The following is a 57,671-nucleotide window of genomic DNA, read 5'->3' on the forward strand; positions in this document are numbered from 1 at the left end:
AACCCCTTCACCTCTAACTTCACAAAGGATTCCTTCATTTTCCAATTGTTGTTGAAGGATATGCGCTTCCGTCGGACTATTGCCAATAAAAACCTTCATTATTCTTGTACCTGTGGTGAGCGAGAAATTCGCGCCATAATCCACTTAGCAATCAGTGGAAATAATCCCAACAAGGCGAATGAAGCTAAAACTGCTGGGGAAACGATACCTGACAAACTGTTAATATTGGCGAGCTGTGTACCGGCATTTAAGTAAACCGCAGTTCCAGGCAACATGCCTAACTGGCTCACTAAATAGTACTTTGACACTTTAATTGGTGTTAAGCCCATTAATAGGTTGATTAAGAAGAACGGAAATACCGGAATCAATCTTAGCGAGAACAGATAAAAAGCCCCGTCTTTTTCTACACCTTTATTGATAGTTTCTAACTTTGAACCGAACTTGCTTTGAACCCAGTCACGCAATAAAAAGCGACTACTCAAAAATGCAATGGTTGCACCAATGGTACTAGCAAAAGAGACAAGAAGAAGACTGGTCCAAAAGCCAAATAAAGCGGCACCTAGTAACGTAACAACTGCAGCTCCCGGAATTGAGAATGCGGTAATGGCAATATAAGCAAAAAAGTACACTAATGCGGCAGTAACAAAATTCTGACTGATATATTCGCTGAGTGCAGCTTGCTGAGCCTGAGCATTTTCCAGCGTTAAATATTGTCCAAAATTAACACCTAGAATGATAATGACGGCGAGAAGTGCGATTCCGAGTATTAGCTTTTTGCTCATGATGCTGTCCTTGTGACGACTCTGTATTAGTTTAGTAGACAGGGCGTGGATAGATTTACTTTCATCATAAACTAAAAAAATCAGCCGTTAGGCTGATTTTTTGTATAGAGCGATAAGGGCTAGTTTATAAGACTGGCCAATTCTTCTCTTTTATTTTGCGGAATCACGGACCAGTGCGTGCCATTAATGGCACCCTCTAGCGCCCAAAGTAACTCAAGACCTACAGTATTTGAGTGAGTTCGTTGGATTGCTTTAAAAGCCTCCACAGAACCTTGCTCTTGCAGATCGTATACCGATTCAATTCCAGCTTTCTTAAGCATACGCTCAGTAGCCAGTCTTAAATTAGGTAAATCTTTGAGTCGATTGGGTTTTGTTTCCGACTGTTGCACTTTTTCTGTTTTTGCGAACTCTAAGGCAGAGCGAGCATGAGTCAAGATAACATCCTGATCTTGCCAACAGTCCTCAGGGAGTGCGAAATACTTAGTGACAACGGGGAACCCACGCTTCTTATAAACGTATGGCTTGTAGCCAAGTTGCTTAAATTTAGCGATCGTCTGACGGTTAGTTCTGATATGTAATTTGTTATTCACTGCTAATGCAAACATGGTATCGTCAATAAAGATACCAAATCCACCAAACATAGAACGAGACTTAACTCTTCCAAGCTGAGCGAACAATTGCATCGAGTTTTTTAGTATAGGATTGTCCATGCTTATTCTTTTCTCGGTGTTATTGATTGTGTCACCAAAATCAGGTCCGAGAGTATAGCAAACGGGTGTCAGCCTTCTGTTAGCGGTAAACCAAAAGAATGCTAATACCTTTGCCATCGGTAACCCCGCTACCTATCAAATAAATTTGGTTTAGGCCGGTGGCTTTGCGTCCCACCCTTTCAAGTGGTTTGCCCTGTGCGTGACATATTTAGAATAAATGAAAATGACTCACATCTATGACGGTTGTATGGTAAAAGTGTGATATTGCTTCAGATAATCGATTGGGATTTGTGCGGGAGAGTGTGTCGAAACAAACAATAAAGCGTTCAGTTTATTGGATGAGGATCAAAAAAAGTGCCTAGAAAGGCACTTTTTTCAGGATTATGTGAGTTTTTTGACAGAATCACGTTCTACAATCTCAGGGTGCATTTCGAAAATGCGTTTTTCGTGACCTTTATCTTTGATTCGTTCTAGAAGAATCTCAAACGCATTCTTACCTACACGACGCTTCGGTTGGTGCACTGTTGTCAGTGGTGGAGAGAAATACTCAGCCAATTCGATATTGTCATAACCGATAACGGAAATATCTTCTGGAACTTTTACACCTAATTGTTGCAGGCGACTCATTAAACCGAATGCCATGGTGTCGTTGAAGCAGAATACGGCAGTTGGACGAACTTCCATTGCTGCAATACGGTTAGCGGCAATCACGGCCGTATCACATTCGAAGTTACCTTCTAAGATTCGGTCATCTTTCATCTCAATACCCGCTTCCGCTAGAGCACGCTGATAGCCGACAATACGCTCTTGGCAAACGGCTTTCTCTAGGTGTCCGCTCAAGCATGCAATGTCAGTATGACCGTTATCGATCAGATATTTAGTTGCGAGATAGCCGCCTTCTTCCGAGTTATCAATGATCTTGTCGGCTTGAGAGCTTTCTGGGCCCCAGTCCATAATCACTTTCGGAATATCTGAATGACGGTCTAGCATTTCTAGTAGCTCTTCAGTTAAGTCGGAGCACATAACCAAAATGCCATCAACACGTTTTTCTGCGAGCATGCGAATATAGTCGCGCTGTTTCTCGTAGACACCACCCGTGTTACATAGGATTAAAGTATAGCCTTGGCGATAGCAGTAGCTTTCAACACCGTCGATGACTTCCGAGAAGAACAAGTTTGTAGATTGAGTGACAAGCATTCCAATCGTTTTGGTCGAGTTACATTTCAAACTACGAGCAACCGCACTTGGTGCATAGTTAAGTTCATCTACCGCTGCCATCACTTTTTCTTGTGTGGCTTCTGCTACAAAACGAGTTTTATTAATTACGTGAGAAACGGTGGTCGTTGAAACGCCAGCCAGACGGGCGACATCTTTGATTGTTGCCATAGCTATATCCTTTTATCGCGGAGTGCTATTAATAGCCAATACCGCTTCGAATTCTGGAAGCCAATATATGGGTCCCTAATAAGTAGTGCATTCTGAATGAAAAAACCGCTTTTCAGCGGTTTGGTTCAACAGTTCGACAGATTATTATTGTGCTTGTTGAATACCAAAGCGGCTTTTGCATTTAAACGGCGGATTGTAGTCTTCCCCATTGATACAAGCAATCACTTATACAACAAATTTATAGATAAGGCGCACTTTTGTCTGTAACGGTGAGTGATAAACAGTACATGCGCCTCAAAATCTTAGGCTTGATCACCTTTTAAGTAATCAAGATCTAGCTTGATGAGTGCTTGAAGTACTGTTGATACCGCGGCGTAAAAACCAAACTCATCGTGCTGCTGACATTTAGTCACGAATTGTGGCACCCAAGTTAGCAGGTGTTGTTCAATAAACTCTGCTTGCTGCTCCATCGCCTCATTCATGTGAGCTTCTGACTCTAATTCGTTGGAACGAATAATGAGGTTCCCGAGAAAATCGAGCTCAATAGCCAAATGATCCGCTGGTTCGTTTAAGTTTTCAGTTACCGCAATATTATGCTCCGCAAGCAACTCTGACATCACTTGAGCGGGTTTGTCGTTTAACAGACCTGACTCACCAATATATAAAGAAGCATAAGGTAGCGCCCCATGCTTATCTGTTTTCAAAAACAGATCACAAAAATCAGCAGACAACTCAAGTTGGGCATCTTCTCTTACTTGCAGTCTGTTTAGTGCGTCGACCATAGAGGCGATAGGAGCTGATAGTGTTGGGTTTTCACCCAGTCCAGTAAGGAAAGCGCGTATATCTGGGCTTTGATATTTCTCGAGTTCTTCTGTGGTTAGTTCTCTAGCAAAGAGGCTCGAAAGCCACCAGTATAATTCAGCACGTTGTTCGTTAAATGCTTTGATTTCTTGCATTTTCTTATCTCCAAAAGTGTTATCTCTATTTTAGCTAATAAAGATGAACAACAGTAATCATTGATGTGAAAAAAAAAGATGAAAAATGAAGGGTTGTGAAGATATGGTCATGTGGAACAAGGTTTTTGGATAAATCTCTGTTGCATATCTGAAGTTAAGATTTCTATTTGTTTTGAATCAAGAAAAAGCAAGTTTTCTTCAATTCACGTCAATGTAGGCTAGAATTGTGACTAATTATGAATAGAATGACTCTGTCATTGAAAGATTGAGATAGAAAGACATGAAATATCACGTACTAGTAGTGGAAGATGATGTCGTTACGCGCAGCAAACTGGCGGGTTACTTCGAGAGTGAAGGTTACTTGGTGAGTGAAGCGGAGAGCGGCGAACAAATGCGTCAGATTCTACAGGAAGCCAGCATCGACTTGGTGATGTTAGACATCAACTTGCCGAAAGAAGATGGACTGATGCTAACGCGTGAATTAAGAAGTCAATCGGATATTGGCATCATTCTAGTGACGGGTCGCACAGATAGTATCGACCGTATCGTTGGTTTGGAAATGGGCGCAGATGATTATGTGACGAAACCATTCGAATTGAGGGAACTCCTAGTCCGCGTCAAAAATTTGCTATGGCGTATTTCTCTAGCCAGAAAACAACCTATTATTGAAGAATCGGTGCAGAATGAGAACTTGATTTACTTTGGTGAATGGGTGTTTGACAAGCAACGCCGTTCGCTAAGTAACAATGGAGAGCCAGTAAAACTCACTAAGGCAGAGTACGAACTCTTAGTAGCACTATCGGCATATCCTAACCAGGTACTTAGCCGAGAGCGTATACTTAATATGATTAGCCATCGAGTTGACGCGCCAAACGACCGCACTATTGATGTTTTAATTCGTCGCATGCGTGCGAAGATGGAGCTGGATCCGAAGAACCCACAGATTTTCATTACTGTTCACGGTGAAGGGTATATGTTCGCCGGTGATTAGCTTTCTATTCTGTTGCAATCATGACATAAAGTCCGTTGCAACTAGACTTTTTGAATAGTCGAAAAAAACGCCTCACTTTATAAGTGTGGCGTTTTCTTTTGTGCCTGACTTTTATTGAGCGTTTGCGGCTTCTTGCGGTTCTTCAGGAGCAAGCTGCGCTTCAATGTCTTGCTCAGTGATCTTATCTACACCCTCAGAAGACTCTAACTCAGAAACGGAAGGTAAAAACTCTTGGTTACCTTCGTTAGCCACCCAATCACGAAGGTTTTGCCATATTAACCCCATGGTCTCGTGCCAGTACCGCTCAGTTTGCTCCAAGTAGCGAGATGATGGCGTATATTTCTGCCATGCTTGCTCGATGTCTTTTTGTGCTAGGAAGTTAGTTGGCGCCGGGAGTGGGTTTAAGCCTGCAGCTTCAAACTCGTGCATAGCGCGCTTCATATGGCTAGCTGACGTCACCAAAACCAGCTTCTTATTTTGCACGAATCCAGCAGCTTGTCGGGCTTCTTCCCATGTGTCTTTTGCTGTTTCCAACAAAATGATATCCGGTTTAGCAATACCTAAAGCAAGGGCAACTTTCGCCATGGTTCTAGCGTGACTGACACCGGTACCACCATCATAACCAGATAGAATTAATTTAGCGCCTGGATACATTCTAAGAATCCGGATACCTTCACTTAAGCGCATTAATGAAGCTCGACTCAGTTCTGAAGTGGGTGGGATTTGGTCGTCGACCACATGTCCACCGCCAAGGACCATCACATAGTCGATGGTTTCATTAATCGGCAAGAACGCACTGTATTGGCGCTCAAGCGGCATCAACAGGCGGCTAGATAAGGGTTGGAATGAAATAAGAAAAGTCCCACACAGAGACACGAGAATAATCAGGCTTCCTAGTTTACGACGTGCCGTAAACATGATGAGAACTAAGCCCAAGAAGCCAAGAATTAACATGGCAGGTAGAGGCATTAGTAATGAAGACACAACCTTTTTCAGCTCAAACATAGAATAATAGTCCGAAAAAACACCACTTAACGCTAAAAAAGGGAGTTGCCCCTTTATTCCTGTCACTTATATGACAGAATAGCTGTATAACTGGTTATCTTAACTCAATATACCGTGATGCAAGACCGAAATTTCGACGATATCGCCCACAAATTTGCAAAAAATATTTACGGCTCAGAGAAGGGTGAAATTCGCCAAACTATTGTTTGGGAAGACTTAACCCAAGCTCTCGCTGCGCTGGATGATACAAGAAAAAACCTAGAAGTTTTAGATGCAGGTGGTGGATTAGGGCAAGTTTCTCAACGAATTGCTGAGAGAGGACACAAGATCACATTATGTGACCTCTCTTCTGAAATGCTCAAGTTGGCCAAGGCAGATGTTGAAAAAAACGGGCTACTCTCGCAATATCGCTGGATACATAGTCCAGTACAGCGTATTGCAGAACATATGAGCCAACCCGTAGATCTGGTGTTGTTTCATGCTGTTATGGAATGGTTAGCTGAACCTAAACCCGCGCTAGAAGCGGTTTTACAGCAAGTGAAACCTGGTGGTATCGCTTCTGTCATGTTTTACAATCATCATGGATTGGTATTTAAGAACGTCATATGTGGCAATATTCCTCATGTACTTGAAGGCATGCCACATAGAAAGAGATTTAAGCTTCAGCCACAAAAAGGGCTAAAGCCAGAGGAAGTGTATCAGTGGATAGAGGATGCGGGATTTGAAATATGTGGCAAATCTGGTATTCGTTCATTCAGTGATTACATTGGCAATATGCAATACATGGGAGACTACACAGCTGAAGACGTTCTAAAAATAGAGCAGCAGCTGTGTCGCCAAGAACCCTATCTCTCCATGGGCCGATACATTCATGTATGGGCAAGGAAAAAACAATAACAGGAAAGACCATGAGTGATAACACTCTGATTGCGGATGACCGACCGATTGATGAACTTGTCGGCTGGGTCAAACAGCATGATTTTGCATTGAATCTTTCCACTGAACGGTTGGCATTTCTCATATCTATCGCGGTATTGAGTAATGAGAGATTTGATGAAGAACTGGGGGAGGGCGAGCTACACGATGCGTTCAAGATCGTCACCCAACAGTTCGAGCAAACGGGCGAAGCGACTGCGTTTCGTGCCAACAATGCGATTAATGAATTGGTTAAACAGAGGCTGCTAAGTCGTTTTACCAGTGAGATAAACGATGGCGCGAGCATCTACCGTCTCAGTCCACTTGCGATTGGTATTACGGATTACTACGTCAGGCATCGCGAGTTCTCCAAACTCAGACTCTCTATCCAGCTTTCAATGGTGGCGGATGAAATGGCGAAAGCCATTCTCGCGGCTCAAGAAGGCGGAACGGTTGGTCACTGGCGCAAGAACGTATTTGGCGTTCTGAAATACTCAGTGGGTGAAATTTTCGATCAGATTGATTTGAACCAACGAGTTATGGATGAGCAGCAGCAGTCGGTCAAATTGCAAATTGCAGAGCTACTCAATAAAGACTGGCGAGAAGCCATCAACAATTGCGAAGCTTTGCTGTCTGAAACCTCCGCAAATCTTCGTGAGCTTCAAGATACTCTGCAAGCAGCAGGGGACGAACTACAAACTCAAATACTTGATATTCAAGAGATTGTTTATGGTGATGATGAGCTTGAGTTTGTGGGAGAAGCGCTGTTTGGCTTACAAATGAAGTTAGACCGAATCATCAGCTGGGGCCAGCAAGCGATCGATTTGTGGATTGGTTACGATCGTCACGTACATAAATTTATCCGTACTGCGATCGATATGGATCAAAACCGTGCATTCAGCCAAAGACTTCGCCAGTCTGTGACCGACTATTTTGATGCGCCATGGTATTTAACCTATGCCAACGCAGAAAAACTCACCGATCTTCGTGATGAAGCTTTAGTGCTTCGTAATGACGAAGTGACGGGGGCTGTGCCACTTGAAGTGGAATATGAAGAATTTGAACAAGTAAATGATGAACTTGCCGAACGTATCGGAGACATGCTGAAAGTGCATAAAGAGCAGGGCGCTCCAATTGATTTAGGCATAGTGCTTCGAGATTATCTTGCTGCACACCCACACACTCATCATTTCGATCTAGCAAGAATCGTTGTGGACCAAGCAGTTCGGTTGGGTTACTCCCAATCCGATTACTCCGCCATTCAACCAGATTGGCAAGCTATCAACGATTTTGGCGCAAAGGTACAAGCAAATGTCATCGACAAATATTGACGAATACATGTCAGAAAAACTGGCAAAAGCGATAACAAATCCGCTTTTTCCTGCACTAGATAGTGCACTTCGTGCGGGCAAACACATCTCCTCAGAGGACTTGGATAATCACGCTCTTTTGTGTGATTTTGATGTGGAACTGGCGAGTTTCTATCAGCGCTATAACACGGAATTGGTGAAAGCGCCTGAAGGATTCTTCTATTTACGTCCTCGTTCGACCACGTTAATTGGTCGAAGTGTGTTGTCAGAATTAGATATGCTGGTGGGCAAAGTACTGTGCTTTTTGTATTTGAGCCCAGAGCGTCTAGCTCATGAAGGCATCTTCACCAATCAAGAACTGTATGACGAGTTATTGGCACTCGCTGATGAAAAGAAACTGATGCGCCTCGTCACTAATCGCGCAACAGGATCTGATCTCGATAAAGAAAAACTGTTTGAAAAAGTACGTACGTCTTTAAGACGTCTACGCCGCCTAGGTATGACGATCTCTATTGGTGATACAGGTAAGTTCCGTATCAGTGAGGCGGTGTTCCGCTTTGGTGCCGACGTTAGGGTTGGTGACGATATGCGTGATGCTCAATTGAGACTGATCCGCGATGGCGAAGCGGTAGCGCATACTCAAGCACCATCACAAGGTAGCTTAATTCCTAACGAAGAAGTGAAAGAGACAGAGTTAACCGAACAATTGGATATTCAGCAAGATGATCAGGAGGCTGACGTATGATTGAAAGAGGTAAGTATCAATCAATGACGATGGTCAACTGGAACGGCTTTTTCGCGCGTACTTTTGACATTGATAGCCTAGTGACCACGTTATCTGGAGGTAACGGTGCGGGCAAATCTACTACAATGGCGTCATTCATCACGGCTCTGATCCCCGACCAAAGCTTGCTTCACTTTAGAAATACGACAGAAGCCGGCAGTTCTCAGGCATCGAGAGACAAAGGTCTATACGGTAAGCTGCAACCAGGTACATGTTACTCGGCACTCGACGTTGTGAACTCACGCAATCAACGAGTCTTGTTCGTGGTTAAGTTGCAGCAAGTTGCTGGACGAGATAAAAAAGTCGATATTAAACCGTTTATTGTTCAAGGTTTGCCAAGCAGCGTTAAGCCGACCGATATCCTAATTGAAGCAGTGTCTGACAACCATGCTCGTGTCCGCCAAATCAATGAAGTGAAAGATGCGGTCAGTGGTATGGAAGGCGTTCACTTTAAAGCGTTTAATTCTATTGTTGATTATCATGCGCAAATGTTTGAGTTTGGTGTCTTGCCAAAGAAATTGCGCAATAGCAGCGACCGCTCGAAGTTTTATCGCCTGATTGAAGCCTCGCTATATGGTGGTATTTCAAGCGCCATTACTCGCTCGCTTCGTGACTATCTATTGCCTCAAAATGGCGGCGTGAAAAAAGCATTCCAAGATATGGAATCGGCACTGCGCGAAAACCGTTTAACCTTAGAAGCGATCAAAACGACGCAAGCCGACCGTGACCTGTTCAAGCACCTTATTACTGAATCAACGAACTATGTTGCTGCAGATTACATGCGCCATGCGAATGAGCGCCGTAATAAGCTTGAAAGTACGATGGCGATGCGCAATGAGTTGTTTGGCTCAAGACAGACCTTAATTGCACAGAATGAATTGCTCAATAAGGTTCAGCAAGAATTGTCTATGCTTCTCGAAAGCGAATCTGGGCTTGAACAGGACTACCAAGGCGCGCAAGACCACTTACTGTTGGTTCAAAATGCATTACGCCAACAAGAGAAGATCGAACGTTATCAAGAAGATCTTGAGGAGCTCAACGAGCGCCTTGAAGAGCAAATGATGGTGGTTGAAGAGGCCACAGAGCGTAAGTTAGCTGCAGAAGAGCAAGCGACATTCGCTGAAGAAGAAGTGGATAGCTTAAAAACACAGCTCGCAGATTACCAACAAGCACTGGATGTGCAACAGACGCGCGCGCTGCAATATCAGCAGGCGGTCCAAGCGTTAGAGAAAGCGCGTGAGTTGCTTGATGATGATACTCTTGAGCAAGACGGTGCTGCGACTAAGCTAACTCAACTGAAAACTGAAGAAGCAGAACGTACTACTCAATTGCTGGAATTTAAGCATAAGCTGGATATGTCTTCTGCTGCGGCGAAGCAGTTTGAACTTGCATTAGAACTCGTCCAGCAAGTTGCAGGCGATGTACCTCGCAATAAAGCAGCAAGCGCCGCAAGACTAGCGTTAAAGCAAGTGGATGAGCAGCGTCAACTGCTTGGCAATGAACCTCAGCTACGAGCACAGTTCCGCGATACTGAAAAGAATATTGAACGTCAAGAGCAAGCTCAGCAACTGGTGAACGACCTCCAGAGTGTTGGCGTCACAATAGCCAATGAAATGGATATTGAGATAGAAGCGGAGCGTCAGCGCGAAAAAGTGCTAGAAGGCGAGCAACGACTTGAGCAGTTACGTGAATCATCAAGTGACGCGAAGCAGCGCGAACAGGAACTTGTTTCTGAAATTAGTAAACTTGAACGTTATGCTCCTCAATGGATTAAGTCATACAATGCGCTAGAAGAGTTAAGAGAGCAAAGTGGCCTGGAACTGACAGATCGAGCGGATGTTATCAGCTCAATGCAAGAAGTGAATGATAACGAACGTAAGACCTCATTTGAGCGCGACTCACTAGCGAAACGTCGTGAAGAACTTGATCTTGAGATTGAACGTCTTGCGTCTCCGGGTGGTTCAAATGACCCACGCTTGAAAGGCTTGGCAGATACATTGGGTGGCGTGCTTCTCTCTGAGATTTACGATGACATTACTATTGATGATGCGCCGTACTTTAGCGCAATGTATGGTCCTGCTCGTCATGCGATTGTAGTGTCAAACCTTGACGGAATTAAAGAAAAGCTGGTAGAGCTTGATGACTGCCCTGAAGATCTGTACATCATCGAAGGCGACATCGATGCATTTGATGATAGTTCATTTGATGCTGACGAATTAGATGGTGCAGTGTGCGTACAGCTTAATGAAAGACAGTTACGTTACTCGCGTTTTCCGAAGATCCCTCTATTTGGCCGAGCGGCGCGTGAACAGCGTTTGGAGCTACTGCGTGAACAACGTGAAGAGACCGTTGAAAAACACGCGAAAGCGGCGTTTGATGCTCAAAAGCTGCAACGTCTATACCAAGCATTCAATGCTTTCGCAGCACAGCATATGCAGTTAGCATTTGAATCCGACCCTGAAGTACAGCTAGCGCGTCTGCGTGAGCAACGAAGTGCTGTAACTCGTGAGCTAAGCGATCACAAACAACGTGAACAGCAGATCAACGCGCAGCTGGTGGCGACAAAACAATCGGTTGGTTTACTTGACCGATTGGCGATTTCATCAAATGTTTTGTTTGATGAGACATTGGTTGAGCGATTTGCAGAGCTGCAATCGCAAATGGAACAGCTAACCTCAGCGAAAGCGTATGTTAATCAACATGGTTCCGCATTAGAAAAACTATCTAGTGTAGTCAATGCGTTGGATAGTGACCCTGAACAGTTTGAAGCGTTAACGGAGCAATACCAATCTGCGGACAAAAATCTGCAAGCATTAAAAGCTCAGATCTTTGCTGTAGCCGATTTGGCTGAGCGTCGTCCTTACTTTGCTTATGCTGATTCCATAAATATGTTGAATCAAAGTAGTGAACTTAGTGAGCAACTTAAAACGAAGTTGGTGCAAGCTGAATCAACGCGTGCTCGTTTGCGCGAAGGCTTAAAGCAAGTTCAGGAGCAAGCTAACCAATACAACCAAGTACTGGCGTCTCTTAAGAGTTCCCATCAAGCTAAACTGGAAACGGTTCAAGAGTTTAGAGCAGAGCTTCAGGAGTACGGTATTGTCCCAGATGAGTCTGCATTGGAACGCGCAGAGCAGCGTCGTAATGAGCTTCAGTTAGCGTTGCAAACATCTCGTACTCGTAAGAGCGAATACGAGAAAACCATGACGTCCACTGAACTTGAAATGAAAGGTTTGGCGAAACGTCTGAAAAAGGTTCAGAAAGAGTACGTTGAGTTACGTACCTATGTGGTAGCAGCAAAAGCAGGATGGTGCAGCGTATTACGTCTAGCCAAAGCTAATGACGTAGAACGTCGATTACACAAACGTGAACTCGCCTACATGAGTGCTGGTGAATTGCGTTCAATGTCGGATAAGTCACTGGGTGCACTGCGTTTGGCGGTTGCTGATAATGAAGACTTGCGTGATTCACTGCGTCAGTCGGAAGATACTTCAAAACCAGAACGCAAAGTCCTGTTCTATATCGCTGTATATCAACATCTAAGAGAGCGCATCCGTCAGGATATCATCCGTACCGATGATCCTGTTGAAGCTATTGAAGAGATGGAAGTAGAGTTGGCCCGCTTGACCGAAGAACTGACGCAACGCGAAAACCGTTTGGCTATTAGTTCGGAATCAGTATCAAGCATCATCAAGAAAACGATTCAGCGTGAGCAGAATCGAATTCGTATGCTTAACCAAGGTTTATCGAATATTCATTTTGGTCAGGTGAAAGGCGTAAGACTTAATGTCAAGATTCGTGAGAGCCATGAGCAATTGTTAGTAGCTCTAACGGCTGAGCACAAAGACTTGTTCGAGACAACGCGTTATACCTTCTCTGAAGCGATGGCCAAGTTGTTCCAGCGTGTTAACCCACATATCGATATGGGGCAACGCTCTCCGCAAGTATTGGGTGAAGAGCTACTAGACTATAGAAACTATCTTGAGCTCAGTGTCGAGGTTAACCGTGGTTCTGATGGCTGGTTACAGGCAGAGTCGGGCGCACTATCGACAGGTGAAGCTATCGGTACAGGTCAGTCAATTCTGTTAATGGTAGTGCAAAGCTGGGAAGAAGAATCGCGTCGTTTACGTAGCAAAGATATCTTGCCTTGTCGTTTACTGTTCCTGGATGAGGCTGCGCGTCTTGATGCTAAATCCATTGCGACATTATTTGAACTTTGTGACCGCCAAGGGATGCAGCTACTCATTGCTGCACCGGAGAACATCAGCCCAGAAAAAGGGACGACGTACAAATTGGTGCGTAAAGTGTTCAAAGATCACGAACATGTTCATGTTGTCGGTCTTCGCGGTTTTGGTGAGAATAAACGATTAGATGACGCTGAAAAGTTAGTTGAACAAGCAACAGCGTAAAGAAATACCAAAAAGCCTTCTTATTAGAAGGCTTTTTTTTCGGCTTATGAAGTTTGGGTAGAGATTTTGGCCTAAGAGTTCTCCACTTTTCTTAATAGATCGCTTTTCACGATTTCTAGCGCCTTGAGTGCCACTTTAGGATCAACCTCATTACTTTCCAGTAGAAAGATAAGATCAACGGCAAGTTTGATTTCTTCAGGTGCGTTATCGAGCCCAGATTCAGAAGACATTATAGAAACCTCATCTTTTGATTGATGGTGTGCTGAATCGCATTCATAGCATTGCGGCAGCGTTGTAAACGTTGTTCGGTCGAGATAAGTTGTAGTTTGGTAGTTTGATCATCTGTCAAACACTGTTCTTGTTGCCTCACAAGAGTGCACAACTTTTGTTCCCAAACTTGATGTTGTCTAAGGTCAGCCCTCAGTTGTTCAAGGGATTTGCTTTCTAAAGCAGTATCAGTGGGTGTATTAGCAATGAGCAAGACTCGCTCAATCGCTTCAAGCTGCTCGGTAAACTTTGTCACCCAAATTTCTGAAGAAGAGGTGCTAATACCTTGTTTACTCAATGCGATGATTTTATCTAAGGTTCGCTCGGCTTCTATAACGCAAGGTTGAAGCAGTATGTTGGAAGTGGAGAAAAGGTGTTCATCAAACAGTGGCTTTTTATGACCACGATTTCGAAAATCAAATTCTTGAGCATCTTGATGGAGTTGCTTTAGTCGAGCTTTAACTTCTGACAATTTCATTGCAGCTCCCCTTTCTCTTCTATCAAATTATAACCAAGCATCATACGCTAGTTTGATGGCCAGAATGCTTACCACGGTAACAAAGATAGGTCGAATGAACTTGGCACCAAATCGAATAGCGGAATGCGCGCCGATATAAGCGCCAGCCATTAAGCACAGCCCCATGGTTAAGCCCAAGACCCAATTAATATGGCCCAACACCGCGAACGTTATCAGTGAGGTAAAGTTACTGGTGAAGTTCATAGCTTTTGAGAGACCGGAAGCGAATAAAATGTTCAGCCTGTATAAAGCCATTGAACTGACTGTCCAGAATGCACCAGTACCAGGACCCGCAACACCGTCGTAAAAGCCTAAAGACAGTCCTTGTAAGTACTGCTTTCGATTAAACTTTGGACAGCCTACATGGACCTTGTTCTGTTCATCGCCTTGAGGTGCTTTTTGAAAAACCGTGTAGAGCGCTGCGGCAAGAATAATAAGAGGTAGGATCTTTTCTAACCATTCGGTGCTGATCATATCAACAACGAGAGTACCAATAGTCGCGCCGATGAGTGTCGCAATAAAAGCTCGATACCAGCATTCAGGGCTAAATAACCTTTTGCGATAGTAGGTAAACGCTGCGGTAGATGAGGCAAACGTAGCTGCTAGCTTGTTAGTACCGAGTGCTATGTGTGGAGGAAGCCCTAGCGATAGCAGTGCAGGTACCGTTAGCATTCCGCCGCCGCCTGCGACCGCGTCAATAAAGCCTGCAGCAAAGGCGACAAGCGCCAAAATAACCAACATGCTAGGTTCGATAAATTCCATCGAGATTTGAGACCTTAGTATTCTATTGTTCTTTTAAAAGGGGGTAGGGAATCGAGCAGAGACTTGCCATACCTTTTTGTGACGATTCGCCTATCGAGAATATAGAGAGTTCCACAGTCTCTTTCTTTACGTAGCAAACGGCCTGCAGATTGTATCAGTTTTTTACTCGCCTCTGGAACTGTAATCTGAAGAAACGGATTGCCACCTTTGCTCTCTATATATTCGGCGTGTGCTTGCTCGATGGGAGAAGTCGGCACCGCAAAAGGTATTTTAGTGATAATCAAGTTCTCTAGTAGCTCCCCTGGTAAGTCTAGCCCTTCGGAAAAGCTTCCTGTTCCAAAAAGCACACTGGTTTTTTGACATTGAGTCAGTGTTTTATGTTTATTTAGAATTTCTGTACGTGACTTCTCGCCTTGAATCTGCAGATGCCAACCTTTTAGAGCGAATTTCGATCGCACCTCATCGGCAACTTTATTCATTTGCCAATAAGAGGAAAACAGCACTAAATTACTTTTGCCGTCCTGAATAAAGTCGAACAGCTTTTCAGTCAACTCTTCAGTAAACTGAGGGGCCTGCGGTTCATTACGCATTTGGGGCACAATAAGCTCTGCTTGTTCTGCATAATTAAAAGGTGACGCTAAAGCTAAAAATTGGACGCCATCTTCAGATTTCTGACTGATACCTGCTTGGTTACAGAAAAAAGCGAAGGAATTGAGTGCACGCATCGTCGCTGAAACAAGGACGGCGCCTACACATCGAGACCATAACTGCTGATCTAATTGCCAGCCTACCTCAAGGGGCGCGACACTGATTACGTAGTCACCCTCACGCTCTTTGCTTTTTTCTACCCAGCGTGCCAATGGTGCACCTTTCTCTTTTTTAGGCTCGGCCATGAGTCGCCATACCGCGGCTAGATTATCAAATCGCTGAATATAGAAACCCAATTCGGCTAAAGCGGGCTCGGCTAGTTTGGCTGAAACCTCTCCGTCTTTGAGTCTTTCTGAAATGAGGTCAGCAATTTTCGCCGATGCTTGTGCGCCTTTTTGAGAAAACTGTTTGAGTGCTTTAGACTGCTCTTCTAGCCAGCTGGGTAACTCGCCATTCTCGAAACGACAACTGTCTTCTTCAAATGGAAGACCAGAGCAATAAGAATTGACCTCATTTAATAGAGGGATGAGCTGCTGTATGGAATCCTGTAGTTCGTTGCGAAAGCGACCAACCCGCTTCTCGTCAGCTAAACCAGAGAACTTACTCGCAGACTGATTCAATCTTTCTAACCAAGAGGTGGCACCCTTTAAAGTAGCCGCAGCGGATGCATGGTCTCGAGCTACGTGCGGTAGATGGTGAGCCTCATCGAAGATAAAAATGGTATTTTCGGGATCTGGGAGGATGACGCCGCCGCCAAGGTCTGCGTCCGCCATTACCAAGCTATGGTTGGCAATAATGACATCATTTTTATCCAGTTCAGATCGCGCTTTAGCGAAAGGGCATCCTCGGTGAGCTGGTAAACTGTTATTGCAGCTGTGCTTCTCACTGACTATCGTCTGCCAAATGACATCATCAATGGGCTTCGGCCAGGAGTCTCTGTCTCCGTCCCATTTACCTTGAGCTAGCCTCTCGTACATGAGTTGAAGCTGTTCGATATCAGATTTTTTAGGCTTACTTTCAAACATGGCCATTTGACCACCATCGGCACCGCATGCCACGGCCAATTTCTCGGCGCAGCAATAACGCTGTCTTCCTTTAGCAATAATAAAAGAGAAGTTTTGATCGGTAATACGTCGGAACAGTGGCAAATCCTTATCAAGTAACTGTTCTTGCAAGGCAACTGTTGCGGTAGAAATAACCACCTTACGATTATTTTGAACGGCAACAGGTATAGCTGCCATTAAATAAGACAGACTTTTTCCAATCCCAGTACCTGCTTCTGCAACAATCATACGAGTTGATTTGTGATACTGGCCGCAAAGTGTTTTAGCGATCTCTGAAACAAGATAGTTCTGAGCTCGACGCGGAACAAAGTTTTCTAGTTGATTCTGAAGGTTTTGATAACTCTGGCGAATGGATTGTTGGATTTTACTGGTAAGCATAAACAGCCCTAAATTGACGACGAGCGAGTGTAGCACACTTTAGCTAGTGAAAAATATGTTCAAAAACAGTCGCATCTAGTGTGGGTATTTAGATCAAAGTCACAAAAAATAAGTGAACTTTCATACTAGGTTATATTTTTCGCATGATAAAAAATATAAAACGCCAAAAAACCCACTTGTAACGAATAAAATTCTATTAAGAGTTTGTAATATGCACTATTTATAGAATTATATTTATGAATGTTACCTAAAAACAAGACTGGAGTTGCAATTGAAAGGTGTTCAAAAAATTTGCGATACATCACTAATAAATTTGTAACTCATTGATTTGTTTGGTTTTACATATATTTATTTATTTCGTTTAGAGTGTTTGACATTGTCTGATAACTTTTGCATTCTTGGTTTCGAGATTTAAAGACGCTGAATCAACCAAAGGACAAAAGGTTGTCGTTCTGAAGGAAGGTTTAGACGTCACATATATTAAAAAAGGGAACCGAAAAGGAATTCCCATCTAAGAAAAGGCAGTGGATTATCATGAAAAAAACTCTAGTAGCTCTAGCTGTACTAGCAGCGGGTTCTGCGCAAGCAGGTATCGAAATCTATAACGAAAACAAAGTTACTGTTAACCTAAAAGGTGACATTGAAGTCGTTTACTTGAAAGATGTGACTGATGGCGCTGAATTCCAACAGCAGATTCAAGACGCAGACTTTGGTTTTGATACTCGCTACGCAATCAACGATGACCTTCAGTTTGGTGCATATTGGGAATTTGATGGCGCAAACGACAGTGTAACTAAAGGCACAAGCAAAACAGTTGAAGCTGGTAACACTTACGTAGGTGTTTATTCTCAAGCAGCTGGTTCTTTGATCGTTGGTCGTCTTGACTCAGTCCTAGATGATGCAGGTATTGGCTCAGATTACCAATTTGGTGTGAACTCTTTCTTCTCTAAAGGTTCTCCATTTGGAGCTGACGAGTCGGTTCGTTACGACCTTGATAAAGGCATGTTTTATGGTGCTTTAGCGTATAAGCAAGACAAAAACGGCAACGCAAGTCTTGGTAAAGACGGTTACATGTTCGATGGTAAAGTTGGTGTACGTGTAGCTGATTTTGACTTTACAGGTTTCTACGGCAATGCAGATTTCTCTGGAGATGATGCACGTCTAGGTGGTTCAGAAACTAAACTTGAAGGTAAAGAAACTCTTTACGCAGTAGAAGGTCGTTGGGCTGGTGTTGAAAATCTAAACCTAGAACTAGGTTACTACAACATGAAGCTAGATCCTACTGGTGATGAGTCACTTACACGTCAAACTTACGCGTTTGCTGCAGACTACACTATCAATCAAATTATCATCGCAGCAGGTGTGAGCCAATCTAAGTATGATGAAGACCTATCTGATGGTACTGCTAACGGCACATGGGATACACAAACTAACTGGTTTGTTAACGCTGGTTATCTTGTAGCTCCAGGTGCGACTGTTTATGCTGAAGTTGGTGGTAACGATGGTTACTCGAACCTAGGTACTACAGCTGCCCCAGACATCAAGCAAAATGGTACAGGTTTCGCAGTTGGTGTTAAAGCTGAATTCTAATAGCTGAAACTAAGATCTTATATATTGAAAGAGCCACCTAACGGTGGCTCTTTTTTATGCGGGGAATCAACATTTTATGGCCAATTATTCTTAAATATGGCTATTTTAGTACAAAAATCTGTGGCATTCTAAAGCCATAGCCCAATTGTATTTTGTAAGGGAGTAGGGTCTGTGAAAAAAAGTATGGTGGTCGCGTTAGTTGCTCTTTGCTATTCATTTTCAGTCAGTGCAGCGACACTCATTCCGTTGAAAGGTGTCTCAGTTTTTTTCATTAATGGTCAGGAAGCGGATAATAGAATCGGGGAAAACGAGCTGGTACCCGGAGAAAACCAAGTCGTCGTTAGAATGGATAAAAAGGTGGGTAAGGGAGGCAGTGCAAGTGTATATACTTCTGCTCCTTACGTTATCACATTCAATGTTTCTGGTGATGAAGTAAAAATCAATCATCCGGTTGCCAGAAGTGAGCAAGAGGCAAAAGCCGCATTTAGAACAGATCAACCTGCCTGGCGCATCACACAAGACGGCAGTACCCTTTCCTATTCCCAAGAGAAACTTCAAGCACAAAGCGGTTTCTTACCTTATATGAAAATGGATGAGCTGATTGCAGCACACAATGCTGAAAGAGGTATTGTCTTCGATAATGGTCAAATGACTAAGGCGGAACAAGCTGCTACAGCAACCATAGTGACAACAGCTGCGGTAGCAACTTCTAAGGATGTTACTGCTGTAAATAATAACGTTCCGAAAACTACAGTAAAAGCTGAACCGACAAAAGCAGAAAATGTCGAGCAGCTGAAAGCTTGGTACCTTAAGGCCTCAAAAGAAGAACGTAAAGAATTCCGCAAGTGGATGATTGATCAGGAATAATCACTTCATGTGATGAATATTACAAAAAGGAGGCGTCTGCCTCCTTTTTTTATTAGTCGGGTCTGACAGGAAGTTAACCAACGTTTAGCGATTTTAGGCTATCATTGCTTTAACTAACGTTTGCCTCAAATCTTACCGTGAACCGATTTATCTCTCATATTCTTCGCTTTCCTAAACTAACACTTTTTCTCGTCCTTTCTCTGACCGCCCTTTGTGCTTGGTATGGTCAACAACATTTTAAAATGAACGCGGATTTGTCTACTCTAGTAAAACAAGAGGGGCAATGGGTTGAGAACTTAGCAACATTAGATCGCACGTTCCCTGATACTGGGAATGTCGTATTGCTTATTACTAGTATTAGCGACCCGCAGTTAAAGCAGCATGTTGACGATTTATCGGACGCCTTAGCAAAAGAGGCTTTGTTTAAAGACGTATTCGCGCCAAGCTCACTGTCTTGGTTTGAACAATACTCGCTGGGCTTCTTTTCAGATACAGAATTTCAACGTTTATTAGAGACAGCACAGGATGAAATTGCCCCCGCAGCTCAAGCAGCAAGAGCACATAACATTAACCAATACTTTGGCTCCCTCGATAAGCAAGATAAAGCATCCCTTGGACCTCTGCTGTCAGCGATTGATAGCAAAGTAGTGGATTGGCAACAATTATTAAAAACTAACATAGAGCTACCTAAAGCGTTTGCTATTACGATAGTGGCTCAGCCTGACGAGACAGTAAAAGAGCCCAATAGGGCGATAATAGAAACTATTCACCGTGTTATCGAATCTCAGAATTTACCGAATGACATCAAAGTCCAAATTACTGGCCAAGCAGCCTTAGACTTTGATGAAATCGCCGATGCGAACAACAGTATTACTATTGCTGGATCTGCGTCTTTGTTAGGTTTGGTTCTAATACTCGCTATTGGCATTCGCTCTCTACGTGTCATTCTTGCTTGTTACGTAACAGTACTAGTCGGCTTAGTATGGACATTTGCGGCAGGTCTATTTGTTGTTGGTTCTTACAATACGATATCCATCGTATTTATGGTTATGTTTATCGGTTTAGCCGTCGATTTTTCCATTCACCTCTGTTTGCATATTCATGAACTGAGAACGAGAGGTGATAGTAATGTGACAAGTTTGAAAGAGGCAGCAGCCCATTCCATTAGACCGCTTACACTGTGTGCTTTATCTTCGGCCCTAGGGTTCTTAAGCTTCTATCCTACTAGTTACACTGGTTTAGGTGAATTGGGCATTATATCTGCGTTGGGTATGATTTTAGGTCTAGCCGCCACGTTTATCATTATACCGTTGTTCTTCACTTTGTTTGGGTATCCAACCGTGAAGCACCAAGTGGATACTCACCGATTTGTATGGTTAGGAAAAAAACTGAATGAAAACAAAAAGCTGGTAGTCGCAGCTTCATGCCTTCTTGCTGTCGGTATGGGGTATGGTGCAACACAATTTAAATTCGATTTCTCGACATTGGTTCTTAAAAACCCTAATTCCGAGTCGGTGGCGGGCTTAAATGCACTTCAGCAACACGGTCTTGGTTCGAGTTACCAATTGTATGCTATAGCAAAGGATCAGCAAGAAGCTCAGCAGTGGAAAAAAAGGCTATTGAATCAGACGAGCGTTCAAGACGTAACAATTGCGAGTGATTTTATACCTAATAATATCGAACAGCGATACTCACAACTAAACAATGCTATAAATGCTCAGTCAGTCGACGAACCAATGGATTATGCCGAATTTAGACAGTCTGCATTGTCAAAACATTGGGTTGATGCTGAGAAATTACCTACAAATATTGACACCCAGAAAGTGACAATGGACCTCTTTGAAAACCTTTCATCACTTGCTAATAATCGAGAAACTAAGCTTGTCGCTCCGACAGTCAGTCAGTTACCAAAATCACTTCAACAACGCTACATTGCTAATAGTGGAGAGTGGTTGGTTGCCGTTACTCCCAAGGGAGATATGACAAATGTTCATGAATTAGAACAGTTTATCTCCCAGGTGAAAAAAATCGCTTCTAATGCAACAGGACGTGCAGTAGCAGAGCAAGAAGTTGGAAGCATTATTGTCCAAGCGTTTCAAGCCGCCATCTTGATGTCGGTATTTGGTATTGCACTGATTTTGATTTGGACAGTAGACAAGAAGCGTGATGTTATTTTGATCTTTATTCCGCTTGGCCTAGCTGCAATCACCACTTTAGGCATGATGCATTGGTTTAATCTATCAATGAACATGGCCAATATTATTGTCATCCCTTTGATATTTGGATTGGGAGTCGATAATGGTATTCACATCGTTAAGCGTTTTAGAGCCGTTAGAAACATCGATGCTTTCTTTAAAACCTCTACACCTAAAGCGTCCTTGATTAGTTGCCTAACGACACTCGCCACGTTTGGAGCGCTAATCGTCGCAGAACATAGAGGGATGCATTCTATTGGCTTAGTGCTAACCATCGCACTTAGCTGCATCTTGGTATTTAGTTTGGTTTTACTACCGGTATTACTAGAACTAACAAAGAAAAAAGCGACATAATCGGCGCAAAGACAAGGCCAAAGCCAAAAAGGTGTTCATCCCTGCGCAGGCAGGGATCTACTTAAAGCGCGCATTCAGTTCCGTTGCAACAAGCCCCCAGCTTTCGTAGGTAATCAATCACCTGAAGCGACCCTAGCGAAGAAGCAATGTCATTCCTGCGCAGGAATGAATCTATTCAAAGCGAACATAAGCTCAAATTAGATGCAAATTCCATTATTATCTAATTAAATCGATGCGTTAGATTTCTCTTTAGCAATCTCGGTAGCTAGAATCTCGCATCCAAAGTAACAAAAAAGCTTTTACGTTGCCCCAAACCCATTTCACTTATTAACACTAAGTTGGGTGTAAATTCGTATTGAGCACCGACGAGAGTGTTCCAGTTATTTGCCAGCGTTTGTTCGACCCTGAATTTTGCACCGTCGTTAATCAACCAATTTGGAAGGTCTCCCGCGAACGGTAAGTCCTTAATGTTTCCTGTAAGAGTTTGTTCTATATTTTGATATTGAGCGCCAACCCAAGCTCGTAGTTTGAGATCTGTATTTCTGGAAAAATCGTAACCGATACGTGGTGAGACGACAATGGAGTCGATTTCTCCATCAATCACAGTAAGCTTGGTTTTCGTATAGCTAGCATCCACTAGAGCGAAAATATTCTCATAACCCCCGGCAATCACAGTGCCTGTCCCGTATAAATATCCATCTAAGTCGAGCCGAAAAGGAATATCTTCATTGGATAGGTTGAGGCCCTTATAAGAGATCGATTTTATCGTTGTTTCCGAGTAACCGTTTAGCTTCCCTCCGATAACGTATACGTTAAGAAAGGGAAGCAGCCAGGCATCTGCTTTCAATGTTAATACGCTGGTATCTTGGTAGCCTCCTTCGGTTTCAATCGAGAGATCTTTAGAAGCAATCGGAAACCCTAATACCTTTAGGTTTTCAAACTGAATGGAATCTATATTAATGTTTTGAGACACATTCATATACCCCAAGCTAAGTCCAACCGCTTCGGGTAGAGTATATCCACGCTCTTCTGCTTCCTTCTTAAATAGAGGTAGCTCGATGGCGTTCGCTGAACTTAGACCTAGAGAGATTAAGGCAGAAGTGCTTATGGCACGCTTGAAAACGGTAACAAGAAAATTGGTCATTTAAGGACTTACTATTGGCTCAAATTATAAGATCGCGGATTGTAGTGGACTAAAACATATATGGGAAGAGAATTAGTGGTGAGTCTGAGCAAAAAGCCCGCTAAATGATCATTGCGGACTTTGGTTAGAAGCGAACTTTTAGTTATTTGTCGACATTGAGGGCAATTGAGTTTTCAGTTGCGAACGCTGTCGCGACGTTACCATTAGCTAGTGTGATTCCAGAAGCAGACAAGAGTACGTTTGTCGTTCCAGCGGCTGCGACGGCAAAATCATAGGTTCCAGCATTGACCTCTAGTACAGCGGTATCTTTAAAGTTGACGCCTTCCAAAACAACGGTGTTCGCAGAGAATCCGGTGCCTGCTACTGCTGCGTGAATATCAACGGTGCCTGCAACTGGATTTGCGTGTAATACACGTAGTTTTGCGTAGGAGGCCACACTTCTGAGATCATCTTCGATCACCACAGGTTCAATAGATTGATCCGAAAAACGTCCCACGGCAAAAATTGTCGTTTCCGAGCCAGCAGAAAATAATGTTCCTGGAGCTTGAATTGCTTCTGGTGTAGTTGCTCCAGTAGGGGTGACGGTTAAGTCATACGACGAAGCGGCCAAATCAAGGCTTTTGATTTTTTCAAAACCAATAACATTTAATCCTGTCACTACGTTACCTGATGCTCGAACGTCGACGTCACCGAGGTCGGCAACGGCATGACCTACTCGCACCGTTGCTTTTTCTCCTGTGCTACGCAACACGCTGACAGCGGAACCGTCAGCAACCAGCAAATTAACAGGTGATACTATTCCTCCACTGACATTTGGCACAGCGGTAACCATTAGATCGCTGCCACCGTCTAATGTCAGGGTTCCACTGTCGTAAACTACATCTGCATCAGTACTCTTTCCAGCCAGCGTAATTCTAATGCGATAATCACCCGCAGGTAATGTAACTGGGAGCTGAGATTCGTCTTCTTTGAAAGTAAGGTCTGAAACAGCGATAGTGCTGGCACTAATACTTGGGTCTGTCGTCAGGTGAATATCGACGCCACCAACTCCCGGATGACCATGTAATACGTCCAATCGCACGGATTGAGCATCTGGACCGCTTGTCGAACGTGACAAAATCACAGGCTCGATTGCGTTAACGTTATTTACCGCAAAAACGTCATACTGCATGTCTGGTGCAAAATTGACAGCATTAGCAGTGATGACATCCGCGGTCGTATCTCCTGCCAATAAACCTCTGACGATGAGGTCGTGATTGCCCGCATCTACAGTAATTAGCCCGCTGCCTTGTTGATAATCCACTTCAGAAAGTCCGCTGGCGATAGCTCCGTCAAGTAATATTGAAACCTGCGGTGCATCAGCACTAGCATGCGTTACACGAAGTTGAGAAGTAGGGGTTGAGTCGTGAGAGTCGCTTCCACAGCCAGCTAGGAACGTTGCTGCAGAAGCAAATAGTGAAAGTTTGACGATGTTCATGTTAAGCCTCATTGTATTCATTATTTGCAATTTGGCTTACGGTTTCCCTAGGCTATCAGTTCATTGCGTGTAGAGTAATTAGCTCTTTAGTTAAGAATAAGGTGGCAAGTTCTAAACTAAAAGATAAGCACTCGGACTGCTATGATTTCTAATCTAGTTGTTCTAAAGGTAGCCAATTTACATGAACACCTGCTTGCTCAAACATGTCTTGGCTCAGTGAAATTTTTTCACCCCAACGAGACAGAAAGTCTTCCGTTTGTTGCGGACAGTGCACGACCGAAATACCAGTTTGAATAATCTTTGCAGCGCAATTAGGGCATGGGAAATGGGTAACCCAGATCTCACAGCCGTCTAAATCTCTCTTTGCAAATAAAATTGCGTTCTCTTCAGCATGCAGAGTTTTGAGATATTTGGTTTCTCGTTCATCGACTTCTGCACTATCAGAAATGCCATGGGGATACCCATTAAAGCCGACAGAAACGATTCGATTATTTTTGGTAATAACGGCACCAACTTGCGTCGATGGGTCTTTACTCCAGGAACCAACCAGTTCCGCCATCTGAATGAATCGTTTCGCCCATTTAGAGACCATAACTACTCCGTTCTTTATCTAATTTGACCAATTAAAAATCTTTTCTGAGTGTACAAAACTTACTAGGGTAAAACGAGGGATTTCTGTAAACGATTGCAAGGCTGAGCCTTGTAGGCTCAAATAGGGCGGGACTTGAAAAGGCAAACGATATATTTGTGCTTAGTTTGCGTTCAACCCACAACATTTTTGTGACTAATACGAAATTCTTTGTCAGAGTATCGCTAATTCTGTTTTAATTAGTCAGAAGATTATTAATCATATGGCAGAATTTGACGACGTCTTTAAGGATAGGAATAAACAATGCGAAAAACACTGTTAGCGGTTTCCCTATGTGGTCTGTGTTTTAGTGCAGGAAGCCTTGCGTTTGTAAAAGATTGGTCAACAGTGAGCGTAAAAAAAGTTGAGCAAGGTGCCAAGCAAGGCGATCTATTTGCTCAAATAGAGTTGGGTGACCGCTATGCTGACGGCAATGGTGTCAAAGAAAATGACGCCAAAGCGGTGGAGTGGTATCACAAAGCGGCCAAACAAGGCAGCGAATCCGCCATGTACAAGCTAGGCATGATGTACGACAACGGTCATGGTGTAAATTACGATGCCAAAGAAGCGGCGTCATGGTTCGAAAAAGCGTCTCAAAAAGGTAGTGTTCAAGCCCAGTATTATTTGGCTGGTATGTACAAATGGGGACGCGGTGTTCCCAAGAGTAATAGTAAGGCAGTAGAGTATTATCAATTAGCTGCTGAACGCAACTTTGATGTAGCACAGAATAGTTTGGGCGTAATGTATGCTAAAGGGCTGGGCGTCGAGCGTGATGATCTTGAAGCAGTAAAGTGGTATCGAAAGGCTGCTGAGAACGGATACGCTTATGGGCAGCGAAATTTGGCTTATAAGTATTCATTAGGAGAGGGCGTAGAGCTCAATAATGTAGAAGCTTATGCTTGGGCCTCTGTTGCATCTACTAATGGTTATGCGACGGCGGAAAAGCTCCGTGATGATTTAGCGCTCAAGTTAAACGCGGACGAGTTACAGCAGGCTCAACAGAAAGCAAAGCTTTATTTAGAGTCGTACTCTTCGCATCAATGATAGAGCGGAGCCTTCTTAGAAACAAAAATGAGGAGCTGTAGCTCCTCTTTTTGTTTCATGTTGCACCGCATTGAGGCTGAACTACCACTCATTTTTTGGTGCGTCGTATTTTCTGCGATAGCGGGGTAGCATGGTCTCATTACCCAGTATGCCACCTTGGTGAATGTACAATAGAGAAACATCTGGGTTATCACTTAACCAAGGTAGTAGGCAACGCCACATCATTGGGTCGTAAAGTAGATCAAACTCTACGTGGGTTTCAGCTTGTAGTAACCGCCAGATCTCATAATCTTCTAAATACAGCTTGCCAAAGTGATGTTTGTTTTCGAGCTCAAGAATGGTCGGGTAATAAGAAAAGTTACCAAGCTCGTCAAACTGTTGTATTAAGTAATCTTTACCGCCCACACAAGGGCAAGTAAGAACCTCAATACCTTGGGGGGCGAGAACTTGTGCCAAATACAGAGCTGTCGTTCCAGTTCCTGAAGGTAATGCCACTTTAATCTGCTTGTTTTTTTCAAACCTCGACCAACTTAGAATTTCCTCTGCTAACTGCACGATACCTTGACGGGCTGATTGAAAGCGTCCCCCCTCTGGTACGATATAGCTGTCAGTAGAATTGGCGAAGTTGGCTTGTATATAGGCATGCGGATGCAGTGCGTTGGGACCTAGTAGCTCTTTGAGGGAGACTATCTCTGCACCAAGCTCTTTAGCTGCCCTGTAGTTACCATTAGGGTTTTGGTCTAACCATTCTGGTTTGTGATCAACAAAATACTTGAGCTTTATACCTTTTATTTTAGCCAGCGCAGCCAAAGAGGTTAAGGAGTTTGCTTGAGCGGAGCCCCAACCAATGAGTTGAGTAACGTTCGTCAAATCTGTTTCAAGCAACTCAGCGAACTTCCTCGCCTTATTGCCGTTGAAATGACTATGTAGCAAGTCATCTCGCTTCAAATGAAAATCGTGTCCTTGAAACTGATGTTGTGTCACAGGACTGTTATTGAGGTTCACGATCATACCTGACTCAAAAAAGTGGACGCTGATTCTACCTTCTCACCATGATAGACACAAACAGAGCACATACAAATGATTACATTGGCGAGCCATTAAATGTGGCAGAATAGCGTGTTTTCTTAGCTTAGCTTAGAAAGTGTGAAACAAGAGTCAGCTAAATTTACATAAAACTGACTTAGTGCCCTGAGTGCTATGCTGATTAGATAAATCATAGGATTTTCACTGTTAGGACAAGAATATTTATCGATAAGTGGCACTTTAGTAAATATTATTGTTAATTTGCCGATACACACATAGGTGTGGGTTATATTTGCGGTAATTATGTTCTAAAGGTCAATGTTTTGTATTGCTAAAACGCATCGACCCTTTTAATTCTTTGAACGCCCTAGTAAACTTTGTTGTCCTTCTTCGTGTCAGAGTACACGATTTAACTGTGAGTTTAAAAAATGAGCCAGCCTTTTCTCCCTTTATGTAGACCTGCTGTAGATGAGCAAGACATCCAAGCCGTGGTCGATGTCCTTCGTTCCGGGTGGATCACCACGGGTCCCAAAAATGCAGAGTTAGAAAATAAAGTGTCTGAACACACTGGTGCTCCACATGCCGTTGCTCTTAGTAGCGCGACTGCAGGTATGCATCTAGTATTGTTGGCTTTAGGTATCGGTCCTGGAGATGAAGTTATCACTCCATCACTTACTTGGGTTTCTACCGTCAATATGATTACGCTTGTTGGAGCAAAACCAGTATTCGTAGATGTTGATGCTGACACCTTGATGACGGATGCTGAGAAAATTGAATCACTGATCACTAGCAAGACGAAGCTTATCATCCCGGTGCATTATGCTGGGGCATCGCTTGATCTTGACCCTATTTACCAGTTAGGTGAGAAGCACAATATCCCTGTGATTGAGGATGCGGCTCATGCTTTAGGTACCGAGTACAAAGGCAAGCCAGTGGGCAATCGTGGTACATGCCTATTCTCTACTCACGCAATCAAAAACGTGACGACGGCAGAAGGTGGTGTACTTACCACGCATGATGCTGAATTAGCTGACAAAGTGCGTCGTTTAAAATTCCATGGTCTGGGCGTTGATGCTTTTGATCGTGAAACTCAAGGACGAGCGCCTCAAGCAGAAGTCGTGGAGCCTGGCTTTAAATACAATATGCCAGATATCTGTGCAGTGTTAGCGCTTGGACAAATGGATCGAATTGCAGAAATTACCGAAAAACGTACGCAGTTAGCGCTCTCTTATCGCAGTCAGTTGGCGTCTATCAAAGGTGTCACGCCACTAGGCTTGGCTTCTCATGAACATAAACACTGTTGGCACCTAATGATCGTTAGAGTAGATCCTGCGGTTGCAGGCCTAACGCGCGACGATCTAATTGCCGCACTAAAAGAAAAAGGTATCGGAGCAGGTATTCACTTCAAAGCCTGCCATACACAAAAATATTACCGCGAAAACTACGCGGAATTGTTCGGGGCGATTAACCCTGATTTACAGAATACAGAACGTAACAGTAATCAAATCTGCTCACTACCGCTATTTCCTGATATGACTCAGGATGATGTTGAACGTGTAGTTAGCGCCGTTTCAGAAATAATTGGGTAAACCATGAAACACAATCAAGCAATCAACTTTGTCTCTATCGTTATTCCGGTATACAACGAAGAAAACTGTCTACAAGAACTCATTGACCGTACGACCAAGGCGAGTGATAGCCTAGGTAAAGATTACGAGCTCATTCTTGTGGACGATGGAAGTCGTGATCGCAGCGCGGAAATCATTGAAGAAGCATCAGCGAAAGAAGGGAGCCATGTTGTTGGCGTTATCTTGAATCGTAACTATGGCCAACATAACGCTATTATGGCTGGCTTTGAGCAAGTACGTGGTGATTTGATCATCACACTTGATGCAGACCTTCAGAATCCACCAGAAGAAATCCCTAACCTTGTAGCAAAAGCTGAAGAAGGGTTCGATTCTGTGGGGACAGTTCGTAAGAATCGTCAAGATAGTGCACTTCGTCGTTACCCATCAAAGCTTATCAACAAGCTAGTGAAACGTTCTACTGGCGTAGAGATGAATGATTATGGTTGTATGCTTCGTGCGTACCGCCGACATGTTGTTGACGCAATGCTTGAGTGTCACGAGCGCAGCACGTTTATTCCTGTGCTAGCGAATGGCTTCTCTCGCCACACCACTGAGATCGATGTGCATCATGATGAGCGTGCTGATGGTGAGTCGAAATATAGCTTTATGAAGCTTATTAGCCTAATGTTTGACTTGATCACCAGTATGACAACAGCGCCATTACGCCTGTTGAGCATTGTTGGTGGTGGTATCGCTGCGGCAGGTATCGCGTTTGGCGTCATCCTTATGTTGATGCGCATTATGTTTGGTTCTGAGTGGGCAGGTGATGGCCTGTTTACTTTGTTTGCTATCCTATTTGTATTTGTTGGTGCACAGTTTGTGGGTCTAGGCTTACTTGGTGAGTACATTGGTCGTATTTACTCTGATGTAAGAGCGCGCCCACGTTTTTACGTGCAAGATGTTTTAGTCGGTGAAGCCACTAAAAATGCACGTGAAAGCGACGAATTAAAAAATAAAGAATAAGATTTGTATTTAGAGGAATATTCCATGAAAGTAGTAGTGTTTGCCTACCACAATATCGGTTGTACTGGTATTCGTAGCTTGCTAGACGCGGGTGTAGAAATCGAAGCAGTATTTACTCATGTTGATGACAGCAACGAGAACGTGTTTTTTGACTCTGTAGCGAAACTTGCAGCAAAGAACGGTATTCCAGTTTACGCACCTGAAGACGTGAACCACCCACTATGGGTTGAGAAAATCCGTGCGATGAAGCCAGATGCACTGTTCTCTTTCTACTATCGCAATATGATCAGCCAAGAAGTGCTAGATATCGCTCCTAAAGGTGGTTTCAACCTACATGGCTCTTTGCTTCCAACATACCGCGGTCGTGCACCAATCAACTGGGCATTAGTTAACGGCGAAACTGAAACTGGTGTAACGCTGCACCAAATGGTTCAGAAAGCGGATGCTGGCGATATCGTTGGTCAAGAAAAAATTGCTATCACTGACGCTGATACGGCAGAAACGCTTCATAAGCGTATGAACACAGCATCTAGCGATCTACTGAGCAAAGTGCTTCCAACTATCGTAGATGGTTCATTCAAAACAACGGCTCAGGACGAGAGCAAAGCAACTTACTTTGGCCGTCGTACTCCTGCTGACGGTGAGATTAAATGGTCTAACGATTCTCGTACCGTATTTAACCTAGTTCGCGCGGTAACAGAACCGTTCCCAGGCGCATTCACTTTCCTTGGTGAGCGTAAGCTGACTATTTGGAGCGCGGAAGCAAGCGACAAAACATTTGATGTAACTCCTGGTACTATCGTTTCTACTACACCATTAACGATCGCTTGTGCTCAAGGTTCACTGATTGTTAAATCTGGTGAAGCAGAAAACGGTCTATACCTAGGTGGTGAGCAGCTAGCTGCTGAGCTTCACCTTGTTGAAGGCATGCGCTTTGGTCCTCAAGCAAGTGCACTTATTAACGCTAAGAAGCGTCAAAAAGTACTTATCCTCGGTGCTAACGGCTTCATCGGTACTCACCTAACTAAGCGTCTTCTAGACGACGGTGGTTACGAAGTTTATGCAATGGACATGAACTCGAATCAAATCGAAGAGCACCTAAGCCACCCAGATTTCCACTTCGTTGAAGGTGATATCACTATCCACAACGAGTGGATCGAGTACCACGTTAAGAAGTGTGACATCATTCTTCCACTAGTGGCTATCGCAACACCAATCGAATACACGCGTAACCCACTTCGCGTATTCGAACTCGACTTTGAAGAGAACCTGAAGATCGTTCGTGCGTGTGTGAAGTACAACAAGCGCATTATCTTCCCATCGACTTCTGAAGTTTACGGTATGTCGACGGATCCTGAGTTCAACGAAGATACTTCACCACTGATCGTTGGTCCTATTAACCGTCAGCGTTGGATCTACTCAGTATCTAAGCAGCTACTTGACCGTGTTATCTGGGCTTACGGTAAGAAAGATGGCCTTAAGTTCACGCTATTCCGTCCGTTCAACTGGATGGGCCCACGTCTAGATAGCTTGAACTCTGCACGTATCGGTTCTAGCCGCGCGATCACTCAACTTATCCTAAACCTAGTTGAAGGTACGCCGATCAAGCTTATCGACGGTGGTGAACAGAAGCGTTGTTTCACTGACATCTCTGAAGCGATTGAAGCGCTATTCCGCATCATCGAGAACAAAGAAGGTCTGTGTGACGGTCAAATCATCAACATCGGTGCACCAGAAAACGAAGCGAGCATCAAAGAGCTTGCTGAGACATTGGTTGAGAAGTTTGAGAACCACCCACTGCGTGATCAGTTCCCTCCATTTGCTGGCTACAACCTAGTAGAAAGCAAAGCGTTCTACGGTGACGGCTACCAAGACGTTCAACACCGTAAACCAAGCATCGCAAACGCGAAGAAGCTGCTTGATTGGGAACCAAAAGTTCACATGAACGACACAATCGAAGAGACTCTAGATTTCTTCCTTAAAGGTGCAGTAGCAGAAGAGAAGTAATGGAACAGAATGAAGTCACTAAAGTCGGTCTTCGTATCGATGTAGACACTTTTAGAGGCACCAAACTTGGTGTACCTAAGCTACTCGAAATTTTCGAGAAGCACGGAGTGAAGGCTTCATTCTTCTTTACTGTTGGACCTGATAACATGGGGCGCCATATATGGCGCCTTTTGCGTCCCGCATTTCTGAAGAAGATGCTTCGCTCTAAGGCCGCTAGTCTTTACGGTTACGATATTTTAATTCGTGGCACTATCTGGCCAGGTCCTGTGATTGGCAAAAAACTTCGTCCAATTATTGAGGCGGCTGATAAAGCTGGTCATGAAATTGGTTTGCATGCTTGGGACCACCACAAGTGGCAGATGAAAACCGATACCATGTCACCGGAAGAGCTGCGTAGTGAGATTTCCAAAGGCTATAACATGCTGAAGGATATTACTGGTAGAGATCTGCCTTGTAGTGCAGTAGCTGGCTGGCGCTGTACTGATCAAACGCTTATTGAGAAAGATGCTTTCCCATTTAAGTACAATAGCGATTGCCGCGGCGATTCTATCTTTTCTCCAGGCGAAGGAATGGCACCTCAAATCCCAGTGACCTTGCCTACCTATGACGAGCTTGTCGGGCAAGATGGTGTCGACAACAGCAACTACAATGATGCTATTCTTAAGCTTATTAAGCGCGATGGTTTGAATGTTTATACAATCCACGCGGAAGTAGAAGGTATTGTTTGTGCTGAAATGTTTGAAGATTTGATTGTCAGAGCTAAGCAACAGAATATAGAATTCGTACCCATGATAGATCTGCTTGAAGGGGCAGAATCGCCACTTCCAAGTGATGCAATAAAAAACATCGAAATGGAAGGGCGAGAAGGGTGGCTAACACACCAAGCGTCATTTGTAGAACGCATGGGATTGTAGTCGCTTTTACGCCTTAAATGTCGCTGCATGTAGATTTGAAACTAGTATAAGCCCATGATGTCATGGGCTTTTATTCAATTGGATGAAGAATGCAACAATCACGAATTAACTGGGCGGTGTGGATACCGCTTTTCTTTATTGCGTTATACATACTACCGCTTGATCTGCGCCCACTGTGGTCACCAGATGAGCTACGCTACGGAGAGATCTCTCGCGAGATGGTGGCTTCCGGTAACTGGATAGTTCCTACCTTTAACGACTTACGTTACTTCGAAAAGCCGATCATGGGTTATTGGTTTAACGCCATTGCACAAGTTATTTTTGGTGACACCAATTTTGCTGTGAGAATTGCGTCGGCACTTGCTATGTTTGGTTCTGCACTATTTTTAGTTTCTCTCGTTGGCAGAATGACAGATCGCCGTCAAGGTTGGCTAACCGCAGGTGTGTTTCTTAGCATGTTTATGGTGGCAGCAATCGGTACTTATAGCGTACTCGATGGCATGTTGGCATTCTGGCTTACTGCTTGTTATGCAGCCTTCTATTTTGCAACGGAAGCGACCTCTACGAAACAGCGATGGTTACACTATGGCTTAGCAGGGTTCTTCTGTGGTTGTGCTGTTTTGACGAAAGGCTTTTTAGCGCTAGCGTTACCGGTTATTGTCGTTATACCTTACATGATTATACAAAAGCAGTTCCTAGAGATATTAAGATGGGGCTGGTGGGTGATGTTTGTTGCGCTTATCACTTGTTTGCCATGGTCTCTAGCTATACATGCAGCTGAACCAGATTATTGGAATTACTTCTTCTGGGAAGAGCATATCCATCGTTTCTCTGCTGAAGATGCGCAGCACGCTGCGCCGATATGGTATTATGTACCGTTCCTATTCTTAGGAACTCTACCTTGGGTATTTTGGGCTCCGTCTGCTCTTGTTCAGTTAAAGGGTGAGTTTTCAAAGCCACTTATTCGCTACTCTATTCTCTGGGCGGTAATGCCATTTTTGTTGTTCTCCTATGCAAGTGGAAAACTGGCGACGTATATCTTACCTTGCATGGCTCCAATTGCGATTCTATTGACCCATGGCATTATCAAAGCCTATAACACTAAAGCGAAAGGCCTAACAATAGGTTCGATTATTAATGGTTTATTCTTTGCAACGGTTGCTATTACATTAATGGTGATGTTCTTTATGGGTAAGCTACCTTTGGATGAGTCTGAATCTTATCGTCCTTGGATTGCGTTGTTCATACTAGGATTTTGGGCTAGCTGTGCTTTCTATGCAGCAAAAGCCAAAGCGTTCGAACACAAGTTTGTTGCGTATATGGTATCGCCTTTGGCTCTTTTCGCGCTGTTCTCTACCGTTGTTCCAAACACGACGATTGATTCAAAAATGCCAGCGCGTTTCATGGAGCAGCTAGCACCAAAAGTCACCGATGATATGGTTCTTATCGCTGACTACCCGGATACGATGTCAGCATTGAACTGGTACTTGAAGCGCAGCGATGTTTATCTTACCAAGGCAATGGGCGAAGTGGATTATGGTCTGAAATATGATGACTCGAAGCATCGCTACATTGAGTGGAATCAGTTAGATGACTTTATCAAAGAGAAACAGTTGACGGGTCCAGTGCTCTTACACTTTAGAGACCTACCGCCGTTGCCAGAAGGTTTCCCTGAACCAGATGATCACGTTGATCGTGGCCGTTATCATGCGCTGATCTTTAATCAAAAAGATGCCCAGTAATGACAGTACTGCTGTTTGTACTTTCAGTCGTCGCAAGCTCGCTTAGCCAATATTGGCAAAAGCGAGCAGCTATGTATTTTGAAGAAAACCCGCAGCTGTCCGCAGTAGGGAAGCTATTGAGCTTTCCTATGCTTCTTGGAATTGTCTTCTTGGGAACCAGTGCCTTAACTTGGTTGGGTGTACTGAGTCAGTGGGACGTATCAGTTGCTTACCCGTTACTAAGCGTTAATTTCGTTATCATGTTATTGGTTTCTAAATTTGCCTTTGGTGAAGTCATTCTGCCCAAGCAATGGCTTGGTGTAATGTGCATAATGATCGGCGTTGGGATTATTGGAGGAGCTGGTTGATGGTAGCGAAAGATCTTAAAACCGGCTTGCCAATTGCACTAGTGAGTGTCCTGCTAATATCTACTGCTCAGCTCTCTATGAAATGGGGAATGGGAGGGATTGCATCGCAATGGGACAGCATTGTTGTTTTGTTTGAACAGGATCAATTGCTTGAGCTGCTAGTACATGTGTGGTCAGCTTTATTTGGTGTTGGCATCGGCCTAGGATGCTATGCACTGTCTATGGCGTGTTGGGTAATGGCTTTAAAGCACTTACCCCTTGGGGTTGCGTATCCTTTGCTTAGTTTGAGCTATGTGATTGTCTACTTGCTAGCAGTGACTTTACCGTGGCTAAATGAGACATTTAGTTGGGTGAAGTTGTCCGGGATCGGTTTTATCCTCCTAGGGCTGACTTTTATCTTTACCGCGAAAAAGTCCAGCCAATAGGCCGGACTTTTTTTGTCTCAGACTTACCTGCCGCGTCCATCAACCATGATTTTTAGAGTTCTAAAGACAATATGAATGTCAGTGGACAGCCAAGTCTTAAATGACGACAGTGACAAGGCATAACTGTGGTCGTAACCAACCTTACTTCTCACATCTTCAATGCACGTATCATAACCTTGATTAACTTGTGCTAGTCCAGTGATACCGGGCAGGACGTCGTAAGTTCGTTCTACAAAGAATGGAATGTCATTCTCAAGCTTGTTATAGAAGTCAGGGCGTTCTGGTCTTGGCCCTATGAGCGACATATCGCCTTTGAGTACATTAATAAACTGCGGGAGTTCATCAAGTCGGGTTTTGCGAAGAAAGCGGCCTACAGGTGTGATTCGCGGATCGTCTTCTGTCGCCCATGTTGCGCCTGAATGGGATTCGGCATCCACATACATTGAACGATACTTGAGTACATAAATGAAATCCATTCTTTCAGGAGTCCATTTCCCTACTCTGAGCTGCTTATAAAATATGGGTCCTCTCGAGGTAAATTTAATTGCTAGCGCTACAGGTAGAAAAGTGATTGCAAGGATGATCATGCCAACACTAGCACCTACAATATCGAAAATTCGTTTTGAGAAGTGAATTGAGCGTCTTTCATAGTTAGTCATAATTATCCTCCTAGCGCGCGAGACGCTGCCATTTTCCATTTTCAAGTCCAAATAAGTAACGAAGCCCACCAATCAAGTTAGCAGTGTGGCCAACGATTAAGTATGTGATTAAACGAATGAGTCGCAGTTTTTGAAGAGGTGGGCAGTAGTTCGCTATTGCGGCAATAACGTAAACGGCTACCTGCGAATAAAACAGTACCAAGAAGATAGCGTTTGTTTGCGCCAACCAAAGTGACGAAATCAAGCATGTAATCATTAAGTATGGTGTAAATAGGCGTAGTCCTTTGCCCGAGAAAAAGGTAAATGCAGTCCGGCCATATTGCGGCGAGAATAGATCAAACAACATGATTACCTGTTGCATGTTGCCCGCTGAGATACGTAATCGTCGCCGAAAGTCTTGGACTGATTCAGTGGGTTCTTGCTCGATGGCATTCATATTAGGTGCGTATGCGGCTTGATAGTGATGGCGAACAATCCTCATCGGAATGATGAAGTCATCGTTGATTGTATTGTCCGGTAACAATTCAAATAGCGGTGTACGTATGAAATACAGCGCTCCATGTGCACCAATCGTAGACCCCATAGTGGATTCACGATATTTGATGTTGTTTTGGTATTGCCAGTAGTCTGACTCTCCGGTTTGACCGGCATGAAGCAGCTGATAGGTTGAGTTTACGACACCGATGTTCTGATCTTTGAAGAACTCACTGGCAATTAGAAGGGCATCTACGGAGATAATTGCTGAAACATCTGAAATGCAAGTAATATCACTGTCGACTTTCGGAATGTATCGGTTAAGGATCGCAACTTTCCCAGTATTATCTTGCTGATTGATAATTTCAAAATGGGTATCCGCGCATATGGCCTCTTGTATTGTTGACTCAGCGATATTAAGAGTGCTGTCTTCACTGCCGTCATCAATAATCACAATTTTCAGCTTATCTCTTGGATAGTCTAACGATGCGCAATTTCTGACTTTATCCGCTATCCACTGCTCTTCATTATAGGCAGGTATGATAATGGTAACCGTCGGTAGTACACGATCTCTACGAACGCAACGATAGCCTCTTGGTATTGCACCACTTGTGATTATTGGATGTCGATTAGCCCACCAGCGGAGAATCACTGGATATCCAGCATGGTGATACACTATGAAAAATGCGCTTAGAATGAATATTCCAATTAATACTACTTCCATATTATGTCCTTTCTATAATTAATCTTGACTAGCCAAGAGTTAAGCCTTGAACACAAGATTTCGATAGGCTTCGCTCATTGAACGTACATCATTATTCTCGACAACAAAGTCTCGTGGACAGAATAGGTGACGTGTTTTTAATGCGTTCTCTAAAGCTTGCACCAATGAAAACACTCGGTTCGATTTCGTTGTCACACCAGATAAAGGGCATAGAGTTTCCTTTGCCGCACCAACATCCGTAACCACAACTGGAACGTTGCACGCTTGTGCTTCAAGGGGCGAAAGTGGAAATCCCTCACACACTGAAGGGAGACAGAACAGATCAAGCGATTGGTAAAACGAAGGCATATCGTTTACTAATCCAAGAAAGTGAACCCTGTCCTCAACTTTCAAAGCTTTGGCAAGGTCTTTGAGCTCTTGCTCAAGGGAACCTATACCTGCAATAGCGAGGTGGATATCGTTCGAAAGTCGTGCAATGGATTTGATCAAAGTCGCTTGTGCTTTAACAGGTTCTAAACGACCAGCGGTGCCAATGAGGGTAACTTTGGCTGGCAAACCAAGGATACGCCTTGCTCCAGCCTGATTCGCAGGTACGAATCGGTTACAGTCCACTCCATTTTTAATTACAGTCGGCGTGGTATAAGGGAATAGCTGAGAAAGCTGCTGCTGAACTTTTTGCGCATCAGCCACTAAGATCGGGTTAACCACCTTGAGTGCGAGATTTTCTACCTTTTGACGTTTTGCATCGGTTAAGTGCCACATATCGTGCTCGGTATGAATTCGTGCTGGGACTCGGTTGAGTCTCGCTGCAATGCCACCATAGATTAGAGGGCCAATATGATGAGTGTGGACAACTTGAGGCTTTAGTACCTTAAGTAGTCGATACATCACTCGAAGCAGAGTAATTTGGGAACCGGGCTTTTTGCCGAGAAAGAACAGATGTGAGCGATATTTGATAAGTTGTGGCCAATGTTTAATTGCTTGTTCAAGCTCCCCTTCCAAACTGATGATGAATACTCTTTCATCTTCTTTCGCTTGTTTAAACAGTTCAAGAACCATTGTTTCAAGTCCTCCAGGAGCGAGGTGTTGAACAACGTGTACGACCTTGTATGTGCTACCAGAGTTGTGTTTTGGAATAAGGGGTGAGCTTGCCATAATTTGCTCCTTGCATAGGCGTTGCATTGTTAATCTAACGTTGCACGGGTTGTGCCAAGTTAGTAAGTAAATAAAAACATGTAGTTAAGCTCAAAACATATGGCTTTCCTGATATGACATTCATTCTGAATATCATTCGGCGGTAATCTTAGGAATCGCAGTAATCAAAGGCACACCGGATATTTGAGTGAGTTGATCCCTACGGCGTATAGTTGTATCAAAGAGCTCAAGAACAATTGCCATACCTATGCCCAGAACAAGACCAGCGATAACACCAACAGCCGCAAATACGGTTGGCGTGAAATTCGTTGGTGAACTGGGTGTATAAGGGAGATCGATGATTTTGACTCGTTTATTTTGCTCAAACACACCTAGTGAACCGGTCAATTGTGCCATTTCGTAACGTTCCACTAGTTCATCGTAGAGTTGTCTTTTAAGACTGACATCACGTTGTAGCTTCAATAATTGTTTGGCATTACTACCGTAACTTTGGGCGTTGACGGTGAGCTCATCAATCATAGACTGCAAGCTATTAGTCTCTTGCTTGAGTGATTCGTACCGACCTCGAACAAGTTGGAGGCTGTGAAGCTGGGTAATTAGAAGTGGCTGAATATCGCCTACATCGCTAACTGAAGTCACACTGGCAATATCCCACAGTTGGTCGCTGTTGAGTTCGGGTTGCTCAGACTGAAGTAATTGGTTGCGCTCTTTCTCTAGCCTACTAAGTTCTCTAAGTTTGGCCTGCACGGCACTGTGGGTATCAGTGTATTTTGCTTTAAGTAAGGTTAACGCGCTTCGAGTTTCAATGATCTGTTCTTCCAATTTGCCGACTATCGGGTTGGTTTTGGAGAGTTGCTGATCAAGCGAGCCTAGGCTTTGTTCTACGCCAGATAGCTCAGCTTGTTTTTCCGCCAAAGTTTGCTTAAGCGAGGCTAGTCGGCTCAGATTCTCATTTTGCATTTCAGGTGTCGCTGAAGAGTGTTGGTTGTAATAATCGGCTAACGCTTGTTCGGCGTTTTCTAGCTCTTGTTTGCGTTTCTTAATATGGATAGTCAGAAATTCACTGGAATCTCTGATCGATGAGCGTTCAGGTGCCAAAAGTTCTTCGACAAAGTGAACACTTACTGATTCTAGCAGCGCCTTCATGCCCTCTGGTGAGGATGAGGAGTGTTCAATTTTTATGAAGTCTTTGCCTAATTGAGTAACGGTTAGGTTGGCAGAAAGCTCAGCGATAATTTGATCTTTTTGAGATGCGGTCATGGAGTCATTAATAAGGCTTAGGTCACTTGCAACTGACAACAGCACGTGTCGGCTGTTGAGGAGAGTTTTAAGTGCTGACAGACGATCTTTGAGCATGGTCGAGACGGCAATATCTTCAAGGAACGGATTCATTTTGGCGGTTTCTTGAATCAGCATGCTGGTATGCGATTTATATTTCAGAGGAGTCAAGACGCCAATAGCATAAGCGACAAACGGCATGATCAAGATTGGCATTGCTATCGCATAACGACGCCTCCACGCTGCCGTTAAGATAGCTAAAAGCCTCAGCTTTAGCTCACTCATAAGGCCTCCAAATAGCGCTCTAGTACTTGAGTTCTTTGTTCCCAGCTCTCGCTGTCGACTAGACCTTCAGGAAGCTTAGTCGATTGCTTTGCCGCTGACTCAAGCGCTTTTATCATTTCGCCAACATTTTGAATCACGATGACATGTTCACGGTAGGGCTTAAGTGCCGGAAATTCGGTAGTAATAACCGGTCTTCTTGCGGCTAAATACTCTTTCAGCTTAAGAGGGTTGCACGCACTAATTTGTGCGTTTAAGACGAATGGCAGCAAACTGACGGTCCAGTGCTGGCTGTAACATGCGAGTTGCGCATGAGGCTTGGGTCCCAGATAAAAGACGTTGTCGGCCTGTACAATTGGAAACTGTTCTAGTTCGAGTTGACCAATAAATACGAAATCCCAATGCGGCATGGCACTTATCACCTGATTAAGGAGATCATAATCTAGCCAACTAGAAAGACTGCCATAGAAGCCAGCAATTGGACGTCCTCTGTTTGGTAAGTCATTGGCGCGCTTGGTAGGCTGGGAGAAGCGCTGACAATCCACACCATGAGTTAGCAAGCGAGTTTTCCTTTCCGGGAATTTTCTCAGAAGCTTTTCGCTTGCCGTAATGACCATATCAGCCTCTTGAACCAAATGACGTTCATGCTGCAATACCGTGTCATGATCAACTCCTGCGAGCGCTCCAAAATCGTCACCGCAGTAGTAGACAATAGGTAGATTACCTAATCGTTGGCAGACGTCAGCAGCGGTGGGTAATGAACTCCAAATAATGGGATTGTTGAGTTTTAGTCTTTTAATAACGGGAACCAACTGTGACTCCATCAAGGCTGCTGCCAGCTTTCTAGACCATGTTGAACGAGGCGCTGGAATCGTCATCAGGTTTACAATAGTAATAGTCTCTGGTACTGGCTCGGATTCGAGTTTCAGTTGTTTGGACTTATCACGTCGGAGTAGCTTGTTTAGTGCTCGGACCGCATCGTGTTTAGTAAACTTGGGTTGACGTAAACCAATGGAATTTATCCAGAGTACTTTCCGCTGACTGGCAAGGCGCTTGACGAGATGCTGAGTGCTAGAAGGCAAGGCACCGTAGTCTTCTCCGAATACAATCAAATCTCTCATAACATAATCCTTGTTATTCAGTAACGGCCAATTAACGCTATATCGTCTGATCGATATGTCTAACGACTTTCGCTGGGCATCCAGCGGCGATAACATTGGCGGGTAAATCGTTAGTCACGACGCTACCTGCAGCGACGATGGTTCCCTGTCCAATTGTCACGCCAGTTTGCACGGTTACTCCTGTCGCTAGCCAAACGTCTTGCTCTAGGACAATGCTTCCAATGCGATGATCTTCATCGGGTGCACCTTCTGCTCTTTGGCGTGCATTGAGCGGATGTCCTGAGTAACCAAATAATTGACAACGTCCCGCGATTCTCACGTTGTCTTGAATTTCAACTTTTTCGGCAACAGCGATAGTGACCTGCCAACCTATATCAACATTGCTACCGACGATAAGTTCTGGATGTATTGCAGGGTTAGGGTGAGGTGTAGTTCGAGCGCTAAAAGTGGTGTGTCCTGACACTCGGCAGTCATTGCCTAATGCAATTTTCAGGGGACCAGTGACAAGTGGCAATCCGCTGTAAAGATAGAGTGAGTGACCACATTTCGATACGCGCCCTTTAAATGCAGGCGTGTATACAAGTAGTCGAGATAGTGTTTCGATTCCATTTCGCAAAATAGTTAATAACGCATAGAGCGCTTTGTTATAAAACGATGGCGTGGGAATGCCTGTCGCACGCGCTCTTTTCAAAATGACAAAAAGGTTTCTCATTTTGGGATTTGGATGAGACCGAAGCCAATTTTTGAAATCGAATGACGAAGTAGTATTCATTTTGACATTCCTTCTCATTATTCTGAGTCGTAGATTTTAGGATACTAGAAGGGGTATCAAGAAATGCGCCAATAATTATAGTTATATTAATCAAAGGGTTGTCGTCTACTTATGTTCTGGGCTTTCGCACTTCTCAAATTGCGAAGCAATTTGTGACACTGCGATGGTCAGTGCAGCGAGAATATAAATCGGCCATACGAAGCCTTGAGTGAGAAAAGTACCGGATACAAAGGTGCCTATAAGGCCACTGTATACCGCCAGTGCCATTGAGCGCAGATAAGGTGGGATATCCGCTCTACCATCTATGAAAGTGAGCGTTTGCCTAGCACACTTCAAAAGCTGATAAATGAAAAGTAAGAAAACAATAAGCCCAATAAAGCCAGTCTCGGCTAACACACCAAACCAAGTACTGTGAACAGCGTGGTTTAATCCATCCCAATGAGGACTGTAGAAGAAATAGTTATAGTAAAAGTTATCCAGTCCAACACCTAAGACAGGGTTGTCTAGTGCCATTTTATAGGCAGCTTCCCACGCATAGATCCTGCCCATTGCAGATTCATCAATGCCTTCTTCCGCAGCTCCTCCAGAGGCTCGTCCGGATATGCCAGCTAATGAGTAGAGCGCAATAGCACCGATAACACCTAAAAAGGCAAATAGAGTCTTTGATGGAATGATGCGCCAAGCGTAGAACCCTAGCACCGCAAGTGACCCTAACAATCCTCCTCGGCTTTGAGTTGCGACAATTGCAAAAAACAGAACCGCAGAAGTTAGGAGCGATAGGGCTCGAAATGACCACCCGATTCCTTTCGTCGTCATAGTGGCGACAGTAAATGCAAGAGGAAACAGCAGCACTAAGGCAAGATCATTTGGGTCGCCAAGCATAGAGCCGAAACTTCGACCAATAGTGACCCTTGAGCCTTCGACTAAACCAATACCATTAACGGAGTTATAGAGTGCAACACAACCTACAACAAGTCCCGAAATAACAATCAGAAATGAAAAACGTGATAGCTCTTTGGGAGAGGTAATCAACCATGACACGGCCAATGTCATGATAATTATTTTGACGTAAGTGCCACTAAACATCGCGATGGCAACGCTTCTATTCGCGGCAAACACGACTCCTATAATGACAATCCCCCAAAATATAAATAGCCATCGGTAAACCGGATGCCAGTAAAGCTGTATTTTTCCACTAATTAAGGTATGCCAAAGTAACGCGGACAGGGCGGCAGCCGAGAGCATTAACGGAATTTTCAATGGATAGAGTGCGGGAAAAACTTCATGAATTCGGAAAAAAGAAAATACGATAAATAGCGTTACCAACCAAAAGGTCTGACTCAAAACAACCAATATAGCGATTGGAATTAGTCCGATAGCCAGACCCACAATAGGGTGGGGTACCAATGCCCATATAAGGCCTACCAGAGCGCACAACGTAACACTCAGTAGTGTATGTTTAGAGTGGTTAGAAGAAGGAGTGGCGGTATTCATCGCCATACCTTGCTTACAACGATATCTAGCCCATTCCAATTGGAATCGTGCGCATCGACGCTAGTCATGACTAAGCTCCAACTCAAGAATGGAATTGCATGTAGCGAGTACGTAAGTAGTGATTGGGCGATAACTCTTCTCAGCATCGTAACACTGAGCAACCTTCATCGCTTCGACGGCAATCTCATCCCTTGAGAAGGGGTCTTTGTAACAATGGTGGAGAACTTTTGCGAGAGAACTGGGTTCATTGCCATTATATTTCAGACAGCTGTAACCGTCTGATAACACTCGACCCCAATATCCATTGTCCCTCGGAATAATAGGGCACATGCCCGCAGCCATCGCTTCTAAAATTAACAGGTTAGCCGATTCATCAGGCGCAGTTGATACAAAAATACTGCATTGCTGTCTTATTTCATCGATATTTCGCCAGCCCTGATACCAATGTAGCCCTTTAATTGGGCGGGGGATAGAGGTGCTTTTATCAGCTGATTTCAGTAATGATCGAGAGTAGTAACAGATATCTCCGTCAATAGGCCGAGGAACTTGTGCCACCGCAGTTAAGAGGTGCTCGATATGATCTTGATTAAGGTCTCCTGCCCAGAAAATTCTCGAGTCTGCGGTTTTTCTTACGGTTGGCCAATCAGCGATTGTGATACCACTTTGGAAGCTTTGCCAGTTTTCATCTTTCAACGTGTTGTTTTGTTGTCGCAGATGTCTGTTTAATTCTTCAGTACCAGCTAGGTAGAAAACTTTCGTGGCTTTTGTTAGGCACCACAGGTTTGTGGCAGAGTCATAGAGTTTTGAATAAACCAAGTGAACGAGCGCATAGCCCCAACACACTCTCAACCGGTAGACTGGGAGGGCCATTTGAGGCTGAGAAAACGATAGCATCACATGCACCTTTGGGAGTGTTGTTAAGAAGTAGAGACAGTAACAAAGCTGGCAGAAGCTTTTGAACCAATCAGTAATTGATAACCGCTCTTTAGAGTCAATAGGGAAAGGGAGTGAGTATATCTGCAACGGGATTTCGTAGTCTTTCAGTCGTGTCCAATGACTGGCTTTCGCGGCTAAGACGCTTATCTGCACACTTTCATTACCGAGCTGACGCAGCAAAGAGTGCAACGCTAAAGTATCGTTGTCTTTAGTGGAATAAGCATCGAAGACTACAATATGTTTTTGGCATTGTTTGGTCATATCTAAGGCCTGATTGAGATGAATAACTATCTCGAGGGATAGCCCATCAATTTGCGTAATAGATATGTTTAGAGCAAGTAAGATGCCACGTTACTAACTCCTTATATTACAAATAGTTAAGGATGAAACTCTTCAGGTGCGGTTGTACTTGATAATGGAATTCTCAATATAGGAATCACAATGACAGCTTAATGATAGGTGTTACTGGGTTACGGCGTCGCCAAAACCATAAATGGAGAGTACTTGGGGAATGATGACTTTGGTGGAGTAGTTCTGTTCTATCGTTTGTTGCGCGTTAAGCTTTACTTGCGCTTTTTCAGCGGGGGAGAGTGAAAACCAGTGCTTTAGCGCGTCATACATCTCCTGGTTACTGTCAACGATCCATCCATTGATCCCCGAGTCTATCATGCTAGGCAGTTCGCCCAGTTTAAAGCTAATAAGTGGAATGCCACGAGACATCGCCTCTAACGCAGCCATGGGCAGCCCTTCATACTTCGAGGTGATGAGTAATACATCGATGTCAGGCCATACACGGGCCATCTCTTTTTGGTGGCCATGGAAAGTGACGTTAGGTGAATTTTGTTGTTTTAACTCTAGCTCCATATCACCAGAGCCATAAACATGAAAGGCATTGCGAGGAAACCGATTTGCGATATCTAGAAAAGTGTCAGGGCCTTTTTCTGGACTTAATCGCCCTACGAACGCTACGTTTTGATTTGTGGATTCAAGAAACTCAGTTTGTGGGACAAAGTTATTGACCAGTACACTAGAATAAGGAACTTTGCCTTGGATCGCGCGACTTACACAAATCCGCTTATGACTGACTATGGCACTGACTCGATCTACAGCGTCGTACCAGCGAACTTTTCCGATCGGTGTTTCACCAGCATGAAAAGTCGATACTATGTTAATTGCAGATGTCGCACCGCAAAGGCGAGATAAGCGAAGTAGTATGTTCGCTTTGTAGCCATGTGCATGAATAACAGTGGGTTTTTGGTTTTGCGAAGCCGCTTTGTCAATGGCTTTGTTTAGCCTCAGCCAAATAGAGTGATGCGGATAGTCGACATCCAATATAGTGGTATCAATATTAGCGGTTTGAAGCTGCGCAATGAGTGGCGGCGTAGGTTTATGCGACGTTAAAAATACAACTTTTACGTTTTGCTTAAAGGCAATCAAGCCTTTTGCTAGCTCAAGGACGTGCGTCTCTATACCGCCAAAAGTACTACTGTCTAACAGTAGCCAAACCCGCTTGCTACGAGGCACTGTCTTCTGCCTCCCAAGCTTGTTTTTTCGGTAGACAGTGGATGGGCTTAATTCTAGAAGCACGGCCGCATTGAGCACATTGCCATCACAAAAATCGATAGCCTGCTGTATGGTTTCTCGCTCAACCTGCCACATAGGACGAATGTTAGGTGTTCTAGGCTCAGTATCACTGTCAGGCTGAGGTTGCACGGCGGCCATTTGGACCGTCTCTACCATATTGTGGTCAACGGTGTTTTCTGGCGTTGGATGTTGTACCACTGAGAGCAGACTTTGTGGGGTGCTAGGACGAACAACTGTTGCTGGTCTTGTTTGGACCATTTCGGCGGGCAGATGATTAACGCCCAAAGATTTGTCATCGTTAAGAACCACAATGTTACGTATTACGTTTTGCAACTGTCGAACGTTCCCAGGCCAGTCATATCGTTTGAGATAACGCTGTGCTTCTTTGGAAATGGATTCAAAACGGCGTTTATCTTGCTTCGCGTAACCTTTCAAGAAGTGTTCTGCCAGAGTGACGATGTCACGGTCTCGCTCACGCAGTGGCGGCATATGAATTGGAACTACATGCACGCGATAATAAAGGTCTTCACGGAAACGACCTTCTTTTACTTCAGCTAATGGGTCACGGTTCGTCGCGCAAATAATGCGAACATCTACTTTTTGTTCTTTGGTTGCACCTAGTGGTGTAAACGTGCCAGTTTGCAAAAAGCGCAGAAGTTTCTTCTGCATTTCTAAGTCCATTTCGCACAATTCGTCCAGGAACAAAGTACCGCCGTGTGCAAGTGACGCAGCGCCCTTACGATCCGTTGTCGCCCCTGTAAATGCGCCTTTGACATGTCCAAAAACTTCGCTTTCCATTAAATCTTTAGGAATAGCGCCACAGTTTATGGCAATAAAAGGCTGCTCTCGACGTTCGCTTTCGTTGTGAATGGCGTTGGCGCAAACCTCTTTACCGGTGCCACTTTCACCAATAATAAACACGCTGGCGTTGGTATCCGCTACTGCATCGATAATTTTGTATACACCTTGCATGGGAATACTGGCGCCAATAAAATCATGAAATCGTTCACGTTCCATCTGCTGTTGAATATCATCGAGCATAGTTTCCAATTGAACTTGCTTTAGATGAATGTTGACGGACGTTTTTAAGCGGTCAGCTCGAATTGGTTTTTCAAGGAAGTCTTTCGCGCCTTTTTGAATAAGCTTGACGGCAGTATCTACACTGCCATGTGCGGTAGCGACGATAACCGGAATCTGCAGGTTTTTTTCTTCCATCCATTCAAGGATCTCGTCTCCCTGCATATCGGGCAATTGCAGATCTAGGATTATCAATGAAGGCAAGGTTCGTTCTAACAGACGCTTTGCTTCCGCGCCGGTAGCCACATGCAATAATTCGTAGGGCTCGTTCTGCAAAAACTGTTTATAAAGTACTGCGAGTGAAGAAGAGTCTTCAATAAGGAGCACTTTCGGTGTCATATTTACTTCCTTGTTTAATATCACTGCTGATTAAAGGATAGTACAAATAACGACGATTTTTAGTAAATTACTGTCTAACGCGCTGAATATAAAGAATTTGCGCAAAAGAGTGTCAAATAGGCAACGACAGGAATCTATTGCTGATCACTTTCTTCTTAGCCCACGATGTTATTTTGGAAGGTAACCAACCCAGACGATCAATCTCGCGGCAAATCTCACTTGCTAGTGAAGGTTGATCCCGGTAGTTAAGTACGGTTCCCAATAAGTGGGTGTGGGTACCTTCTTGTAATGCCTGAACTGCATCGGCTACTTGGTTGGTGAGCGTGACCCCGCTTAGCACAACCAAATAAGTACCATCACATGCGTTAGCGACACAGTGCGCTGGGATGTTGTTTTGATTAACGTTTAGGATAGGTGAAGTATCAATAACAACTCGATCGTATTGAGTTAGCCATTCCGCAACTTGTTGCCTTAAGTTGGTTGGGTCCTTATACAACAAACGAGTTCGTGGATCGCTAGGTGCGGATACCCCAAGAAACACTTTTGGGGAGTTTTTATCTTGCACCCAGTGGCTGTTCTTCGGCGTGAGTTCTGATGAAAGAGAGGGAACATCAGACAGTTCTATGCTCATCAGACTTGGGTGGTATAGATTGAGGTCGACCAACAGTGTTTTATGACCAGCAAGAAGGTAGCGCTCAGTCAAAGCTTGCGCTATCGAAGAGGTGCCTTCTTGGCTGTTGCAGGCTGTAATACTGATTGAGCGGCATTGCTTCAATTCTGCATTGAGATAAAGCTCTTCAATTTCAGCATGAGTCGCGGGAATAGACATTATAGCGCTTCTATTACAGCGATCGTCGAGACGATCCTGAAGATATCGGTTAAGCCCAGTCGAGCTTGTTCTGCAAAGCTATTACGGCGGTCCGGGATATAAATAGTATCGCCTGCGCGAATCACGGGTAACATTTTGATATCAGCAGTTTTACTGAACTCCACCAGATCAAAGGTTCTTGCTTGTCCTTGGCAGCAAGACATGTTGACGACGCTAATCTTCTCTACATAAGCTCTATCACTTGGTCCTCCTGCCTCTGCTAAAACGTCAAGAATTGTCATATTGTCGTTAAACACGTATCGTCCGGGGTTATTGACAGCACCTAATATGCGAATGGTTTTCTCTTTAGGCGTATCTAACCAGTTACGGTTTTTCTCTGGGACATAAATCGTATCTCCGCGCTTAACCAGTGGAATAATGGACTCATCACCGGTCTCAAAGTAAAGCGAGAGATTGAGCTTGCTTACTTTCGAATAAGGCTTGTCTCGGTGAGTCACGCGAATGTTGTGAATGTCCGCGTCTTTAGTTGGTCCGTCTGCCGCAGATAAAATATCAAGAAAATGCATATCGTCCGTGAATCGATAACGGCCCGGAGCATTGACTTGGCCGAACACGTAGATGGAGGCATCGGAGCTTTGTCTTACCCACTGAGCTTTGTTATCCGATGGATCTTGTGGTAAATCATGAACACGGACAATAGCGCCAGCTGAAATGTAAGGCAGCTCTGATTGAGGCGCGCCTCGTTTTATGAAGGCATCAAGATCAAATACCACCATTTTATTGCCGTTAGCGACTTCGATTTTTGAGGTGTCAGCGCGACCGCTAGGGCCTCCAACATGCGCCAGTAAGTCCATCAGATCCATTTCGTCTGACCACTCAATTCGACCAGGACGAACCACTTCACCGATAACGTTGACTGCCCGGTCTGGGGACACTTTAAGCCACGATTTCTCGTTGATATCGGTTTTCTCTGGTACAAAGATAGCATCGCCAGGCTCAATTTTTGGTGCTTGGCTGCCTTTTAGGCCTTCGGTATACGCCGTCATATCAAAAGGGACTACCCGGCCATCGGATTTTATTACGCGAATCTGTCTAGACTCTGCAAATCGTGTTGGGCCTCCGGCATTGGCAAGGATATCCATAAAGGTCGCGCCTTTTTTGCCCTCAAAAGCACCGGGAGCGGCTACTTCACCCATGACATACACAGTATTGGAGCCAGATTTAATTTCCTCTTCTTGTTTAGGTACAAAAATCGTCGCTCCAGCTTGTAGAGGAGGTAACAAGGAAACATCACCGCTGTCTAAATAGCGTTTTAGGTTGAATAGTGTAGGGGTGTTATTGCTGATTACTCTAATTTGTTCCACGCTCGCATAGCGCGTAACACCACCGGCTCGCATCAATACATCAACTAGGTCGCTATTCGATTTATAGGAGAAAGAGCCGGGTGCATTCACTTCGCCAAATACTTTAATGGCTTGGCGTGAGTCTGCACTATCACCAGAATCAGCAAGTTTAGCCGGATCGAACTCTTGTTCAATATTACCGACTAAAGGGGAAGCTGGGACAAATAAGGTGTCCAAAGATTGCAGTGCGGGAAGGTTTTTGTCATCACCGGTGTCAAGGAAGCGCTTATAGTCGAATTCCTGTCTATCTGCGCCACGCTTTAACAACATTTTGTTTAACTGGGCTCCGGAGCGCAGTCCGCCAGCGGCGTGCAGTGCCATTTGGACATTTGAGTTGTAGGGAAGCGTATATTCTCCGGGAGAGGCAACATAGCCCTGCACTGAAATCAGTATTTGCCGTTCTGATACATAGACTTGGACGTTTGAGGTGTCACGAAAAACTTTATCAAGCGCACCCTTAACCGCCGTGGTGAGCTGTTCTTCGTTATAGCCTGCAACGAATACAGGGCCAACTTCTGGTAGTGTAATTCGACCGCGTTTATCAACCTGAAATCCCCTATTTAAGCTTGATTCGCCAGGCAAATCGACTTGAATGAGGTCTCCGACTTGTACCTGCTTCTCGTTAGCTAGGGAAAGTGGTGCAAATAAGGCGAAGAGAACAGTTACGCATAGTAGTACTATTACTTTAGCTTGGTTCATCACAACGCTCCTTGAGTGGCATTGCTATTTTTATCCGCGATGACTTCAATGCTGACTCTTCGGTTGGTGAGTCGAACTCCTGGGCTGTCCCCCTGATAGAGAGGCAGTTCTTCACCAAGTGAGTGTGTTTCGATACGTCCAGGTGCTAGGCCAAATATAGTTAGGTAACGCTTGACTTGCTGGGCACGCCCTTTCGCAATCTTTTCATTGTATTCGGTACCTCCGGTAGCATCGGCGTGTCCGGTAACGGAAAGGCGAATGGTAGGATGTTGTTTAAGGATGTTTGCTGCTTCCGCGAGATGACCCATGTATTTAGGATTAACTTCGACAGAGTTATACGCGAACTGGTTATCGACATTAAGAAGTTGGTAGACACGCTTAACCACTTGCATTAGATCATCAAAATCCTTGCCTTTAAGAGGGGGCGCACATGTCGCCTCATTCAATACGTAGTCGAGACGCAGCTCTAAGTCATTGAGCTTTTTACGTTGAATGACGATGTCGTTAGCAGCGTCAATCCATAGGCCGCCCTCTAACTCTCTTGCGATGCGATTTTGTTTTTCTTGTGCCTGAAGAACGGCAGCGGGGAAGCACCATTGTGCCCCTTCTTCAATCAGAGAATCTAGGTGCAGTGCGGCTAACTTCCAGTCGAATCTCAAACCATGCTCTGGTCCTAACGGTTCATCTGGCATTACTGGTGAAAAATCAGAACCTGCATAGTTCTCGGCAATACCACCTGTTCCCTCATCGGGGTAGCTTGTACAAGCTAAAAGGAGATATGCCGAGAGACAGGTAATGCATAGCTTTACACCCGTTTTTACATCCATGTAGTTACCACCTATTTTGCCAACAAATTAGTATAATTATGTGTTACAGGTATTCGTTACTCGCATGCGTGTTCACAGGAATTGCTTGGCCAATTCGAAGCAACTGTATGATTTGTAGCGGTTGTCCCGTTACGTTCTCTAAACGCATTTTGCGTTCGCGTTCAACTAGACGCTTATATAGATAAACAATAGCACCGATGCCTGAAGAATCCATAAAGCGGACTTGACTTAGGTCAACCTCTATCTCTTGGTGCCAGTCATTGTGGATAATGTCATCGATTTGAGGCTGTGCTTCGCGGCTTCCTCGAGCATCAAAATCACCATAAAGTTCCAATTTCAAAGTGTGGTTGTTGGTTTCTGCTCTTAGTAGTTCCATCTTGCAGTCCTTATCAAGGGGGAGTGTGTTTCAAGTATCAGAGCATGGACCGTGCCAAACCTATAAATGTCAATAATTCATGGGCTTATTAGCATTTCTAGGGGCTTATCGCAAAATAAAAAAAAGCGCTTCTCAAATTGAGAGGCGCTTTTCTATATTGACGTCAGACTTAACGAGGTCGTCGTTTAGGGCTTCTGGTTGGTTTTCCATTGCCAGATGGTTGCCCTGATTTGCTCTTAGGTTTCGGACGTTTACCTGAATTCCTTTGGCCGTCAGTTCTGATATCTGGTTGACCTTTAGTATGTTTGGTCGCAAATCTGTTTGCACCGTGTCGACCTGACTTTCTTCGTTGGGCTGGCGTTTTAGCGTCTAGATCTTCTGCAGGGACTAAGCAGCCCGGTTTGTCACCAATCAAGTACTGTTTACCCATACTCGTTAATGCTTCTCGGATCAATGGCCAGTTTGCTGGGTCATGATAACGTAGCAACGCTTTATGCAGTCGACGTTGACGATCGCCTTTGGCTACAGGTACATCCTCACGTTTTTTATACTTCACACGCTTGAGTGGATTGGTCTCTGAGTAATACATTGATGTTGCATTACACATAGGCGATGGATAGAAGTTCTGAACCTGATCACATTCGTAGTTGTTCTTTTTCAACCACAACGCGAGGTTCAACATATCTTCATCTTCAGTACCTGGGTGCGCAGAGATAAAGTAAGGAATGAGGTATTGTTTTTTACCAGCCTCTTCACTGTACTTTTGGAACATCTCCTTGAAGCGGTCGTAAGCTCCCATGCCCGGTTTCATCATTAAGTCGAGTGGATTCTTCTCGGTATGCTCAGGAGCAATCTTCAAATAACCACCGACGTGATGCGTAACAAGCTCTTTCACATATTCCGGTGATTCTATTGCCAAGTCGTATCGAACACCCGATGCAATCATCACCTTTTTGACCCCTTTGACTTTGCGAGCTGCACGATAAAGGTCAATAGTGTGTTTGTGGTCAGTATTGAGCTTGTTACAGATGCCAGGGAAGACGCAAGAAGGACGACGACAGTTGGCTTCTGCTTTTGGATCTGAACAGCCAAGACGATACATGTTAGCTGTTGGACCACCTAGATCAGAAATAGTACCCGTGAAGCCTGGAACTTTATCGCGAATCTCTTCAAGTTCGTTAAGAATTGAGTCCTGCGAACGGTTTTGAATAATGCGGCCTTCGTGCTCTGTAATCGAACAGAATGAGCAGCCACCAAAACAGCCACGCATGATGTTCACAGAAGTCTTGATCATGTCATAGGCAGGGATCTTAGCCTTACCGTACATAGGATGTGGTACACGTGCATAAGGTAGACCGAATACGTAATCCATCTCTTCGGTAGACAGTGGGATTGGGGCTTGGTTTACCCATAGCTCACGATTACCGTGCTTTTGAATCAAAGCACGACCTGAATAAGGGTTTGTTTCAAGGTGCATGACGCGACTAGCGTGCGCGTACAAAATGCGGTCGTTGTTAAGCTTCTCGTACGGTGGCAGTCTTACTGCCGTTGTTTTTGCATCGTGACGAGAAGGGCGAATCGTAATCGGCTTAGCTTCAGGCTCTTTCTTTTGTGTATCGCAATTTGACTCTACTTCGTACGGGTTTTGAGGCACGAACGCTTTCCCCGGTTTTTCAATGCGAGAAGAATCAATAATCGTATAGTTTTCTGGTTCTGCTGGAAGGTTAACAGCCGTCCCGCGAATATTGGTCATGTTGCTAACAGCTTCTCCATCAGCAAGACGGTGTGCGACCTCAACTAAGGCACGCTCGGCATTACCAAACAGCAAAATATCCGCTTTAGCATCAAATAACACAGAGCGGCGCACTTTATCAGACCAATAGTCATAGTGCGCAATTCGGCGCAAACTTGCTTCGATACCACCCAAGACAATGGGGGTCTCTTTATAAGCTTCACGACAACGCTGTGAATAAACAAGTGTTGCACGATCGGGTCTTTTCCCGCCTTCGTTGTTCGGCGTGTACGCGTCATCATGGCGTAGCTTACGATCGGCAGTATAGCGGTTTATCATCGAGTCCATGTTACCTGCAGTAATACCGAAAAACAGATTCGGTTGACCAAGCTTCATGAAGTCGTTTTTATTGCTCCAATCTGGTTGGGCAATAATGCCGACACGAAAGCCTTGCGCTTCTAATAAGCGTCCGATGATCGCCATGCCAAAACTAGGGTGATCGACGTAGGCATCACCAGTGACAATGATGATGTCGCAGCTGTCCCAACCAAGGGCATCCATTTCTTTCCTGCTGGTTGGCAGAAAACGAGCCACACCGAAGCACTCGGCCCAGTATTTTTTATGCTCATGGATTGGGGAAACGTCGTTGTACATATTTTAACCTCTAGTTTTGGAGGCGGGCATTATATACCCCTACGTTGATGACTTCAAAGCCCAAAGAAATTGTGGTTTTTCAATGTGAATAGCATTCGAGGGTTACCTGATATATTATCAGCGCCATCAATTACCACTTTGAATGTCAAACCATGATTACCGCTGTTTTAACCCTTCTAGCGCCTGCTTTAACGGTAGCTCTGCTTATCCTGACCCTAATACTGGCAAAAGGTGATATTTGCCCTGGTCAACGCGGACGTATCCACAAGTTGTTTCCAGCTATCGGAATTTTGTGGTTAGCAATCGCATCATTAAAAGTTGAGGCGTTTCTTGTGGTATTCGCGGTGTTTTACTTCTATTCCCAAGTTAAAACTGGCAAAACGCGAGAGAAAGGCCCTTTTTGGGTAGTGCATTTAGCCAATGGTTTCAGTATTGCGTTTGCGGGTATCATTGTTGCTCAACAGCCAAATTTAGCTCAGTCTCTTTCTCTAGTCTGTTCTGGCCTACTGCTAGGTACGGCTTTTGCTCACCTGCTTTTGACTATCGCGAGAACCCGCTTACAGGCGTTTCATCGTATTTTGCCTGTCTCTGGGGTGATCTTTTCAATGCTTCTTGCGGTGAGCTTTGTCGTAAATGCTTACCAGTGGGAACCAGAAATCGTGACTCAATACACGTCTGCTGTGGTTAGTTCATTGGTGATGCTGGTGGTCGGAATAGTTATCTGGAGTTGGCACATCATTCGTCATAGCACGCCAACCAAAGGTCAATTGACGATCGCTTTTCTTAGTTTAATGGTTACTAACGTCGGGTTGTTGCAACTCTATTGGCTGGCGTAATCTGCCACTTAGGTCACTTTCTATTTTACTAAATAAGGCTAGTCTTTAAAGGCTAGCTTTTTTTATGGAGTACGATTATGGATTTAAGTAACGTGAGCCGTTTTGATAGCATTATCTTATTGGGCATCGTTAATGAAAAGCTTCGCTTAGAATGTGATTCGTTCGAAGAGCTTGTTAGCATGTACGAAATGGATGTAGAAGGGGTCGTTGGCAAGCTAGATATGCTGGGTTATCAATATGATCCTTTAACCAATCAGTTTAAAGCGTATGAACGCTAACTCCAGTTCAGCGCTCAGTCGTAGCGAATCCAATGTATGAAATAAGGGAAAGTGAGTTGATTCGCTTTCCCTTATGATCCCCTATCCGCAGCACTTTTTGTATTTCTTGCCGCTACCACACACGCATGGATCGTTTCTACCGACCTTGAGCGCTTGCGTGGTGAGTGGGCGAGGCGGAATAGAATCGTCTAACTCGCCATCGATGTAATACCATTGATCGTCTTCAAAAAGGAAGCGAGATCGTTCGGTAAGACAATATTCAAAGCCGTCCTCTTCAAGATAAGCTTCAAAAGACACGAAACCTTCATGCTCATTCGTTCCGCTCTCAGTACCAGTAACCTTGAGCTTGGTCCAATTGCTATTAATTGAATCTGCGATTGAACTGCGTTCGGCTTCGGCATCGCAGCTAGGGTGATAGGTGGCGACAACAAAGTCGACATTTTTGGTCTTATGAGCACTAAACCGAGCGCGCATAAGCTGTTCAGGCTTGTTCGCCTTGCGAACGTCTTGGTGTATTGGTAGGCAGCACGACTCAAACGGTGCATCGTTACCGCAATAGCATGATGTCATAAAAAATCCAAGTTAAGCGTGGGTGTGATATTCCGTTTCGATCGCTAATAGATCTTCGGTCCATTTGATGGCTTCATCGTAATACTTAGCTAACATCTCGTCATTAAGAGCAAGTTTATCTCTGCAGGCAATCACCGTCGTCCAGTCTGCCGCTTCATAAGCTTTCACCAAGGTTAAGAGTTTTCCAAGTGTGCCTTGTTTGGTCACAAGGGCACTTTTAACCAGATTATCAATTGGCATCTTTTGAACCAACTCTTCTAGAGGTTGATCGAATAACGAGTCAAGTAATGAGAACATGCCAGTCAGAAAACCCAATCCATCATCCAAGTTGGTGTTCATATCATTAAGCAATAATTCACAAAAACGGGCGCGCTGAATCGATAAGCTATATAAGCTGTCAGGCTTATCGTCTTGCGTTGAAGTGATTGCGACTAACGAAATGAACTTTCTCAGGCGATCTTCGCCGAGATAGACCAGAGCTTGTTTAAATGACTTTATCTCTGCTCGTATCAGGTAAGAGGCGTTAACAAATGTGAGCAGCTTATATGAAAGCGTGACATCTAGAGAGATAAGTCGCTCAAGCTCATCGTAATTGATATTTGGGTTTGAAATCTCTTTACAAAGCTGAACTACAGTCAAAAAGGAAGGTTTGATCTGTTTTCTTCTTATCAGCTGAGGACGGCTAAAAAAGTAGCCCTGAAACTGGGTGAAACCAACTTGTTTTGCGAGCTCAAACTCTTCATAGGTTTCAACCTTTTCCGCAAGAAACACGATGTTTTGATCCTTGAGACGCTCGATCAAAGTCTCAGCTTTCGACAAAGAATATTGGCGAATGTCGATCTTGATAATCGAAGTATACGGCAAGAATGGTAGCCATTCTTTACGCGGCACAAAGTCATCAAGTGCAATGGTATAGCCTGCTTTCGACATCTTCTTTACCGCGGCGAGGAGTTCCGCAGTGGGCTCGCAACTCTCTAAGATTTCGATCACCAAGTTATCTTTAGGGAATAGAGTAGGGACCAAATTCACTAAACTCTGGTACGGAAAGTTAACAAAACCTAGCTTATCACCAATAGTACTATAGTGAGTTGCAAGGAAGTGCTCAGACAGGAGACGGTTTGTCGCCAGTTCTGGATCGATATCTGGAAAGGTATTGTTCGGCCCGTCTCTAAATAGCAACTCATAGCCAACAGTCTTCTGTTCGCTATTTAAAATAGGTTGCCGAGCAATGTAGGAGTATTTCAAATTTTGCATCGTGATCTCAAAAACGTTGGACTATCTTAACGTTTTATTGCAGTCCTTGACTAATTATATGTCGAATTTTCTGCGGTTTGGCTCATGCTTTAAGCAAAACGGCGTACTTCTAAATGTTGCGACTCTGGTGTACAAACCAAAACAGATCCTTGTTGGTACCAGTCACCAAGTACGATGCGTGTGTAAGGCTTATTATCAACCTCGAATTGGTGAATATTAGGTCGGTGTGTATGACCATGAATCATCAAGTCGGTTCCGCATTGTTTCATCAGTGTTTCCACTTCTGATTGAGTGACATCCATGATATCGAGCGATTTTTGCGCCTTTACATCACGAATATCGCCTTGGATTTTATTTACGATATGCTGTTTTGTAAAGAATGGAAGCCGATTAAATATCCACTGCAGCCAATGCATATGAACCTTGGCTCTGAATGCTTGATACTTGTGATCTTCAGTGCATAACGTATCGCCGTGAAGGATCACGGTTTTGCGACCATAAAGATCGATCACGCTATGTTCATCGAGTAGTTTTATCCCTGTTTCTTTGCAAAAACGTCTGTTAAGCAAAAAATCACGATTTCCCTGGATGAAATAGCAGGAGACACCTGATTGAGTGAGAGTTTTGAATTCGGCTTTGATCGCTTGAGCAAAATCAGAGGGGTCATCATCGCCAATCCAAAATTCAAACAGATCGCCTAACACATAGAGTGCTTCTGCGTGAACTGCTTCTTCGCGCATAAACTTAACGAAACAATCCGTTATTTGGGGCTGAGAGGGAGAAAGATGAAGGTCGGAAATAAATAGTGTAGTCATAGTTGAGTTAGGGAGGGCAATGCCCTCCCTCGAACGATTATTCGTGAATCGTAGTACCAGTGATGATGACTTCTTCTAGTGGTACGTCTTGGTGCATACCCATAGAACCTGTGCTCACGCCTTTGATCTTGTTGACGATGTCCATGCCTTCAACAACTTCACCAAATACACAGTAACCCCAACCATCTAGGCTTTCTGAGCGGAAGTCTAAGAAAGTGTTGTCGTTTACGTTGATGAAGAATTGAGAACTAGCAGAATGTGGTTCCATTGT

Annotated in this window: 50 protein-coding genes, 1 pseudogene and 1 riboswitch (2 of these 52 running past the window's edge); of the genes and pseudogenes, 18 read left to right on the forward strand and 33 right to left on the reverse strand. The window is 44.2% G+C overall.

Features of this window, described 5'->3' with window-relative positions:
• The 5 genes from L2W36_RS04470 to torD form a co-directional block, all read right to left on the reverse strand.
• Positions 1 to 99, reverse strand: the 5' portion of a protein-coding gene (locus L2W36_RS04470; RefSeq protein WP_031496326.1) for a putative signal transducing protein. It extends 222 nt beyond the left edge of the window; only the first 99 of its 321 coding nucleotides appear in the window; the start codon lies at positions 97 to 99; its stop codon lies beyond the left edge, outside the window.
• Entirely contained in the window at positions 99 to 782 is a 684-nt protein-coding gene (locus tag L2W36_RS04475; protein ID WP_006074949.1) for a TVP38/TMEM64 family protein, read from the reverse strand. Before L2W36_RS04475 ends, L2W36_RS04470 begins: the two co-directional genes overlap by 1 nt.
• 119 nt (positions 783 to 901) lie before the next feature.
• Positions 902 to 1,492, reverse strand: a complete 591-nt coding sequence (locus tag L2W36_RS04480; RefSeq protein ID WP_006074950.1) for a TfoX/Sxy family DNA transformation protein — start codon at positions 1,490 to 1,492, stop codon at positions 902 to 904.
• 115 nt (positions 1,493 to 1,607) lie between these two features.
• A riboswitch (cyclic di-GMP riboswitch) is annotated at positions 1,608 to 1,695 on the reverse strand.
• A gap of 178 nt (positions 1,696 to 1,873) precedes the next feature.
• Positions 1,874 to 2,878, reverse strand: coding sequence for an HTH-type transcriptional repressor PurR (purR, locus tag L2W36_RS04485; RefSeq protein ID WP_006074951.1), 1,005 nt, complete (start codon positions 2,876 to 2,878; stop codon positions 1,874 to 1,876).
• Positions 2,879 to 3,180: 302 nt separating this feature from the next.
• Positions 3,181 to 3,834 carry a molecular chaperone TorD gene (gene torD / locus L2W36_RS04490; RefSeq protein ID WP_006074952.1) on the reverse strand — a complete coding sequence of 218 codons (654 nt, stop codon included), beginning with the start codon at positions 3,832 to 3,834 and terminating at the stop codon, positions 3,181 to 3,183.
• Positions 3,835 to 4,114: 280 nt separating this feature from the next.
• Between torD and torR the strand changes: the two genes are divergently transcribed.
• The gene (gene torR, locus L2W36_RS04495) at positions 4,115 to 4,825 is read left to right on the forward strand and encodes a two-component system response regulator TorR (RefSeq protein ID WP_006074953.1); all 711 of its coding nucleotides are present in this window, start codon (positions 4,115 to 4,117) and stop codon (positions 4,823 to 4,825) included.
• 111 nt (positions 4,826 to 4,936) lie between these two features.
• On the opposite strand, the gene elyC is transcribed toward torR, so the two are convergent.
• Positions 4,937 to 5,830, reverse strand: coding sequence for an envelope biogenesis factor ElyC (gene elyC, locus L2W36_RS04500; protein WP_006074954.1), 894 nt, complete (start codon positions 5,828 to 5,830; stop codon positions 4,937 to 4,939).
• 117 nt (positions 5,831 to 5,947) lie between these two features.
• On the opposite strand from elyC, the gene cmoM reads away from it, so the two are divergent.
• Genes cmoM through mukB form a run of 4 tightly spaced genes read left to right on the forward strand, consistent with a single transcriptional unit; the run spans position 5,948 to position 13,245 of the window.
• The gene (cmoM, locus tag L2W36_RS04505) at positions 5,948 to 6,727 is read left to right on the forward strand and encodes a tRNA uridine 5-oxyacetic acid(34) methyltransferase CmoM (RefSeq protein ID WP_171388472.1); all 780 of its coding nucleotides are present in this window, start codon (positions 5,948 to 5,950) and stop codon (positions 6,725 to 6,727) included.
• Positions 6,728 to 6,738: 11 nt separating this feature from the next.
• Entirely contained in the window at positions 6,739 to 8,076 is a 1,338-nt protein-coding gene (gene mukF, locus L2W36_RS04510; protein WP_236109431.1) for a chromosome partition protein MukF, read from the forward strand.
• Positions 8,057 to 8,800, forward strand: a complete 744-nt coding sequence (gene mukE, locus L2W36_RS04515; RefSeq protein WP_038229606.1) for a chromosome partition protein MukE — start codon at positions 8,057 to 8,059, stop codon at positions 8,798 to 8,800. Before mukF ends, mukE begins: the two co-directional genes overlap by 20 nt.
• Positions 8,797 to 13,245 (forward strand): chromosome partition protein MukB, encoded by a 4,449-nt coding sequence (mukB, locus tag L2W36_RS04520; protein WP_236109432.1) that lies wholly within the window; start codon positions 8,797 to 8,799, stop codon positions 13,243 to 13,245. Before mukE ends, mukB begins: the two co-directional genes overlap by 4 nt.
• Before the next feature lie 71 nt (positions 13,246 to 13,316).
• Here the strand turns inward: mukB and rsmS are convergent, their stop codons facing one another.
• Genes rsmS through dinG form a run of 4 tightly spaced genes read right to left on the reverse strand, consistent with a single transcriptional unit; the run spans position 13,317 to position 16,881 of the window.
• Positions 13,317 to 13,475, reverse strand: a complete 159-nt coding sequence (rsmS, locus tag L2W36_RS04525; protein ID WP_081875874.1) for a pleiotropic regulatory protein RsmS — start codon at positions 13,473 to 13,475, stop codon at positions 13,317 to 13,319.
• A complete protein-coding gene (priC, locus tag L2W36_RS04530; RefSeq protein WP_236109433.1) occupies positions 13,475 to 13,990 on the reverse strand; it encodes a primosomal replication protein PriC in 516 nt (171 codons plus the stop codon). The genes rsmS and priC overlap by 1 nt, the downstream gene beginning before the upstream one ends.
• Positions 13,991 to 14,017: 27 nt before the next feature.
• Positions 14,018 to 14,791, reverse strand: a complete 774-nt coding sequence (locus L2W36_RS04535) for a sulfite exporter TauE/SafE family protein (protein ID WP_006074961.1) — start codon at positions 14,789 to 14,791, stop codon at positions 14,018 to 14,020.
• A 14-nt stretch (positions 14,792 to 14,805) separates the two neighbouring features.
• Positions 14,806 to 16,881 carry an ATP-dependent DNA helicase DinG gene (gene dinG / locus L2W36_RS04540; RefSeq protein WP_236109434.1) on the reverse strand — a complete coding sequence of 692 codons (2,076 nt, stop codon included), beginning with the start codon at positions 16,879 to 16,881 and terminating at the stop codon, positions 14,806 to 14,808.
• A gap of 534 nt (positions 16,882 to 17,415) precedes the next feature.
• On the opposite strand from dinG, the gene L2W36_RS04545 reads away from it, so the two are divergent.
• The 3 genes from L2W36_RS04545 to L2W36_RS04555 all read left to right on the forward strand — a co-directional run bounded on the left by L2W36_RS04545 (position 17,416) and on the right by L2W36_RS04555 (position 21,887).
• Entirely contained in the window at positions 17,416 to 18,471 is a 1,056-nt protein-coding gene (locus tag L2W36_RS04545) for a porin (protein ID WP_198558050.1), read from the forward strand.
• 171 nt (positions 18,472 to 18,642) lie between these two features.
• Entirely contained in the window at positions 18,643 to 19,338 is a 696-nt protein-coding gene (locus tag L2W36_RS04550) for a YccT family protein (protein WP_236109435.1), read from the forward strand.
• A gap of 254 nt (positions 19,339 to 19,592) precedes the next feature.
• Entirely contained in the window at positions 19,593 to 21,887 is a 2,295-nt protein-coding gene (locus L2W36_RS04555) for an efflux RND transporter permease subunit (protein WP_236109436.1), read from the forward strand.
• Positions 21,888 to 22,152: 265 nt separating this feature from the next.
• Here L2W36_RS04555 and L2W36_RS04560 read toward each other — a convergent pair whose 3' ends face one another.
• From L2W36_RS04560 to L2W36_RS04570, 3 genes are all read right to left on the reverse strand, one after another.
• On the reverse strand, positions 22,153 to 23,031 hold the full coding sequence (locus tag L2W36_RS04560) for a TonB-dependent receptor (RefSeq protein WP_236109437.1): 879 nt from the start codon (positions 23,029 to 23,031) through the stop codon (positions 22,153 to 22,155).
• 142 nt (positions 23,032 to 23,173) lie between these two features.
• Positions 23,174 to 24,508 (reverse strand): DUF4397 domain-containing protein, encoded by a 1,335-nt coding sequence (locus L2W36_RS04565; RefSeq protein WP_236109438.1) that lies wholly within the window; start codon positions 24,506 to 24,508, stop codon positions 23,174 to 23,176.
• 148 nt (positions 24,509 to 24,656) lie between these two features.
• Positions 24,657 to 25,100: a dCMP deaminase family protein gene (locus L2W36_RS04570; RefSeq protein ID WP_006074386.1), complete on the reverse strand. Its 444-nt coding sequence runs from the start codon at positions 25,098 to 25,100 to the stop codon at positions 24,657 to 24,659.
• A 300-nt stretch (positions 25,101 to 25,400) separates the two neighbouring features.
• On the opposite strand from L2W36_RS04570, the gene L2W36_RS04575 reads away from it, so the two are divergent.
• The gene (locus tag L2W36_RS04575) at positions 25,401 to 26,180 is read left to right on the forward strand and encodes a tetratricopeptide repeat protein (RefSeq protein ID WP_198558047.1); all 780 of its coding nucleotides are present in this window, start codon (positions 25,401 to 25,403) and stop codon (positions 26,178 to 26,180) included.
• An 81-nt stretch (positions 26,181 to 26,261) separates the two neighbouring features.
• Here L2W36_RS04575 and L2W36_RS04580 read toward each other — a convergent pair whose 3' ends face one another.
• Positions 26,262 to 27,185, reverse strand: a complete 924-nt coding sequence (locus tag L2W36_RS04580; RefSeq protein ID WP_031495093.1) for a 1-aminocyclopropane-1-carboxylate deaminase/D-cysteine desulfhydrase — start codon at positions 27,183 to 27,185, stop codon at positions 26,262 to 26,264.
• A gap of 449 nt (positions 27,186 to 27,634) precedes the next feature.
• Here L2W36_RS04580 and arnB point away from each other — a divergent pair, with 449 nt between their 5' ends.
• From arnB to arnF, 7 genes are all read left to right on the forward strand, one after another.
• On the forward strand, positions 27,635 to 28,795 hold the full coding sequence (gene arnB / locus L2W36_RS04585) for a UDP-4-amino-4-deoxy-L-arabinose aminotransferase (RefSeq protein ID WP_006074389.1): 1,161 nt from the start codon (positions 27,635 to 27,637) through the stop codon (positions 28,793 to 28,795).
• Positions 28,796 to 28,798: 3 nt separating this feature from the next.
• Positions 28,799 to 29,797 (forward strand): undecaprenyl-phosphate 4-deoxy-4-formamido-L-arabinose transferase, encoded by a 999-nt coding sequence (arnC, locus tag L2W36_RS04590; RefSeq protein WP_006074390.1) that lies wholly within the window; start codon positions 28,799 to 28,801, stop codon positions 29,795 to 29,797.
• A gap of 24 nt (positions 29,798 to 29,821) precedes the next feature.
• Complete coding sequence (arnA, locus tag L2W36_RS04595) at positions 29,822 to 31,804, forward strand: bifunctional UDP-4-amino-4-deoxy-L-arabinose formyltransferase/UDP-glucuronic acid oxidase ArnA (protein ID WP_198558046.1); 1,983 nt, start codon at positions 29,822 to 29,824, stop codon at positions 31,802 to 31,804.
• A complete protein-coding gene (gene arnD / locus L2W36_RS04600; protein WP_006074392.1) occupies positions 31,804 to 32,718 on the forward strand; it encodes a 4-deoxy-4-formamido-L-arabinose-phosphoundecaprenol deformylase in 915 nt (304 codons plus the stop codon). The genes arnA and arnD overlap by 1 nt, the downstream gene beginning before the upstream one ends.
• 89 nt (positions 32,719 to 32,807) lie before the next feature.
• Complete coding sequence (arnT, locus tag L2W36_RS04605) at positions 32,808 to 34,460, forward strand: lipid IV(A) 4-amino-4-deoxy-L-arabinosyltransferase (protein ID WP_236109439.1); 1,653 nt, start codon at positions 32,808 to 32,810, stop codon at positions 34,458 to 34,460.
• Positions 34,460 to 34,807 carry an EamA family transporter gene (locus L2W36_RS04610; RefSeq protein ID WP_124939968.1) on the forward strand — a complete coding sequence of 116 codons (348 nt, stop codon included), beginning with the start codon at positions 34,460 to 34,462 and terminating at the stop codon, positions 34,805 to 34,807. The genes arnT and L2W36_RS04610 overlap by 1 nt, the downstream gene beginning before the upstream one ends.
• Positions 34,807 to 35,232 carry a 4-amino-4-deoxy-L-arabinose-phosphoundecaprenol flippase subunit ArnF gene (gene arnF, locus L2W36_RS04615; protein ID WP_236109440.1) on the forward strand — a complete coding sequence of 142 codons (426 nt, stop codon included), beginning with the start codon at positions 34,807 to 34,809 and terminating at the stop codon, positions 35,230 to 35,232. Before L2W36_RS04610 ends, arnF begins: the two co-directional genes overlap by 1 nt.
• A 23-nt stretch (positions 35,233 to 35,255) precedes the next feature.
• On the opposite strand, the gene L2W36_RS04620 is transcribed toward arnF, so the two are convergent.
• The 15 genes and pseudogenes from L2W36_RS04620 to L2W36_RS04690 form a co-directional block, all read right to left on the reverse strand.
• Positions 35,256 to 35,891 (reverse strand): sugar transferase, encoded by a 636-nt coding sequence (locus L2W36_RS04620; RefSeq protein ID WP_236109441.1) that lies wholly within the window; start codon positions 35,889 to 35,891, stop codon positions 35,256 to 35,258.
• Positions 35,892 to 35,901: 10 nt separating this feature from the next.
• Complete coding sequence (locus L2W36_RS04625; protein WP_236109442.1) at positions 35,902 to 37,089, reverse strand: glycosyltransferase family 2 protein; 1,188 nt, start codon at positions 37,087 to 37,089, stop codon at positions 35,902 to 35,904.
• Positions 37,090 to 37,128: 39 nt separating this feature from the next.
• The gene (locus L2W36_RS04630) at positions 37,129 to 38,244 is read right to left on the reverse strand and encodes a glycosyltransferase (protein ID WP_236109443.1); all 1,116 of its coding nucleotides are present in this window, start codon (positions 38,242 to 38,244) and stop codon (positions 37,129 to 37,131) included.
• A gap of 132 nt (positions 38,245 to 38,376) precedes the next feature.
• A complete protein-coding gene (locus tag L2W36_RS04635; RefSeq protein ID WP_006074399.1) occupies positions 38,377 to 39,807 on the reverse strand; it encodes a GumC family protein in 1,431 nt (476 codons plus the stop codon).
• On the reverse strand, positions 39,804 to 40,925 hold the full coding sequence (locus L2W36_RS04640) for a glycosyltransferase family 1 protein (RefSeq protein ID WP_236109444.1): 1,122 nt from the start codon (positions 40,923 to 40,925) through the stop codon (positions 39,804 to 39,806). The genes L2W36_RS04635 and L2W36_RS04640 overlap by 4 nt, the downstream gene beginning before the upstream one ends.
• Positions 40,926 to 40,962: 37 nt before the next feature.
• Positions 40,963 to 41,697, reverse strand: a complete 735-nt coding sequence (locus L2W36_RS04645) for an acyltransferase (protein ID WP_198558040.1) — start codon at positions 41,695 to 41,697, stop codon at positions 40,963 to 40,965.
• 105 nt (positions 41,698 to 41,802) lie between these two features.
• Positions 41,803 to 43,191: an O-antigen ligase family protein gene (locus tag L2W36_RS04650; protein ID WP_236109445.1), complete on the reverse strand. Its 1,389-nt coding sequence runs from the start codon at positions 43,189 to 43,191 to the stop codon at positions 41,803 to 41,805.
• A 60-nt stretch (positions 43,192 to 43,251) separates the two neighbouring features.
• Positions 43,252 to 44,388, reverse strand: a complete 1,137-nt coding sequence (locus L2W36_RS04655; protein ID WP_236109446.1) for a glycosyltransferase — start codon at positions 44,386 to 44,388, stop codon at positions 43,252 to 43,254.
• A 201-nt stretch (positions 44,389 to 44,589) separates the two neighbouring features.
• Complete coding sequence (locus tag L2W36_RS04660) at positions 44,590 to 45,651, reverse strand: glycosyltransferase family 4 protein (protein WP_236109447.1); 1,062 nt, start codon at positions 45,649 to 45,651, stop codon at positions 44,590 to 44,592.
• Positions 45,641 to 47,127, reverse strand: a pseudogene (locus L2W36_RS04665) (sigma-54-dependent transcriptional regulator). The gene L2W36_RS04660 and the pseudogene L2W36_RS04665 overlap by 11 nt, the downstream one beginning before the upstream one ends.
• A gap of 112 nt (positions 47,128 to 47,239) precedes the next feature.
• Positions 47,240 to 47,956: a CpsD/CapB family tyrosine-protein kinase gene (locus L2W36_RS04670; protein ID WP_236109448.1), complete on the reverse strand. Its 717-nt coding sequence runs from the start codon at positions 47,954 to 47,956 to the stop codon at positions 47,240 to 47,242.
• Positions 47,956 to 50,058, reverse strand: coding sequence for an SLBB domain-containing protein (locus L2W36_RS04675; RefSeq protein ID WP_236109449.1), 2,103 nt, complete (start codon positions 50,056 to 50,058; stop codon positions 47,956 to 47,958). Before L2W36_RS04675 ends, L2W36_RS04670 begins: the two co-directional genes overlap by 1 nt.
• A complete protein-coding gene (locus L2W36_RS04680) occupies positions 50,058 to 50,885 on the reverse strand; it encodes an OmpA family protein (RefSeq protein WP_236109450.1) in 828 nt (275 codons plus the stop codon). Before L2W36_RS04680 ends, L2W36_RS04675 begins: the two co-directional genes overlap by 1 nt.
• A 43-nt stretch (positions 50,886 to 50,928) precedes the next feature.
• The gene (locus L2W36_RS04685; protein ID WP_006074409.1) at positions 50,929 to 51,261 is read right to left on the reverse strand and encodes an STAS domain-containing protein; all 333 of its coding nucleotides are present in this window, start codon (positions 51,259 to 51,261) and stop codon (positions 50,929 to 50,931) included.
• A gap of 169 nt (positions 51,262 to 51,430) precedes the next feature.
• Positions 51,431 to 53,647: a YgiQ family radical SAM protein gene (locus L2W36_RS04690; RefSeq protein ID WP_236109451.1), complete on the reverse strand. Its 2,217-nt coding sequence runs from the start codon at positions 53,645 to 53,647 to the stop codon at positions 51,431 to 51,433.
• A 152-nt stretch (positions 53,648 to 53,799) separates the two neighbouring features.
• Here L2W36_RS04690 and L2W36_RS04695 point away from each other — a divergent pair, with 152 nt between their 5' ends.
• Together L2W36_RS04695 and L2W36_RS04700 are read left to right on the forward strand one after the other, a co-directional pair.
• Positions 53,800 to 54,483 carry a hypothetical protein gene (locus L2W36_RS04695; protein WP_038225976.1) on the forward strand — a complete coding sequence of 228 codons (684 nt, stop codon included), beginning with the start codon at positions 53,800 to 53,802 and terminating at the stop codon, positions 54,481 to 54,483.
• 77 nt (positions 54,484 to 54,560) lie between these two features.
• A complete protein-coding gene (locus L2W36_RS04700) occupies positions 54,561 to 54,761 on the forward strand; it encodes a DUF4250 domain-containing protein (RefSeq protein ID WP_006074412.1) in 201 nt (66 codons plus the stop codon).
• An 81-nt stretch (positions 54,762 to 54,842) separates the two neighbouring features.
• Here the strand turns inward: L2W36_RS04700 and L2W36_RS04705 are convergent, their stop codons facing one another.
• From L2W36_RS04705 to L2W36_RS04720, 4 genes are all read right to left on the reverse strand, one after another.
• Positions 54,843 to 55,331, reverse strand: a complete 489-nt coding sequence (locus L2W36_RS04705; protein ID WP_236109452.1) for a YchJ family metal-binding protein — start codon at positions 55,329 to 55,331, stop codon at positions 54,843 to 54,845.
• Positions 55,332 to 55,343: 12 nt separating this feature from the next.
• A complete protein-coding gene (locus L2W36_RS04710; protein WP_236109533.1) occupies positions 55,344 to 56,576 on the reverse strand; it encodes an EAL and HDOD domain-containing protein in 1,233 nt (410 codons plus the stop codon).
• Positions 56,577 to 56,674: 98 nt separating this feature from the next.
• Complete coding sequence (gene lpxH, locus L2W36_RS04715; RefSeq protein WP_236109453.1) at positions 56,675 to 57,400, reverse strand: UDP-2,3-diacylglucosamine diphosphatase; 726 nt, start codon at positions 57,398 to 57,400, stop codon at positions 56,675 to 56,677.
• A 37-nt stretch (positions 57,401 to 57,437) separates the two neighbouring features.
• On the reverse strand, positions 57,438 to 57,671 hold the end of the coding sequence (locus tag L2W36_RS04720; protein ID WP_006074416.1) for a peptidylprolyl isomerase. It continues 261 nt past the right edge of the window; only the last 234 of its 495 coding nucleotides appear in the window; its start codon lies beyond the right edge, outside the window; the stop codon is at positions 57,438 to 57,440.

It is taken from the genome of Vibrio sp. McD22-P3, assembly GCF_021568915.1.
Lineage (GTDB): Bacteria > Pseudomonadota > Gammaproteobacteria > Enterobacterales > Vibrionaceae > Vibrio > Vibrio mediterranei.

Excerpts from the sequence above, each read along its gene's own strand:
- L2W36_RS04705 (WP_236109452.1), bottom strand. The coding sequence starts at position 55,331 with ATGACATCATGCTATTGCGGTAACGATGCACCGTTTGAGTCGTGCTGC.
- L2W36_RS04545 (WP_198558050.1), top strand. The coding sequence starts at position 17,416 with ATGAAAAAAACTCTAGTAGCTCTAGCTGTACTAGCAGCGGGTTCTGCG.
- L2W36_RS04650 (WP_236109445.1), bottom strand. The coding sequence starts at position 43,191 with ATGAATACCGCCACTCCTTCTTCTAACCACTCTAAACATACACTACTG.
- mukF (WP_236109431.1), top strand. The coding sequence starts at position 6,739 with ATGAGTGATAACACTCTGATTGCGGATGACCGACCGATTGATGAACTT.
- L2W36_RS04635 (WP_006074399.1), bottom strand. The coding sequence starts at position 39,807 with ATGAGTGAGCTAAAGCTGAGGCTTTTAGCTATCTTAACGGCAGCGTGG.
- L2W36_RS04675 (WP_236109449.1), bottom strand. The coding sequence starts at position 50,058 with ATGAACCAAGCTAAAGTAATAGTACTACTATGCGTAACTGTTCTCTTC.
- arnB (WP_006074389.1), top strand. The coding sequence starts at position 27,635 with ATGAGCCAGCCTTTTCTCCCTTTATGTAGACCTGCTGTAGATGAGCAA.
- L2W36_RS04670 (WP_236109448.1), bottom strand. The coding sequence starts at position 47,956 with ATGTCTATTCCCGCGACTCATGCTGAAATTGAAGAGCTTTATCTCAAT.
- elyC (WP_006074954.1), bottom strand. The coding sequence starts at position 5,830 with ATGTTTGAGCTGAAAAAGGTTGTGTCTTCATTACTAATGCCTCTACCT.
- arnC (WP_006074390.1), top strand. The coding sequence starts at position 28,799 with ATGAAACACAATCAAGCAATCAACTTTGTCTCTATCGTTATTCCGGTA.
- L2W36_RS04690 (WP_236109451.1), bottom strand. The coding sequence starts at position 53,647 with ATGTACAACGACGTTTCCCCAATCCATGAGCATAAAAAATACTGGGCC.
- L2W36_RS04685 (WP_006074409.1), bottom strand. The coding sequence starts at position 51,261 with ATGGAACTACTAAGAGCAGAAACCAACAACCACACTTTGAAATTGGAA.
- L2W36_RS04620 (WP_236109441.1), bottom strand. The coding sequence starts at position 35,891 with ATGACTAACTATGAAAGACGCTCAATTCACTTCTCAAAACGAATTTTC.
- L2W36_RS04575 (WP_198558047.1), top strand. The coding sequence starts at position 25,401 with ATGCGAAAAACACTGTTAGCGGTTTCCCTATGTGGTCTGTGTTTTAGT.
- arnD (WP_006074392.1), top strand. The coding sequence starts at position 31,804 with ATGGAACAGAATGAAGTCACTAAAGTCGGTCTTCGTATCGATGTAGAC.
- mukB (WP_236109432.1), top strand. The coding sequence starts at position 8,797 with ATGATTGAAAGAGGTAAGTATCAATCAATGACGATGGTCAACTGGAAC.
- arnA (WP_198558046.1), top strand. The coding sequence starts at position 29,822 with ATGAAAGTAGTAGTGTTTGCCTACCACAATATCGGTTGTACTGGTATT.
- L2W36_RS04640 (WP_236109444.1), bottom strand. The coding sequence starts at position 40,925 with ATGAGAGATTTGATTGTATTCGGAGAAGACTACGGTGCCTTGCCTTCT.
- L2W36_RS04695 (WP_038225976.1), top strand. The coding sequence starts at position 53,800 with ATGATTACCGCTGTTTTAACCCTTCTAGCGCCTGCTTTAACGGTAGCT.
- arnF (WP_236109440.1), top strand. The coding sequence starts at position 34,807 with ATGGTAGCGAAAGATCTTAAAACCGGCTTGCCAATTGCACTAGTGAGT.
- L2W36_RS04625 (WP_236109442.1), bottom strand. The coding sequence starts at position 37,089 with ATGGAAGTAGTATTAATTGGAATATTCATTCTAAGCGCATTTTTCATA.
- torR (WP_006074953.1), top strand. The coding sequence starts at position 4,115 with ATGAAATATCACGTACTAGTAGTGGAAGATGATGTCGTTACGCGCAGC.
- L2W36_RS04570 (WP_006074386.1), bottom strand. The coding sequence starts at position 25,100 with ATGGTCTCTAAATGGGCGAAACGATTCATTCAGATGGCGGAACTGGTT.
- L2W36_RS04565 (WP_236109438.1), bottom strand. The coding sequence starts at position 24,508 with ATGAACATCGTCAAACTTTCACTATTTGCTTCTGCAGCAACGTTCCTA.
- priC (WP_236109433.1), bottom strand. The coding sequence starts at position 13,990 with ATGAAATTGTCAGAAGTTAAAGCTCGACTAAAGCAACTCCATCAAGAT.
- L2W36_RS04475 (WP_006074949.1), bottom strand. The coding sequence starts at position 782 with ATGAGCAAAAAGCTAATACTCGGAATCGCACTTCTCGCCGTCATTATC.
- L2W36_RS04535 (WP_006074961.1), bottom strand. The coding sequence starts at position 14,791 with ATGGAATTTATCGAACCTAGCATGTTGGTTATTTTGGCGCTTGTCGCC.
- L2W36_RS04480 (WP_006074950.1), bottom strand. The coding sequence starts at position 1,492 with ATGGACAATCCTATACTAAAAAACTCGATGCAATTGTTCGCTCAGCTT.
- rsmS (WP_081875874.1), bottom strand. The coding sequence starts at position 13,475 with ATGTCTTCTGAATCTGGGCTCGATAACGCACCTGAAGAAATCAAACTT.
- cmoM (WP_171388472.1), top strand. The coding sequence starts at position 5,948 with ATGCAAGACCGAAATTTCGACGATATCGCCCACAAATTTGCAAAAAAT.
- torD (WP_006074952.1), bottom strand. The coding sequence starts at position 3,834 with ATGCAAGAAATCAAAGCATTTAACGAACAACGTGCTGAATTATACTGG.
- mukE (WP_038229606.1), top strand. The coding sequence starts at position 8,057 with ATGTCATCGACAAATATTGACGAATACATGTCAGAAAAACTGGCAAAA.
- L2W36_RS04655 (WP_236109446.1), bottom strand. The coding sequence starts at position 44,388 with ATGACCAAACAATGCCAAAAACATATTGTAGTCTTCGATGCTTATTCC.
- L2W36_RS04560 (WP_236109437.1), bottom strand. The coding sequence starts at position 23,031 with ATGACCAATTTTCTTGTTACCGTTTTCAAGCGTGCCATAAGCACTTCT.
- L2W36_RS04645 (WP_198558040.1), bottom strand. The coding sequence starts at position 41,697 with ATGAATACTACTTCGTCATTCGATTTCAAAAATTGGCTTCGGTCTCAT.
- L2W36_RS04630 (WP_236109443.1), bottom strand. The coding sequence starts at position 38,244 with ATGGCAAGCTCACCCCTTATTCCAAAACACAACTCTGGTAGCACATAC.
- purR (WP_006074951.1), bottom strand. The coding sequence starts at position 2,878 with ATGGCAACAATCAAAGATGTCGCCCGTCTGGCTGGCGTTTCAACGACC.
- lpxH (WP_236109453.1), bottom strand. The coding sequence starts at position 57,400 with ATGACTACACTATTTATTTCCGACCTTCATCTTTCTCCCTCTCAGCCC.
- arnT (WP_236109439.1), top strand. The coding sequence starts at position 32,808 with ATGCAACAATCACGAATTAACTGGGCGGTGTGGATACCGCTTTTCTTT.
- L2W36_RS04610 (WP_124939968.1), top strand. The coding sequence starts at position 34,460 with ATGACAGTACTGCTGTTTGTACTTTCAGTCGTCGCAAGCTCGCTTAGC.
- L2W36_RS04700 (WP_006074412.1), top strand. The coding sequence starts at position 54,561 with ATGGATTTAAGTAACGTGAGCCGTTTTGATAGCATTATCTTATTGGGC.
- L2W36_RS04680 (WP_236109450.1), bottom strand. The coding sequence starts at position 50,885 with ATGGATGTAAAAACGGGTGTAAAGCTATGCATTACCTGTCTCTCGGCA.
- dinG (WP_236109434.1), bottom strand. The coding sequence starts at position 16,881 with ATGCTTACCAGTAAAATCCAACAATCCATTCGCCAGAGTTATCAAAAC.